Consider the following 57,671-nt stretch of genomic DNA (forward strand, 5'->3'; position numbering starts at 1 on the left):
CCATCAGTCGCCCCATAATATGATTATTAAATAATTAAAATAACATTGGGCTATAGCCAAGCGGTAAGGCATCGCACTTTGACTGCGACATGCGTTGGTTCAAATCCAGCTAGCCCAGCCAATTTGCGGAAGTAGTTCAGTGGTAGAACATCACCTTGCCAAGGTGGGGGTCGCGGGTTCGAATCCCGTCTTCCGCTCCAATGTATATGGCGGCATAGCCAAGTGGTAAGGCAGAGGTCTGCAAAACCTTTACCACCGGTTCGAATCCGGTTGCCGCCTCCATAAAACATTTGCTAGGTATGGATAAAAACAGGTAATTAGATTTTGCCGGGGTGGCGGAACTGGCAGACGCACAGGACTTAAAATCCTGCGGTAGGTGACTACCGTACCGGTTCGATTCCGGTCCTCGGCATTGCTTTATCAAAACAATTTTATACTCGCCGGTGTGGCGGAATTGGCAGACGCGCACGACTCAAAATCGTGTTCCGTGAGGAGTATCGGTTCGACCCCGATCACCGGTATCATTTTGTTTTAAAAGAACATTTCTCATTAATTTGAGAAGTGTTTTTTTTTGCGAAAATTTAGTGCTTTATTGACCACTAATACACTAAAAAAGTCACAGCTAAGTTATTTGCTATGTTAAAGGATAATAGAATCTATTCGTGCCCCTCGCTGGTGAAAATGGCTAGTCATAGAAAATACTGTGTTAGATCATTTTCTATGTAACGAAATAAATTCGACAAAGTTTGCGTTTTTCCCTTGACGATACTAAAAATAGTGTGTAATATAGAAAAGGTCAGTTGATTATTCAAAAATTTGTCACTTATTAATGCGGGTGTAGTTTACTGGTAAAACCTCAGCCTTCCAAGCTGATGTAGTGGGTTCGATTCCCATCACCCGCTCCATACATATTAACTAACGCAGTGTATCGTTACATAAGAGAACGATGCATTGCGTTTTTTTCTATACAAAGAAAAAGATGCCCTATGGACACCTAAGGATTCGGAAGGAAGCTTCTCCTCCATGTAATTTTGTAAACATGTTCATTAAAGATTCTGTTAATTTCATCGCGTTTTCAACGTCGGTTGAAGGTCTCAAATAAATAATTTGCAGGGCATTTTTAGTAGCAAAAGTTACTGGTGTTCTATCAGAATCAACGAACGGACTACCAAATGGCCCCAGTTCATCACAAGATACAATTAGACGATTTAAAGAATTTATTCGCCCATTCAATCCAGTATATTCCTCACCCTCCGTTCCCAACCGAATGCTCACCTGCCCCTTTATGAGATCTAGGTCATATATTCCGATTGGTACTTGATATTGGAAAGAGAAAAAATTATTAATATCAATCGCACTATGAACAGAAGTAAGGTAATTTTGTTTTTGTACTCTCCTGTATAACGCCTCTACTGAGGGTCGATACCTGTTCGGGTCTTTACCGATCTTTTTAAAAATAGTACGCCATTCCTGTATGCCAGAGAGTTCAGTAACATTTTTATTTTCTAAATCAAAATAAATAGATTCTTGGAAAAGCTGTAGTCTTCCTTTTATCATTTGCTGCGATTCCCCGACCATAATATCTTTATATTCAATTATCCCCAGTTTAAAGTTAGGTATTTGCTCAAATAATTCCTGTGAGAGTTGAATTTCCAACCATTTCACCTCCAAAATTTCTTGAAAATAGTTTATCATAAATAGATGCGCATCTAATAATATAACAAGCTAATTATTAAATAAATGACTTCTAGGGAAGGAGGGGATCAAATGGATGTCCTAAACTTAAAGGAAGAACTCATCGCCTATAGTAAAGAAATTGGAATCGATAAAATTGGTTTCACAACCGCAGACACGTTCACTGAATTGAAAAGCCGATTAATAAAGCAACAGGAACTCAAATACCAATCAGGATTTGAAGAACCAGATATAGAGAAAAGAGTGACCCCTTCATTATTACTAGAGGAACCTCGTTCGATCATTTCCATTGCCATTGCTTACCCTTCAAAAATGAATAACCGTGTTGAGAGTAAAAAGGGTGAGAGAAGAGGGATTTTCAGCAGGGCCTCTTGGGGTCTCGACTATCATCATGTTCTAAATGACCGGCTACACAAACTTGAGGAGTTTATCTCAGTAAGAATACCAGAAGCTAGAATAAAATCGATGGTTGACACTGGAGAACTCTCAGACCGCGCTGTTGCCGAGCGTGCTGGAATTGGTTGGAGCGGAAAAAATTGTTCCATTATTACACCGGAGTTTGGATCATATGTTTATCTGGGGGAAATGATTACTAGTATCCCTTTTGAACCAGATACACCAATTGAAGATCAATGCGGGTCATGCACAAAGTGTTTGGATGCTTGTCCAACAGGGGCTCTTGTACAAGGTGGACAAATTAATGCACAGCGCTGTATTTCTTACTTAACACAAACAAAAACATTTATCCCAGATGAGTTTAGAGACAAAATCGGTAACCGCGTCTATGGCTGTGATTCCTGCCAAACAGCATGTCCGGTTAACAAGGGGAAGAATTTTCATTTTCATGAGGAACTTGAAGCAGATTCTGATATTGCCAAACCGTTACTAAAGCCAATCTTAAAATTAAGTAATCGGGAATTTAAATCTAAATTTGGTTCCGTTGCTGGATCATGGCGAGGGAAAAAGCCGATTCAACGGAATGCGATTATCGCGCTTGCACATTTTAAGGATACAACAGCAATTCCCCAATTAGTGGATGTATTAGAAAATGAGGGAAGCCCAGTATCAAGAGGAACAGCTGCCTGGGCCCTTGGGAAAATTGGCGGTGAAACTGCTTTTGCTGCCTTAAAAAAAGCTCAAGAGCTTGAAACTGATCTGGAAGTACAAAATGAAATAGAAAAAGGTTTAAGTTATTATAGGTAAAAATGAGTGAACTCAAGGGTTCGCTCATTTTTTTTGATTGAAATCCTGTCTTCTCTCATATGTATGTCCGATTTTACTGAGTAAGTGCTATGATGGACTCAGTACCATATGTTAAAGGAGTTCATACCATGATAAAAGACGTAGCATTACTACTTAGAATAAGCCGAGATAAAGGCGAAAATCAAGATACGCTTCAAAACCATAGGGAACGATTGACACGTCTTTGTAATGAGCGGGGATACAATATCACTGCAACCTATGAAGAGATTGCCTCAGGACAGGCTAAATTGGAATCTAGGGAACAATTGAATGAGTTACTATCCGAACTTAATCAATACGATGCCGTTGTAATCATTGACACAAGCCGTTTAAGTCGTGACCTAGAATTCTCTATCCACCTATGGAAAAGATTTGAACAAGCTGGCATTCCAATTATTACACCCGAGAGAATATACACTGAAAACGACTTTACCCAATTTGCTATTGAGTCCACATTAGCCCATGGGGAATATAAGCAGATTGCTAAGCGCATGAAACAGAATAAGATTGACCGTTTGCGCAGGGGGGAGTGGGTACAGGGCAAGCCACCAATAGGTTATGTTAGGGATGCCAATAAGAAGCTAGTAATCAACGAATCAGAAGCGCAAATAGTCCGAACCATATACAACCTTGCTCAAGAGGGTCATGGACTCGAAGCTATCACTAAACGACTTGGCTATCATACTGCTAAGGGCAAACCATTCACCATGCCAACGATACGGAACATACTTAAGAATCCAGTTTACAAGGGAACGATTGCATATAATGTGATGGATGCTTCCAAAACCAAGATTAAAGAGACAATCACTTGCAAGAATGCCCATGAATCAATCATCAATAAACAACAATGGGATGCGGTTCAATTGGCATTGCAGGGACGTTTTACGGGGGACTATGAAACCCGAAACCGCAACAAGGGTAAAGTGTTATCCATACTGCATTCGCTCGTCTATTGCGGACAATGTGGGTTGAAATTAGGCTTCAGAACGGACTATAGGTATAAGAAAAATGTATATCTAAGGGAATGTAAATGTAGGCATGCAGGCTGTCCCGAGCATAGATTAGTTGAGCAATTCATGAGTGAGTTTGAGTTTCTAGAAGGCTTCTATCGTGATGAATGGAAGAAGGCACTGGAGACCCTAAATGGAGTGTCTAAGGAGAGTTTAAAACAACAAATATATGAACTAAATAAGACCACAGACAAGCTTAACAAACGACTTAAGGGCTATAAAATTATGCGTGCAGATGGGGAATTAACTAAGGTTGACTATGAAGAGTTGAAGGGCGATACTGAAACGGAATTAAAGCGTATAAATGCTCAAATAGACGAATTAAACTATCAATTGCAATCAACGAATGCGGATACATTAAACAATCAATACGAAGCTAAAATAAAATTGATTAAGCGAATCAATGAATGCTATGGCAATGAAAATATAGTCGAATGCAATCGATTATTGAAGCTAATAATCAATAAGGTGCTATATTCAAGAGTCGAAAAGAAAGTCATAATCACTTCTCCTCTAGAGGGAAATATGGAAGTTGTGCAAGGGGATTATATAGAGTTGTTTATAGATTCAAAATGAGGATACTCCAAGTGGGGTATCTTTTTTTATACAAATAATTATATTGCAATACTTTTTCACTGACTGTACTGCAGTGGATGTACCTTGAAAAATGAGAAAAATCGTTGGTATTGCAATACTTTTGCTTAATATTTAGAAAATTCTGTTGATTTAATTTGGATTTTCTGTATAATGATTATTGTGAGCAATGATTCATGAAAAAAAGTGGAGAAAAATTAAAAAAATTATTAAGGTTATTTTCTCTGTATCAGTACCCAATGGAGAGTGATAAGAAAAAAGGAGAAGAATAATAGAATATGTTGAAAGGTGAAATGAATTTCCAGAATCAGTTTCATTCATATTAAAACTGTAAGGGGACTGTAATTATGACTGAATGGCAATCGATAACAAATTTAATGGTGGAAATACCAGAAAATGAATTGGAGGTATCGATAGAAGATTACAAAACTGTGGAAAAGAAGAGCGGGGTATACAAAATATATAATCAAGATGGAAAACTCATGTACATTGGGCAATCAGAAAATCTTCGAAGAAGATTGTACGAACATTTCAATGGAAAAAGGAAAGGATATTTCATAGAAAAGGTTCGTTTCTTTTATGTTGAATGTGAAAACCGATTTATTACGAAATCCTATTTAGATATGTATGAAACGTATCTGATACGCAAACTGAGACCAAAGTATAATGTTCAACAAACCGCACCGATGAGATATATCAATTAATATTAAAAGTAGCGCAGCCAATAGTGGATATGGTTATATGTAAGGAGTAAAAGAATGAGTGATGTAGGAAGATTACTAAGGTCAAAACGGTTAGAAAAAAAATACACATTAGAGATTACTGCAAAACTTGTTGGTGTGTCAATTAACTACATAGCAAAGCTTGAAAAAGGCGAAACTCAAAATCCTTCTGATGAGATAATTGCAAAACTTGCTATCGTTCTAGGCATAGATGAATATGACCTTTTTACATCTTATGGAAAGATTCCAATGTCGACTAGAAGGGTGCTGATGGCTAATCCGCAACTTTTAAAATTAATATCTCAAGTAGGTAATAAAAAGTTGAGTGCTGAAAAAGCGGGTATTTTTTTCGGCTTAGTAATGGAAGAGTATAAAAAGTTAACCGAAGAATAGTAAACTCAGATATCATGGGTTATACGAGTGTCGAAAGTTGAATAGAAACCTCTCTAGGGGCAATACACTGTCCACGCTCAAAGACCTTCGAAGACTCAAAGGAATGTAGCCTTAAGATGGAGTAAAACGGTAGTATCTCAGTAGGAATGATATAATGCAATCGTATTTCTGTTAGAACCACTATTGCAATGCAAGGATAATAGTAGTATAATAGTAAAATTGATATTAATAATTAGATAAAGCAACAAACAAATAAACTATGTAAGGAGTGAAACTACATGCAACCGCCTCATTAGGAGGCACACCTATATTCTGTATGCCTATGATTAAATCATAGGTTGGTATGATTTATACCTTTATTTACAGGGATAAGTGTGTTTTCTAACGGGGTAGGTACATGTAGTTTCACTCCTTTTTTGTGTTGTTTAAGGAGCGGCTAAAATAAAGTAAACCAAAACAATACGATATCAAATCCAATTATAGAAAGCGGGGGGCGAGTAGTAATAATAGTATGAGTGAGTGAGAGAGGGAGAGTTTATTCACTACTCAGATGTATGGAAAAAGAAAAAACTTGCACAAAATGCAAGAAAAGAAAATGCGTATTAGCATTCTCTAAAGACCGTAGTAAATCGGATGGACTTACTAGTGCTTGTAGGGATTGTAATAACAATCGTGAAAGAAAACGTAAAGTCAATGGCGGAAACTTTACTAAAACGCAGAAGGAAGCAGTCCTCAAAAAAAATGGTCGTTTCTGCCAAATCTGCGGGAACACAAGTAATTTGGAAGTAGACCATAGGCTTTCACAGAATGTTTGTAAGCCTAATACAGCAAGTGTCGAGGACAACGCTTGGATATTGTGTAAAAGTTGTAATATTTCTAAGGGGACAAAGATTCTATTTGAAGTTATTAAAGAAGTCCCACGCAAAACATTAGGACCAATGCTCCTAGAACAATATGCCAAACGAATTGAAGAAGGTTTCTTCGAGAAATTAACAATACCTATTGGGAGAAAGCGGTTTACCGAAGTGAAACTTAAGTGATTGACGGTTGATAAGTTGCTAAAGTTTCTATTCAATAATTAGTACACCTAAAATACAGGTGTGGTTTAGTTTGTTCGCGTAAAACAGCACCTAAAATTAGGGTGGTGTAAATTTAAACTCCACCGAAAAATAAGGTATCCCCCTTTCTTAAATAACAATAGTGTTTTTCAGTGAGTTCGGGCGATTTCGAAGGGGGAATAGATAGAAGATTAATAGATAGAAGATAATTAAAATAGATAGATATGTAGAGGGGGGCGGTCGCAAATGCTTCCTGCTTCCCCTCTCAAGATAAATCTTTCTTATCTTTGAATAGGAACAATTAAAATACGATAACAAGGAGAACGAAAAGTGTGAGTACCGAAACAAAATCAACTACAGAACTAGAAAGGTCAGAATCGTTTATCATGATTTCTAGGTCATTAATTGAAACCAAGTATTTAGGAAAATATGGTGAATTAGACGTTTATCATTTAGCAATTATTAAATCATTGGCAAATAACTTTCAAGGAGTAGCTTATACTGGAGTTACTCATATGATGAGATTCATTGGCATGAGTACGGAACAGAGTTCAACAAAGTCAAGAACTAAAGAATCACTACTCAGATTGCAAGAGATAGGACATATCGAGATTTACGAAGATATAAGAATGGAATGTAAAGTAAAAGATTTAAAACTTGCTAACAACTACTTTATCAAACTAACAACCTTAGAAGAAGAATCGGGTTTTGGCAAAGAGGGATTTGCAAAAGTCTTTTACAAAGATATTCAAAAGATAGTTTCAATGAAAAGCGACTATAAGCCTAAGATATTTGCGACCTACCTCAACATGATTTGTAATATATTCTACACTGTTAGCAACGCTCCAATATCATACACTGCAATTGATACAATTGTAAAAAATACGGGGATAAACAGAAAGTCAGTTGTTGAATACTTAAAGGCGTTGTATAAGGCGGAAATCCTATACTTTGTACACTTTCATATTAATGATTCGACTACAAAGAACTATTGTACAAGATGGGTTCATAAAGAACAAACAGCTGAATGGGCATTACCGCTCGCAGAATATCATTACAAAACTGATAGAAGTAAGTTTAAAAGCGACGGAATCGGAGTATCAGAAGAATGAGGAGTGTCTCTAAATTGAGGCTCTCCTTTTTAATAATGAACCTGATAAATACATATTGCCCGAGTTCAAGCTGCTCTTATTCAATAAATATATACAGGAAGGGGGTAATATCGTCTTGAAAATATCTGACTTTGACCAATTGAAACGAGTTTCAAAATTTGGCGGGGTATATATTCTTTGGGATATAGAAGATAATCCGATTTATGTTGGATATGCCAGTATTTTTGGTGACCGTTTGCCAAAACATTACAATTATCTTAAACCTTTAGTTCATAGTATTTCGATATACCCGACTAATGAACATCGTTTGCTTGAATATACGTTAATACAAAGGGTGAATCCAATTAAGAATCGTTACAGAGATTGGAACCGAATTACTCGAGGTCAGTACGGTTCTGAACCATACCTGCTATCTGAAAAGTCTTATTGGGGTTACAAGTTCTTTAAGAAAGGATGTCTCCCTTTTACACTGAATAGTAAAGAAGACCATATATACATAGAAGGTGTAGATAGGCTGATTAAAGAATTAGAGAGGTTACGTAAGTAAAACTACTTAGTTTATCAATCTAGATAAGGAAATAAGCCACAATCAAATTCGTGGCTTATATCCTTGCTTTTTAACTGTAGTTTGAGTTAGTCTATTCCTTTGAATAAATGGGAATTTTTGTTTGGTTAAGATGAAAATTTAGTTTCCAACCTTTAATCCCAAAACTTTTCTTGAATATTGTATGCTGCAAGAGGATTCTCATCATACCAATCATCATTAATATGATTTTCTTCATCTTCAATTTTGTTAACATTTCTAACGAAAGTTCTTGCATGTAGTAGAATATTTTCACTAGTTGTATCAAATTTCTCTGCTATTTCCTTAATCCAATCATCTTTTTTGTCTCTAATCCATGAGACGATATATACGCCATCGTAACTATCATCTTCGTTTATCATTCTCCACCTATCATGTAATAATAAATCCCATGGTGTAACCCTTAATTCTTTAGCATCCTCTTCAAGAGAACTAAGAGTTGTAAATTTCATAGGTATTTTAGTAAGTGAACTTTTATCATAATAAACCTTTTGGACATTGAAGTAAGGAAATAGAGCATTAATGAAACAAGTCTCTGCAATATGTTCACTTTCATAGTCATTTTCATAAAAGTAAACTTGAATTCTATAACAATAATCGGTATAGGTGTGAGCATATTTATCCAAACGGTCTTTTAAATCATGAGCGTGTCCTACATAAACAATTGTATCATTTTTATCATAGATAACGTAAACCCCAGTTTTGTGGGGGATTGCGGTAACGTAATCATCACTTTCAAACATTTTTTTACGCAATCTAGTACTCTTTGCAACAAATGCTTCGGATAAGTGCCATAGTGAGTATTCTCTGAATAATTTATAATTTACTTGGAATGACCTTACATGATTGTTAATTACTTGGAAAAATGAAATGACATCCTCTTTAATAAGACTATAGATAATCGAATTATGAATACCTTTTTTTTTAATTAACTTATCGCCAATTTCGAGAATATCTGTTTTAAGTGTACCTTTCCAAGTTTCTCTGTTGCTCTCATTAATAATAATTTCCATTTATTCCACTCCTTGGTCTAATATTCCGAATTATTATAACATACTGATTCCTTTGGATTAAACCAGAAATATGCATAATAGACTAATTCAATCCAATGAGGAGTGATAAACACAAACTATATATCTATATCTAATAATTTACTGTGGTATAATTTTCCTGTGATTAAGATTGGACGAATTAAGGCAGACCAAAATAATGTGGGATGCTCAGAAATTCTATTAAATGGCGAAAATAGTGTGAAAAGTGATAAGGTTCATGAAAAAAATCATGAACTAATAAAACTGTGATTTTAATAAGAGTAAAACATCCATTTTTCTGCCCCGCAGCTTAAAGTAAGGATTAGTACAAAAGGACTTAAATCATAGAGTGTTTGGTAATATAGAAACTGAGGTGATTTTCTTGAAATTTAATCAAATGACAGAAGAAGAAAAACGCAGATTGTTTATTGCGATGTATTTCCTGCACAAGGGGTCACATCATTTAAGCCGTTTACATGGTGAATTTATGGAGCGGGAATCTGATGAAGAGAGAAAAGAAGCAATGGAGAAGAGACACAACCTCTTTCGTTCAATCGCACAGGTTGGGGAATTGCACCTTCCTTCAGAACTAGAGACAGAAATTGAAGAAATGGAAAAATTAGAGGATGAAGTCTATGAATGGATTGAGGATAATGGATTTACCGAGGACATTAAGAAATATTTTGATAAGAATAGTATTATGTTCAGCTAACAAGATGCGTTTCTGCAATAAGCAGGAACGCTTTTTCTAATAATGGAAAAGGGAGAAAAAATGAAAAGCATTAAAGCCTTTTTGTACTTATTCATCTTGTTTGGATTATTCGGTTTGACGAGCATTTACCTACGAGAGAATTTCAACAAACCTTTCAGTTTATTAGATGCCACAGATATTTTTAGAGCAATAATGGCTGGTTTAGTTGAAATGGTATGTTTGTTCTTGATTTATGATACTTTTTTCAATTTGAGGAAATTTCTAAAGCTAAAAGAAATGTTTTGATAGTAGTTGCAATTTTTAGTTCAATCTTTTACTTTTTATTCCTAATTGGGGTATATCTCCGATAAATAAGTTGGTCTTTTTCACCTATCGTGTGCGTTTATGTAGTATGTAGGAACGCTTTTTGGTTAAAGGGACATATTAGTTGGTTTGTCGGGGTGATACTCGGCAACCTTTTTTTATGCTCTTTTTGTTCTGGTGCTTGTTGCTGAGAGCGATTGTAGGCGATTTAACTTTTCGTTCGTGAATCATTGGTCACCTCATTTCAAAAGATAAGAGAGGGAACGAACCCCAATTGAAATAACGGAGGTCGAATATGAAAAAAGTAGTCGGTTCTTTATTGGTAGCAACATCTTTGTTTGCGACTGTCAACGGAGTCTTTGCAGAGGAAATCAAAACGAGTAACGGTCAAGAGGTTCAACAAAATGTGAACACACGGACATATGAACAAATGCGTGAGGATTATTACGCTTTCTTGGTGAAACACAAAATTCCCGTTGAGCCGTTGATTCCGAACTACACGGGTAATTACACTATGGCTTATATGTCAATCTCGGGTGGTTATACCGCCGAGGGTTCTTGGGTGGATGGTGTCTTCAAATACACAGGTGATACCATTTATATGTTAGGTATTCGCGGACACAGACCTTATACGATTAAAGAGCAAGAAAGGATTAAAAAGTTCATTGAAAAGAAGTTTGACTCAAAAATCAAGTGGACAGAGGCATCAACACAATCGGACGGTAAAGGGTGGTTTCGTGTTGGATTCAACCTTAACAATGACCCATTGAAATATGCGGATAAGGTTCAATGAGGAGAGGTTAATCATGAAAAACCTAATCGGGTTAACAATGACTCTGATATTACTCGGAGCATGTACACAGACACAACAAGACAAGACGCAACAAAGCATCAACAATCCACCACCGCCGACACAAACCAACACGACAAACGTTTCTGACCAAACGAAAACAGACCAAGGTAAACACATTGGGACTGAATACGGAGGTCAAGGGGCGGGTTACGGACAAGTGAAGAAGAAACAATTCTCTGCACAGGAAATGAAAGCTATCATGGACGAGATAAGAGCAACTATACCCGCTCCAAGCAACACACGTTTTGAAGACGGATGGATAAAGTTTGAAATAATTATGGATTATGTACCGCACAAATGGTACATGGAAAGGGTGCGTGAAATAGTAGCCAGTCACGGTGGCAAAGTGGATGAATACAAGGCGGAAAATGTGGTGTGGGAATGCGTAGGTTGTACGGGTCATTCTGGGACATCTTGCATCAAGATTGAGAAGATATAAACGAGGAGGCAATGAGCCTTCTCTTGAGACCTCACAGGAACGAACCCTATTTGATTCAAAGGAGGTTGAACATGAAGAGTCTAATTGGATTAATGATGGTCATAGCATTACTCGGAGCGTGTAATCGAACTGACAATACAAAGCAACAACTGAACACGTCTAACGTATCGACAGACCAAGGTAAACACATCGGTACAGAATACGGTGGTCAAGGGACTGGATACGGGCAAGTTAAACGCGTGCCTTCTGGAAACGCGGTCACTCCAATAGCACCTATTGACCCTTTCGAGAAGGCTACTAAGCAAATGGTATCGTACATTGAAAGTAAAGGAATTACAGTATCAAAGACCTACCATGAAACCTATGAATCATCCTACTATGGGGAAATGGTTAAAGCTACTGTGATATACGCTGAAACTGACCGACATATGACAACACAGGAAATTATAGACTTTCAAAACTATTGCCTAAACAATATTGTGAATTGGAAATATGCACACCAATATTCTTACAATGGCGGTAAACAAATTGCCATAACTGTTTTCTAGTAGTTGGTTGGTAAACGATAGACGGGGAGGATTTACTCCCTTGAGACCTCGCAAGAGCCTTTCTGAGCCGTCTGGATGAGTCGTGGTGGTATGTTAATGGGAATCTCCTTCACATTACTCTTTATTTTTTTCATCTGAAGGCAATATGTTTCGTTCACCCATAAACTGTATGAGGGGTGATGAATGTGTTACAAAGGAATCAAATGGACATAACTACTTATCATCAGAAATATTTTCGTCCTTCTTGCTTGCAAGCTTTGAATTTAAGATTTGACACTCCGGAGTTCTATTCACTTTTTTCTGAAAAAGCACATGACCAAATCAAATTACCTTCTGAATTGACTATAACCCCTGAAGAAACTCTTCTTAACTATTTTAGCGTCTTACGTGAAGCTGAAAATTTGGGTGGGAGAAGTTGCGGAACGGTTGGTCAGGCACGTACTCCATTTCCAATTGCTTATAATTTTCTGTCCGAAGAGTACCAAAGAAAACTAACTTATGAAGACTATTTTCATTCGTTTGCTGGTGTAGGGCATACGAGTTTGATAAAGCTTTGTAGAGTGCCAGATATAAAACATGGCATAAGGTTTTTTTATGAAATCGAAACAATTGAGGGATTTGAGGGCAAACGGGCAGAGTATTTTGGGTATTATTACGGATTTATCCAGCTTGTTAATGAAAAAGAAGGGTATCGAATTTCTGACTTGAGCAAGATTGAAGAAGACTTTCTATGTGCGCCTTATCATGGATGGAGTCATGATGCGGAAGCGGTTGTAGAGGTGAAATATGGTAGTTGGTGCAAGTTAGTTCAGAAAATATACCCGACAGTGAAAAATGGTTATGTGAAAAATATATATTTTCGGGGCAATGATGGAGCGAATTATTGCTTGATTTTTTTCACATTAACGAATGGAACTGACGTAGAAATTGCTCAATTTCGAAAAGTAGGGAATGGAAAGTGGAAACTGATAAAAATGAAACCCGAAGAAGAATGTTTAACGGAAAAAAGGCGGAGATAAGCCTGTTGATTCCTAAAGCTTACGGTTGCAAACAACTGCGTTTCTGTAATAAGACAGGAATGCTTTTTTGTATGATGGTTAGGACAAGTTAGTGTCGGGACTAGTTGAATAAATGTAAATAAATGTGTCAACTTCATCCTAGTTATGGTACGGTTAAATATAACATCAATGGTAGATTTTCCCGAAATTTCGTGTCGGAATATGTTTTAACTAGTAAGTAATACGATAACAATAGGAGGGTATATCTATGAGCAGAATAATACCTGAGCAAATGAAGAGATGGCCACGCAATTTGAGTACATCACAGGGAGGTGGGTTATCTACCTCCCAATACGGAGGCATGTCTACCTCCCAATACGGAGGCATGTCTACCTCTCAATACGGAGGCATGTCTACCTCTCAATACGGGGGCATGTCTACTTCCCAATACGGAGGTCTGTCAACTGCTCAATATGGGGGTCTGTCAACCGCTCAATACGGAGGTCTGTCAACCGCTCAATACGGAGGTCTGTCAACTGCTCAATATGGGGGATTATCAACTTCCGAAGGAGGAGGTATGTCAACTTCTTCAAATAATGTATACATGAGTAATATTCCACCTTGGCCTGTATTTGTAAGAGAACTCGAGAGAAGAGGCTATAATAATCAAGCTAATTAATTCGAAGACATTTACCTGAGTTCCTTTGGCCAGAAAACTTCTTCAAATAAAAATCAATTCATATTGAAAATCATTAAGCTAACGGGATACGATAGTTGGATAACACACAATGCTGAGCAGGTGCTACATAGCCTGCTCCTTTTTATTAGTCGTTATTTTCATACAATGCTCTGGGGTTGTTTAAATGGTAAGGACTTCCCTCAATTGGGTGATTTGGATATTCGAATAACGACAATACAAAACTTATCTCACTAGCACTAATGCAAAAAGGAGGGATTCATACTTGGGGTTATTCGAAGAAATAGTTAATACAAACATTGGAGATTGGACTGAGTTTCCAAATCTCAATACATTGAGTAAAGCTATTCAAGCTGGACAATTAATACTAGAATTGTCCGCTAGTAAAGAGAATATCAAACATCATGATGTAATCATTATCTCTTTGTATAGAAAGGTATTAGAGCAAGCAGATGGCTTATTTATTCTTCTAGACCATGATTCAAACAGTGCAGCCACCTCAACAATAAGAACATTGTATGAAACATCTATTGGTATGCAATTCATTTTTGAAAATGATGATTTATTGGCAAACCGAGCCAACTCATACTATGTTTCTTACATGCACGAACAGATAACTTGGGCGAAGAAAGCAATGAAATCTGGCGAATTATCATCTATTTACACAGTAGATGAACTTAAAGGAAAAGTAACAAAATTCGAATCCTCTTTAGCTAAAGAACCATTGAAATCGGTAAATGATGTATGGCTTAAAGAAAAAGCAAAGTTAGAAAGGCAAAACAGACATTATCCTCCCAAGTGGTATAGTCTCTATGGGAGTGCAAGTAGTTTCACTCAACTAGCTTCAAGGTTTAAAGGCACGCATCCCATGTTGTATTCAGGCTATTCATTAGAAAGCCATGGATATTCAGCACTCCAAAATCTTGTAATTGACGAAGAGACAAAGAAACAATTCCTCGCACCACTTAGATATCGTCATTCTGGTTATGATACCCTTTGCTATCTTGGCAGAACTATTGTAAGTTTGTGTTCATCTTTGATGGTAAATCGTTTTTGTCCCGAGATTAGACATGATTTTGAACAATTCTTTGAAACTAACCGTTTAGAAAGTGAGATTCTCTAACAAATAAGAAAGCCACGAATGTGGCTTTCTTGTTGCGTTACTTCTTATTGTTTGTAATAAAACGCTATAACGTTAGGGGATTTACCCGTGGTTTTTCAGGTATTTCAAAGATGAAAATGACCTCATATGCTGATTTTAGCTATTACGTTTTTTCGTTAACTCAATATATTCTTTATTTTCTATAATTCTCTTCATTATACTGCTTACCATTTGATGTGGTTTAGTAATTCTCTGCCTGCCAGTGCTTGTCTTAATATACAATATCTCCCCATTTTCAAAATAAATTGCTAATGGGTCAAAAGGTCTTTTAATTTCAATCTCAAGAACATGTAAATTATCTATGTTGCTTTTATCCTTATTTTTAACTGCATGCCATTTTATTGTATAGTAAGCAGGACTTATTTTAGGGATTACACGGTCATTTATAATATTGTTTATGTCTAAAGCTAAATGGTCACGTTCCTCGTAAGTTAAATTTAATCCTTTTACTACCCCTGAGTTATCTATACCGAAGAATAAACTTCCGCCATTGCCGTTTAGAAAACTAACTACATATTCCATTGTCTTATTTTTTACAAGATTTACTATTTCCTCAGTGTTATACGAATCCCGTGGAGTTTTAAATTCATATTCAAGATTTTCCTCAAGTGCATTTACTTTTTCATTTAAGAAAAACTCATAAAAATCCTTTGTTAAATCTTCTGATTGAGTAAACTCTATATTAACTCCTCCAGAAACACACCATGCGTCATTAAGTTTGTTTAAATCTGACTCATCCAATGTGGTTATTTTTTCGAGTAAACGACCTTTTCCAATTGTTCTAATCTGTTCCATTAAGATAATTAAATTAGAATCCAATCCGTATTTATCTTTATCTAACAGGATATGCGTTGGTAATTTAGGACTATCAATTCGATTTGTTAGTGCAGCAACTATAACAGTTGGAGAAAAGCGATTACCAACGTCATTTTGCACAATTACACATGGTCTAACAGACTTTTCATCCATTATTTCATTCATAGATAAATTAACTAGATATACTTCACCTTTATAAATCAATTATTAAATCCTCCTTGTCCTAATAATCAATTAAAAATTCGCTATAATAAGACAATTATCCTGCGAAGGATGTACAAACTTGTAATATTCACCCTGTAAATTAGAAAGAAAAGATGCCGAACAGTAATTAGCATAATATCTCTTTCCTGAATTTTGTAAAAATATAGTATAATGGACACAAATAAACTCTCGAAAACGGTGATAACAATGAATAGCAACTTTTCATTTCTACAAGGTAAATGGGATGTACTTGCTAACTTGGGAGAGACAGCGGAGAAAAATGTATTTCACGACCCGCATACGACTTTAATGAAGCTGCGTTTGTTTGCGGAGACACTAACAAAGTTTGTCCTTGCTGCTGAAAACATTAGGGAAACATATGGTACAACTCAGGTAGACCGTATTAATACCATGCGCCGAGAAGGATTATTAGAATCTGAATTAGTTGATATATTTGAAACTCTTCGTCGTTCAGGAAATTTAGCGATGCACGAAGCGGGTTATGGAAAAACAGAAGAAGCAAAAGTTTTGTTGCAATTGACTTTTCGCTTATCTATTTGGTTTATGGAGGTTTATGGTGATTGGGATTTTCAAGCACCTGAGTATAAAGAACCTCAGGAACAAACTGTAGTGGATACGGATAAGCTTCAACAGGATTACGAAGACAAAGTTAAAAAGTTAGAAGAGCAATTAGATACTATTCGCCAGCAAGCGGAAGCCGAACAAGCAGATGTAAAAACAGAGCGTAAAAGAATTTCAAAAAACTTCATGCGTAGTCATCAACTAACAGAAGCAGAAACACGAACTATTATCGATGAAAAATTACGTTTAGTAGGATGGGATGCGGATACAGTTACATTAAATCATCATAAGAATGGCACAGTGCCAGAAAAAAATAGGAACATGGCGATTGCTGAATGGAAGGTTGAAGGTGGGAGAGTTGATTATGCTTTGTTTATTGGTAAAAGGCTAGTTGGCTTTATCGAAGCAAAAGCAAAAAAGAAGACTATTCCTAGTGCATTAGAAAGCCAAACGAAAGTTTATGCCAAACATGTTGTGCAGATTGTGGACGAAATCATTACCCCAACTACAGGTGGATACAAAGTTCCATTTTTATATGCAACTAATGGCAGACCATACTTGAAACAACTTCAAGAAGAGTCAGGCATATGGTTTTGGGATTCTCGTAAACCGTTGGAATTTGCTCGTCCACTGGAAGGATGGCATTCACCTGATGATTTGCAGCTTCTTCTTAGTCAAGATGATAAATATGCTAATAAACGGTTAAATGAAGAGGATATTTCGAAGTTTGGTTTACGTTACTATCAGCAGAAAGCAGTACTTGCCGCTGAACAAGCATTAATAGAAGGACAAAGAAAAATGCTGTTAGCCATGGCAACAGGAACTGGAAAAACCCGTACAGCTATAGCATTGATGTATCGTTTAATCAATTCTAAAAAGTGTCGTAGGATTCTTTTTCTAGTTGACCGCAATTCGTTAGGGAAACAGACAGAAGATGCATTAAAAGATACTAAGTTTGAAGGGTTATCATTTGCAAGTATCTTTGATGTAAAGTCTTTAAAAGATGCAACCCCCGAATTAGAAACTCGAGTACATATTGCAACGGTGCAAGGTATGGTTCACCGTTTGTTTTATAATGAGAACGATAAAATTCCTAGTGTAGGACAATATGATTTTATTATTGTAGATGAAGCACATCGAGGTTATTCAAGTGACCGTGAAATGTCAGAAGAAGAATTAGAATTCAGAGACCAAAATGATTATATTAGTCAATATCGACGTGTTCTTGATTATTTTGATGCTGCAAGTTTAGGACTTACAGCAACACCAGCATTACATACGACAGAAATTTTCGGAATGCCCATTTTTAAATATTCATATAGTGAGGCGGTTTTAGATGGTTATTTAGTTGACCATGAACCTCCTTATTTATTTAAGACAGAACTTTCACAAGTTGGAATTACATTTGAAAAAGATGATGAAGTAGAAATATACGATGTTGCTAATGGTGAAGTTCAACTAGAAAAAATGGAGGACACTGTTCACTTTGAAGTGGAGCAGTTTAATAAAAGAGTCATTACAGAGCCATTTAATCGAGCCATATTAAATAAACTTGCAGAATATATTGACCCAACAGGTAAAGAGAAGACACTTATCTTCGCTGCTACTGACCAACATGCAGATTTAGTTGTTCGTTTATTAAAGGAAGCCTTTAAAGAGCGTGGCGATAAGATTGAAGATGATGCCATTATGAAAATTACAGGATACATTTATAAGCCTTTGGATGCAATTAAACGATTTAAAAATGAGCGGCTACCCAATGTGGTTGTAACAGTTGACTTACTAACGACAGGCATTGATGTCCCGCCTATTACCAATTTAGTCTTTTTACGACGTATACAGTCTCGCATTCTTTATGACCAAATGCTTGGTCGTGCAACACGTCTCTGTCCAGATATTGAGAAAACACATTTTAACATTTATGATGCAGTAGGTATTTATGATAAACTGCAAAGTTATACAGAGATGAAACCTGTTGTGAAACAACAAAATTACAGTATTGGTGAATTGTATGAATCACTTGCAAATGCGTCAACGGAAGAAGAAGCAACATTTTACCGTGAGCAACTAGTAGGTAAAATTCAGCGTCGGAAGCAAAGGCTAAATGAAGAAGGAAAACAGAAATTTGAAGAATTGTCGAACGGAAAGAATATAGATGAGTGGGCAAAAGAAGTTCAAACATATACGCCACAAGAAGCAAAACAACATAGTTTGTTATTTGAATATATAGAAACCTATCGAGTAAAAGGTGAGAAACGATATATCTCTAGCCAAGAAGATGAAGTGACAGACGTGATTCGAGGATACGGTGAAGGAAACAAACGACCTGAGGATTATTTAGATGGCTTTGTTCGGTTTATCCAAGAGAATATTAATGAAATACCTGCCCTTCATATTGTTTGTACACGACCGAAAGATTTAACACGGCAGGATTTACGTGAACTTATTACCATTCTAGAAACAAAAGGATTTAAACAATCTCACCTACAAACTGCGTGGAAACAGACGAAAAATGAAGACATTGCGGCAGATATCATTAGCTTTATTCGTCAAGCAGCGTTAGGTGAAGCACTCGTTGACCATGAAACACGTATTAAACAAGCGATGCAAAAGGTTTATTCATTGCATGATTGGACTCCAAGACAAAAGAAATGGTTAGAACGGATTGAAAAACAATTACTTCAAGTACCTGTTCTTGCACCAACTGCAGAAGAGGCATTCTCGGAAGAACCATTTAGAACTTCTGGTGGCTATAAATTGCTAAAGCGTGAGTTCGGAGACTATATAGATACTGTTGTTACTACTATAAATGAGAACCTATATATTAGTTAACATTGTGCCTCTTCATAGAGGCATTTTTTAAGTTATAATAGGTAGGTTGGTGAATTAGTTGATAATAGGTTTAATGAGGGTTTGAAACAAGAAACTTAAATTAGTATAAGTATGTAGAGATTGCAGGAGGTAGAAAAATGAACAACCAAGAAATCGTTCAAAAGCTATGGAATTTGTGTAACGTGTTACGTGATGACGGGATTACATATCAGCAATATGTGACGGAGTTAACATATTTATTATTTCTAAAAATGATGAAAGAGCAAGAGACAGAGAGTGTTATTCCTGAAGGGTATCGTTGGAATGACTTATTAGAAAGGGAAGGATTGGATTTAAAGACATATTATCAGCGATTGTTACTTGATTTAGGCAGTAGTGAAAATGAGCAGTTACGTCTTATTTATAGTGACGCTTCTACAAGTATAGGAGAACCCAAAAATTTAGAGAAAATTATAAAATCAATTGATGCACTCGATTGGTACAATGCTAAAGAAGAGGGACTAGGTAATCTATACGAAGGTTTATTAGAGAAGAATGCAAGTGAAAAGAAATCAGGAGCGGGACAATACTTCACGCCACGAGTGTTAATTGACGTAATGGTGCAATTAATTGACCCGAAAATTGGTGAGCGATGTGCTGACCCAGCGGCGGGAACACTGGGATTTATGATTGCAGCAGACCGATATTTAAAGAATCAAACAGATGACTACTTTGACCTAGACCCACGGGAGGCTGAATTCCAAAAGAAAGAAGCATTTTCAGGAATGGAACTTGTAAAAGATACTCATCGTCTTGCATTAATGAACGCTTTGCTTCATAACATGGAAGGACGATTAGAACAAGGGGACTCTTTATCGACTAATGGGAAATGGATGAAAAATTTTGATGTTATCTTAACAAATCCACCATTTGGTACAAAAAAAGGTGGAGAACGTGTCTCACGTGATGACTTAACGTATGATACATCGAACAAGCAGTTAAATTTCTTGCAATTAATATACAATGCACTGAAGGATGACGGTAATGCTCGGGCAGCCGTTGTTTTGCCAGATAATGTTTTATTTGAAGGTGGCATCGGTGCGCAAATTCGTCGTGACTTAATGAACAAATGTAATCTACACACCATTTTACGATTACCTACAGGAATATTTTATGCTCAAGGTGTTAAAACAAATGTCTTATTCTTTACAAAAGGAAAAACAGACCAAGATAATACGAAAGATGTTTGGGTATATGACCTCCGCACTAACATGTCTTCATTTGGTAAACGTAATCAATTAACTATGGCTCATTTTGAAAACTTCATGAAAGCCTATGTGGCTGAAGAACGTTCTAAAGTGGATGATGAACGGTGGAACAAGTTCACAAGAGGAGAAATTTTCAACAAAGGTGATAGCTTAGATATCGGACTTATTGCGGATGAGTCTTTATCATCATATGAAAACTTGCCAGACCCAATTGAATCGGCAGAAGAAGCGATAGCGAAATTACAACAAGCAATGGATTTATTAGGTGAAGTTGTTGATGAACTTCGGACAGTGGAAGAAGACGAGGTAGTTACGCAATGAGTAAGATAAAAATGACCATCGAAGACTTATTAGGTGAAGTGTTAGTGCCAGAAAAAGAGCAACCATATGAAGTCCCAAAGAATTGGATTTGGCTGAAACTTAAAGGCATTGGGAACGTAAAAGGAGGAAAGCGACTTCCAAAAGGACATGTTTTATTGCAAGAGCCTACGCAATATCCATATCTTCGAGTTGCTGATTTTAGAAATGGAGCTATTGATAATAAGGATTTAAAATATATCTCTGAAGAAACAGCTAGGCAGATATCAAGGTATATTATTTGTAAAGATGATGTTTACATTTCTATCGCTGGTACAATTGGAAAAACGGGAATTGTTCCAAATTACTTAAGCGGTTCAAACTTAACTGAAAATGCTGCCAAAATTACTGATATTAAAGGTACATCTAATGAATTTATACATTTAGTACTTAATACTGACGAATTACAAAATCAAATTAAAAATTCTACCGTTTCTACTTCTCAACCCAAATTGGCATTATTTCGCATAGAAGACTTAAAAATACCTTTACCACCAATAAATGAACAAAAACGAATAACTGAAAAAGTTGAGAATCTTGTAAATAAAATAGAAGAAGCAAAGCAGTTGATTAAGGAAGTGCAGGAAACGTTTGAACTTCGTCGGGCAGCCATTTTGGACAATGCGTTTCGTGGGGAATTGACGAGGCAGTGGAGAGAAAATAGAGGTTTAAATGAAGGGTCAAATGAGGAGTTTGTAGATTCATTTTTCTCGTTACCTAATAACTGGAAATGGGTGAAATTAAGCGATATCTTACAAATGCAAAATGGAATGTCTAAAAGAAGAGGAACAAACGGAACGTCTATCCCCGTTTTAAGATTAGCTGATATAAAGGGCAATGAGTTTGTTGCCTCTGATTTAAGAGAAATAATGTTATCAGACAAAGAATTTGAAAAATATGGACTTGAAAAAGATGACATATTGTTTATTAGAGTAAATGGTAGCTTCAATTTAGTGGGAAAAGTAATTCATTTTAATCTATCTAGAGAAGCAGCTTATTGTGACCATTTAATTCGAGGCACTTTTGATAAAGAGCAGATAAACGTATTGTATATAAAAAATTTGTTCGACAGTCATATAATTCGAAATCAAATAATTAATAAGATAGTTTCATCCGCTGGACAAAATACCATAAGTCAAGGAAGTTTAGGTTCGATTATTATTCCATTACCGCCAAAAGAAGAAATGGATGCAATAGCAGATGTAATTGAAAAAGCAATCTCTAAAGAGGAGACGGTATTGGCTCACTTAGATAATAATACTCATATAGAACTTCTTAAACAATCTATCCTTTCAAAAGCTTTCCGAGGTGAACTTGGGACAAATGACCCGAGTGAAGAAAGTGCAATTGAACTATTAAAAGAAGCACTACAAGAACAAGTGAAATAGTTCTAGGAAGACATCCAAATTAGTTGGATGTCTTTTTCTCGAGTGTTTTGTTGAGTCATTTAATACTTTTGTTTTTTTATTAGTGAATGCTTCACTAATAGGTTTGTTATTGGTTTATCAGATACAATAAATGGCCTTTTGTAATGAGGATATTTATTAACTATTTCTTCGTAAGTACCTGTATCTTTAATAAATTCAGGTTTGTATATAAAACATTTAACATGTTGTATCTGTGTAAACATGGTGTCAGTGTAAACTAAATCTTTTCTTTTAAATGGTTCATTGCAAACCATGCAATGAGGTTGTACTTTTTCCTTTACCATAATATCCCTCCTTTCCTTTATTAAACATACACAATGGAAGGTAAGAATACTTGAAGAATCCAAAATATTCATTAATCGTTCACATGTCAAAGGTTTTACAACAAATGAAAAAGAACTTGGAGAATTTCCTAGTTCTTTTAAGTGTCAATTACAAAGTGATTTCCTGCGAAATTTGACTTATTTATCTGAGTTTACTGTTTTGCCCCCTTAAAACTGTACCCATTTAGCGGATTGTAGGGTGAGTCCTTAAAGCCCCGCCACACCATAGCCGCTCCAGAATGGCTTATCCAAACTTTACAACTTCACAATGCTCTCTAGTATTACATATGACTTAAAACTCAGGGGTGTATTTGATGGCACTTTGTAAGCCTACTTAGGTGTTTGAGTGGTTATTAAACTCAAATTTGAGTTTTGATTTATTGGCGGGTAATAAATCTTTATCCATACAACCGAAGGTGTTAGAAGCATTTGGCACGGTCATGACCACCTACTATTCGGTAAATTAATCCGATACGACTCAAATAATAGTTATCTGCGTATGACTTTGTAAGTTGTGTGTTTGCAATACACTGATATAGTTCGACACCGATTGTAGGAATCAAAATAAGTCCATTCTTCATCTGATTAGATAGGATTTATCGTACTATGTCCGAGACGATGTACACTAATACATATTTAGTTTCAAAAAAGTATACCTTCACCCTATGATAGTGAATTTAGAGAATATTACCAGATTATCTACATTACTCTTCATCAATAAAGTCATGAATAAGGATATCCTCCTGACATGCTTAACTTTGGTGAAATGGAATAAAAAGTGTAATGTATGTAGCATGTGATTTCGAGGAAAATAATAGGGAGGAAAGGAGGGGGTAATAAATGAAGAGTCAACAAATTCCTGAACATAAAATGAATTTTACAGGTGGAGTAGGTCAAGCTCTTGAAAAGACGGCAGATATAGGGACTAATAATATTGCCTCAAAAAAAGCAGCAGCGAAGCAAGTCAATACTAAAGATGAGAGGTATACTTAAGGTTTATTTTATGAAATAATTCAGACAAAATTCCGCTAAACAAAAGGCAGTGAGCGACGTACCAGCTTGCTGTCTTTTTGCATTAGTAAAGTTCCGATAGACTGTGCTTATACGGTAACGATTGTAATTATTTAGCAGATGCAGTAAAGGCAAGGCTTTTCGTATGATTGTATTGTTACCGTTTGAATGAACATAGTGTTGGATTTGACCTAGAAGTAAATTCAAGCCTTAGATTTTCGGAAGCAAAGAGATTCCATGTTATTAGTTTAGCGAGTCTATAGATGCTCAGAATTGCTCGTGGTGGCGTTTTAAGTGGTCTCTTTTCCCAAGCTTGCGATTGAATATGTGGGCATTATGTAAGACTACAATGGAGTTCCAAGTTAATGTGTTTGTGTGATACATAAAGCACACATCCACAAATAACCATTCGGTAAATTTCCGACACGAGTCAAATACCAGCAATGATTTAGTGCGGTAAAGTGATAAATCATATAGTAATAAACTGATGTAGTTCGACATGGGTAACCGATAACAGAGGCGTATCCTATTGAGTGATACTTAAAGAATAGATATCGCTGCTTTTTCATGTTGCTATCGATAAGCTTTGGATTATACTCCGCTAACAGCGAATGTAAACTAATACTTAAAAGTTTACATTCAAAACATTATTAATACTAGACTTCCTTTGTTTTTGATGATAATCTGTAAACACGATATAAAAGTATACATTCAAATCATTGATAATAAAGGAGTCGTTAACATGACTAAAAAAGAACACTTAATTGACGTACAACCAATCAGAAGCAAGACTCAAATAGAAGACATGAAGTGGTCATTAAAGCGTCATTGCTCAGAACGAGACTACATCCTGTTCTTGATTGGTATCAATACAGGACTGCGAGTGAGCGATATCTTGAATCTGAAAAAGGAATCCATCATCAAGCTGAAATCAAAGAAGCGTAAAGAGTTCCAAATCAAAGAAGGCAAGACTAAGAAAGCAAGAATCATTAATATCACATCCATCTTTAACGATGTGTTTACATATGCCTCAGAACTTGATAGTGAGTGGCTATTCCCTTCTCGTAAAGGTGATAAGCCTATAAGCAAGATTCAAGCCTATAGACAGCTTCAAAAAGCGGGAGACTTTGCAAATATCGAATCGATAGGAACTCATACCATGAGGAAAACATTCGGTTACTGGTTCTATAAGCAAACTGGCAATGTGGCTATGCTTCAAGAGATACTTAATCATTCACATCCAAAGATTACATTAACCTATATTGGTATTAATAAAGAAGAGACAGATAATGAACTGGATAACTTTAGCTTATAGAGACTCTCAAGGGGTCTCTTTTCATTTTCAATTAATGATTTAGAAAAATGAGGTGGTAAAATACCCACCTCACATAGACTCCTCTCATTCAATTGTAAGAATACTGTGGGGGTGTATTTCCACATTTTAACTAGTGCTATGGGCGGGATAAACCCATAGTCGGCTCATCCACACGTCATGGAAATAGTAGATGAGGATATTGAACAAGAGATTGTAGCAAACAAATAAGAAAAGCTATACAAGAAGGACATATAAAAAATATTAGAAAACTAAACTCCTATATTTCTCCAATATATTACAAATTTATGGTATATTTATAGGTGACATATGGGGGTGTATCAAGTGGAAGATTCAAGTATAAGTATTCCAACCGATAGTGAAGGGTTTTATTCCCTTCAATGTCCACATTGTAAGGAACGTTTTAAAACTACTTCGGAAGATTATGACGCAGAAGATACCTTAGAATTATTTTGCCCTTCCTGTGGTCTAGCTGGTGCAAGTTCGAGTTTTATACCAAAGGACGTTATAGAACACGCTCAAATAATTGCACTAAATTATGTACAACAAGAAATCTTTAAGTCTTTCAAAAAGACAAGTCACAAAATGAAAGGCTCTGGAATGACTTTTCACCTAAAGAAACCAAAAGAAGAATCACCAAAATTATTAACGGAAGATGAAGACTTGGAAAAAGTTGAATTATACTGTTGCGATAAAACAATTAAAGTCAACATTGACCAAAAGGTATCTAATGTTTATTGTCCGTTTTGTGGGGTGAATTAAATGACACAAGAAGTTGAACTTACAGAAAAAGAGTATAGAAAACTATCCCTTAATTTTAGAAAAGTTGCAAGTAGGTTTTTGAACTCTGACGTAAATGACGCAAAAGATAATTTGGATAGGTTCTTGATTTTTATTGAGGAGTGTCCAACTATCAATGACTTTATCTATAGAAATAACCAAGTGACATTTGATATTGAAGAAATTCTTAATAAACGAAATTTCCGTGAACTAATTAAACTACCCATTCGTACTTCTGAAGAAATTGCCTTCATATTTCAATTACTCAATTATATTTCATTAAATGAAATAAGCTATCATGCTTTGGTAATAGGTTATGGAAGAAAGTTTCAAGATTCATGTGATAATTTTCATAATCAAGTAGTTAAACCTCTTGTTAACCACATTGTTTCTTATTTAGGGGAGATGGCAATAGACATGGGATTAGATAAAAAATCAACCACTCAATTTAACATTGGAGAACTTAGAGGACAACTAAACCATGCGGAAGGACAGGCTTCAATTAGTGCTAATCAAACTTATAATGAGACCAAAGTTGAAGAATTAAAAGAGATTGCACAGAAGTTTGCTCAAGCATTGGTTAATGATACGACAATTCCTGATACCGATAAGGAAGATACGGTGGAATTGGTCGAGGCTGCTGTTCAAGAAGTTGAGAGTGAGAAGCCTAAAAAGGTTATCGTTAGAACTGCAATGGATAAAGTAAGAACTGTAAATGAAGTTGTAGGTGCAGGAACAAATGTATTTACCTTGGGTACACAATTACTTCATGTTCTTCAAGGAATTATTGGTTAAACCGTCTATTTTAGGCGGTTCTTCTTTTTATTCCACGAGGGTTTCCCTCCCATAGGGGATAAAATTCAACCATTGATACAATAAAGTGTATAGACCTTTTGAACCGAAAGTGGTGTTTAGATTAGCATGCTCCACTAAAGACCTGTTAGAACTAGTCGAACTATTAGAATCAAAAGGAGTCCAGTTAGTATCAATTAAGGAAAATATTGATACCTCAACCGCAACAGGACTAATGTTAAAGATGATAGGTGCCATTAACAATTTTGAACGTGAAAATATGCTCGAAAGACAGTGTGAAGGTATTGCAATAGCTAAAGCAGAAGGTAAGTACAAAGGACGAAAAGAAGTATCAATTCTAGACTTCGACAAGCATTATCAACGATATATGAATCGAGAAGTATCAAAGTCTCAGCTTGCAAAGGAACTACAGGTATCGAGACCAAGACTAGATAGGCTAATCAAAGAGCATCAACAAGAAGGTTAAGGGACTCCTAAGGGGTCTCTTTTCTTTTGCTATGGGTACAGGGGGTGCATTTCCACATTTTCATGGGGGGCATAGCTGAGATAGACCCCAAGTACCCTCATCTCCACGTCAAAGAAAAATCGAGTGTTGGTGAAGGTTATTCTAAGTGAAATGAACTTTTGAGAGATGACCAGTCCCCCTTCTAATATCGACAAACCGCTCATATTGTTGTGTAAAGTCTTATTTCATACGGAATTAATGACTTACACAATAAAATCTCTCATATGTATGAGAGAAAGGGTGAGAAATATGCTTCATTTGATACAAGATTTATTTGATAAAAGAGTAAATCAATTTGTCTCCGATAAAAGAACACATAAAGTATTTTTTCCAAAGGCTGAAATAAAACAAAGTGCAATGTCAAAAAGGTCTGCAGAAATTGTCAAAGTAAAAGCAGCCGGCAGAATAATAGAAAGAAATGAAGAGGATGAATTTCAAACAGTAAAATATCATGCTCATTATCAATATTTAATTAAGCAAAAAGGTATTCTTTACATGGAGGAAGAAGTCGAAGAAAGATTAGCCAAGTTTTATAAAGAGGCTTTAGTGATGGATGAGGAAATCAATCCTTATGAACATCATGAGCCTTATCAAGTACCAATTACACAGAGCTTAGAGGATAGTGATGAACGGTTAAGCTTTCAATACAACCGCTTAAAAGCTGTACAATATGCGGAACGCTGGTGGAATACCTACAATCCTGCCTACAAAAAATTTGAGAATGATTGCACCAATTTTATTTCACAATGCCTCCATACGGGCGAAGCCCCGATGAGAGGCTATCCAAATCGGGGTACAGGGTGGTGGCTCCAAAATAAGAATTGGAGTTATAGCTGGGCGGTGGCACACTCATTTAAGCTTTATTTTGCACATTCTAAAAGTGGTTTACGGGCACGGGAAGTCAGCAGTCCTGATCAATTATTATTAGGTGATGTAATTTGTTACGATTTTGAAGGGGATGGACGATTTAATCATAATACAATTGTTACGGGTAAGGATGCACATGGAATGCCGTTAGTGAACGCCCATACTTATAATAGCCGAATGAGGTATTGGGCATATGAAGATTCATCTGCCTACACACCTAAAATAAAATATAAGTTTTATACGATTCTGGGTTAAAAATGCATCATTATTGAAAGGATATATCATAGTGGTATAATGGCATGTAGAGTTTTTTTTTCGAGGTGAGAAACGTGTCAATAAATGTAGTATTATATCAGCCACAGATCCCTTCTAATACAGGAAATATAGCAAGAACATGCGCCGGAACAGATACCAATTTACATTTAATCCGTCCATTAGGTTTTTCGACCGATGACAAAATGTTAAAAAGAGCAGGTTTGGATTATTGGCAACACGTTAATATTGTCTACTATGATTCACTTGATGACTTTTATGAAAAGAATGCTGGCGGTGATTTTTTTTATATCACAAAATTTGGTCAAAAGCCTTTTAGCAGCTTTGATTATAGTAATTCAAGCAAAGATTACTATTTTATCTTTGGACGGGAAACGACAGGACTTCCGAAAGACGTTATTGAAAATAACAAAGACGTCAGTTTGCGGATCCCTATGAATGAAAATATTCGTTCCTTAAATTTATCCAATACAGCTGCCATTCTTATTTATGAAGCACTTCGTCAGCAAAACTATGCTCATCTAAAATAATAAAAGGAGGTCCTATCGGGCCTCCTTTTTACGAAATGAAAGGAAGTTTGTCATGAATGAAGTTATCCAAACAATTCTTAATCATCGCTCCCTTCGTCATTTTGAGGACAAGCCATTAACAGATGAACAAATCAAAACGATTGTTACTAGTGCTCAAGCAGCGGCAACATCAAGTTTTATTCAAGCCTACTCTATTATTGGCGTTAAGGACAAAGAGAAAAAGAAAAAATTAGCTGAGATTGCTGGTAACCAAGAATATGTTGAAAAAAATGGTCACTTTTTTGTTTTTTGCGCCGATCTTTATCGTCACACCATTATTGGGGAGAAGGAACAAAAAGATGTTACTCCATCTATCGAAAGTACTGAAAAGTTCATGGTTGCTCTAATAGATGCTTCTTTAGCTGCACAAAATGCAGCTATTGCAGCGGAATCGCTTGGGTTAGGAATATGTTACATAGGTGGAATTCGCAATAACCTAGAAGAAGTTAAAAAGCTTTTAAAGACACCTGAGCGGGTTATTCCTTTGTTTGGACTAGCTGTTGGAGTACCAACCAAATTGACAGACAAAAAACCTAGGCTCCCTTATGAACATGTTTACCATGAAGATGAATATGAACAAAACACTGAAGTTTATCTTACTCAACTGCAAAAATATGATGAATTGATTTCGTCCTACTATGAAGAGCGGACCGAAGGGAAAAGAAAGGACCGCTGGTCTGAACAAATGGCTATTATGCTTGATAGGAAGAGTAGAATGTATATGAAGGAGTTTGTTCAAAAAAATAAACTTAATCTTAAATAAAAAAACTGCCGTTTGGCAGTTTTTTTATTTTGAAGAACCTGGTTTGTCGTTATAACCTGATGTGAAGATTGCCGCTAAAAACGTGACCATTACTAAACAAACGATGAAAGTGTTCATATTTATGTAATCCTCCTTCGTCATACATTTTTCATTTTTATCACACATATAGTTTTATTATAGCCTATCTGATAAAAATGAAAAGAGGGAGATTCTTTTTATTAATACAAAAAAGATAGACGCTACTTACAATGGTACGCATGTTCAAAAGCTTATCAGCATAGAGTATATTAATCGTCTCTGATTAACCTACAGGGGGAGGGCCTTATGGATATTCTAAAAAAAATCGAGATGTATCGCGAAGAAGAAGAAAAGCTACGGTGGGAAGGGTCATTCGCAGATTATTTACAGTTGTTGAAAGAGAAGCCATGGGTTGCACAGTCGGCACATTCACGAGTTTATAATATGCTTAAAGATGCAGGAATTACTGAAGAAAAAGGGACGAAAAAGTACGAATTCTTTAGCAATCAATTATTTGGTTTAGAGGAATCGCTGGAACGGCTTGTTGAAGAATACTTCCATCCGGCAGCAAAACGGCTGGATGTAAGGAAGCGTATTTTGTTATTAATGGGTCCTGTAAGTGGAGGGAAGTCAACTCTTGTTACCATGCTAAAAAGGGGACTTGAAGCTTACTCTCTGACGGATAGAGGCTCTGTGTTTGCCATTAAAGGATGCCCAATGCATGAAGATCCACTTCATTTAATTCCACATCATTTACGCAAGGATTTCCATGATGAGTATGGAATTCGCATCGAAGGTAATCTTTCTCCATTGAATATGATGCGTCTGGAACAGGAGTATGGTGGACGAATCGAAGATGTATTAGTAGAAAGAATCTTCTTCTCCGAAGATAAACGTACCGGAATCGGAACATTTAGCCCGTCCGATCCGAAATCACAGGATATTGCCGATTTAACAGGAAGTATTGATTTTTCAACCATTGCGGAATTCGGTTCAGAATCAGACCCACGTGCCTATCGCTTTGATGGTGAGCTTAATAAGGCGAACCGAGGAATGATGGAATTCCAGGAGATGTTAAAGTGTGATGAGAAATTCCTTTGGCACTTGTTGTCTCTAACTCAAGAGGGGAATTTCAAAGCAGGCCGGTTTGCCTTAATTAGTGCTGATGAGCTAATCGTAGCGCACACGAACGAAACGGAGTATCGTTCCTTTATCTCCAATAAGAAAAATGAAGCACTCCACTCAAGGATTATTGTTATGCCTATTCCTTATAACTTGAAGGTGTCACAAGAAGAAAGAATTTATGAAAAGATGATTAATGAGAGTGATGTTTCTGATGTTCACATTGCACCGCATACGTTAAAGGTAGCAGCGATGTTTACTATTCTTACCCGCTTAAAGGAACCGAAAAAAGGCGATATTGATTTACTTAAGAAAATGCGACTTTATGATGGGGAAAGTGTGGAAGGATTTAATACGGCGGATGTAGATGAACTTAAAAAGGAATATCCAGATGAAGGTATGAGTGGTATTGATCCTCGGTACGTGATTAACCGGATTTCATCCACGATCATTCGTAAAGAAATACCTTCAATTAATGCACTTGATGTATTAAGATCATTAAAAGATGGGCTGGATCAACACCCGTCCATCACTACAGAGTTACGTGAACGTTATATGAATTATATCTCTTTAGCCCGTAAAGAGTATGATAATATTGCCAAGAAGGAAGTCCAAAAAGCATTTGTTTATTCATACGAAGAGTCAGCTAAAACGTTAATGGATAATTACCTTGACAATGTTGAAGCATATTGCAACAAATCAAAGCTTCGCGATCCACTAACTGGAGAAGAAATCAATCCAGATGAAAAGCTCATGCGTTCCATTGAAGAACAAATCGGCATCTCTGAAAATGCGAAAAAGGCTTTCAGGGAAGAAGTACTAATAAGAATTTCTGCTTTTGCAAGAAAAGGCAAACGTTTTGACTATAACTCTCATGACCGCCTGCGTGAAGCTATTCAAAAGAAATTGTTTGCCGATTTAAAGGATGTAGTTAAAATTACCACTTCATCGAAAACACCTGATGAACAGCAACTGAAAAAGATTAATAACGTGGTTGCCAGGTTAGTTGATGAGCATGGCTATAATACAACATCAGCTAATGAATTGCTGCGTTATGTTGGAAGTCTATTAAATAGATAAGTGGATTAAAATAGCTAGGACTGGCAGAAGGAAATCTGTCAGTCTATTTTTTTCCTTATTAAGGTAAGGATAAACCTCGGTGCATCCACATTGATAATTTGTCCAATTTAGTAGGCAAAAGCACAATTGTCAAAATAATTTGTAAATTATTCTATTTTTCTGCATAGGATAAAGTAATCCATATTTATCTTAATTTTTTCACTCGAGTTATAATATGTATTTGATAAAAATTTGTGCATTTTGGAAACTAATAAATTAATAAGGAGGGGTTTACATTGTCAGTTAACAACCATCAATTTGTCATTTCAAGAGAAGATTGGTCCCTCCACCGTAAAGGCCACGATGATCAACAAAGGCATCAAGAAAAAGTCCAGGAGGCAATTCGCAACAATCTTCCAGACTTAATTACAGAAGAGAGCATAATTATGTCTAATGGTCGAGATGTCGTAAAAATTCCGATTCGTTCATTGGACGAATATAAAATTCGTTATAATTATGACAAAAACAAACACGTGGGCCAAGGTGATGGTGACAGTCAAGTAGGTGATGTCGTAGCACGTGACGGTTCCAGCGGCCAAAAGGGACCAGGCAAAGGCCAAGGCGCGGGAGACCAAGCAGGCGAAGATTATTTTGAGGCAGAAGTATCATTAATGGAGCTTGAGGAAGCTTTATTTAAACAATTAGAGCTTCCAAATTTAAAGAGAAAAGAACAGGAAGAGCATCTCGTTGAAAATATTGAATTCAACGATATACGAAAAACAGGTTTAATGGGGAATATCGATAAGAAACGAACGATGATGTCTGCATTTAAAAGGAATGCAATGAGCGGGAAGCCTGCTTTTCACCCTATTTATAAGGATGATTTGAAATTTAAGACTTGGAATGAAGTAGTTAAACCGGATTCAAAAGCGGTGGTCATCGCAATGATGGATACAAGTGGAAGTATGGGGATATGGGAGAAATATATGGCACGCAGCTTTTTCTTCTGGATGACACGCTTTTTAAGAACAAAATATGAAACAGTGGAAATTGAGTTTATTGCTCACCATACTGAGGCTAAAGTTGTTACTGAGGAGGACTTCTTTTCTAAAGGAGAAAGCGGTGGGACGATTTGTTCATCCGCATACCGCAAAGCCTTAGAAATCATTGATGCCAAATACAATCCACGAAAGTTCAACATCTATCCATTCCACTTCTCTGACGGTGATAATCTCACATCGGATAACGCCCGCTGCGTGAAGCTAGTTGAAGAATTAATGAAGGTGTCAAACATGTTCGGGTATGGAGAGGTAAACCAATACAACCGCCATTCAACCTTAATGTCGGCTTATAAGAACATTAAAGATGATCAATTCCGCTACTATATTCTTAAGCAAAAAGCAGATGTATTTCATGCAATGAAGAGCTTTTTCCAAGCAGAAGAAGAGAAATTATTCGCTTAACAAAAACGACTGGTGTCAGGCACCAGTCGTTTTTTTCTATTGCTACAATTTACTTTACATTAAGCTTTGTGGAATTGGTAAAGATGACAGGGTGATAGGGGGAAAGTAGGAAGGTTCATGAATGGTTTTTTCTTGTAGGATAACATGATGAACCTGCAAGAAAACATGAGATTTGATTTGCTTAGTGTTCCTGGAGTATTCTTTGAGTTGTATATGAAAGGTGGGTGTATATGCTAAAAGAAGTTTGTGTAGAGAATTTTACTTTGGTTCCTGTGGCTATTGAAAAGGGGGGACATCGCATTGAGCTTTGTGACAACCTATCTGTCGGAGGCACTACTGTTAGTCACGGGGTAGCTGCAAAAACCATTTCATATTGTCACTCCAAAAATACGAAGGTAATGACCATGGTTAGGCCCAGAGGCGGAAACTTTACTTATACTAAAGAAGAAATTGAGATTATGCAAATTGATATTGCCCATTTCAAACAGTTAGGGACAGATGGAGTGGTGATTGGCTGCTTAAATGATTCTGATTGGATTGATGAGGATGCCATGCTCAAACTGCTAGAATCTGCGAAAGGGCTGGATGTAACCTTTCACATGGCGTTTGATCAGATAAAAAATGAATATCAGTTTGAAGCTATTGATTGGCTTGTGAAACATCGAGTGAATCGAATTTTAACACACGGAGGACCTAGTACTAAATCAATCGAAGACAACCTTAGCCGTTTGAAGGAATTTGTGGATTTTGCGGGTGACCAAATTATTATTCTTCCCGGCGGGGGAATTACTAACAAGAACCTAAATAATATAGCAAGTATGTTAAATATTAGTGAAGTTCACGGGACAAAAATTGTGGGTGAGCTTTGTTAAGTTGCTGGCTCCGAAAACACAAGTTGATAAGTATTTGAATATCGCTGAGTTGATATTCAATCATTTTATCCAAAAAACGACAGGTGCCTGGCACCTGCCGTTGTTGTTATTCAATTGATAGGATTCCGTCTTGACCTTGGGCTGAGTGTCCCTGTTTCTTTACATTTAATTTTCTTAAGTTTGTAAAGATAACTGGTGTAACAGCTGATGGTACTGATTTCTTAATGAATTCTAGATCAAAGTTCAGGATTTCCTGACCTTTAGTTATTTGCTGTCCTTCTTTTACAAGTACATTAAAGCCTTCACCTTTTAAATTAACGGTATCCAAGCCAATATGAATAAGGATTTCATAGCCTTGCTTTGATTTAATTCCGATTGCATGCTTAGTAGGGAAAATATTCATGATTTCGCCGTCCACTGGTGAAACGACAGTACCTTTAGATGGAATAATTCCAAAGCCTTCACCCATCATTTTTTGTGAGAAAACTTGGTCTGGCACTTCAGTAATCGGGATAATTTCCCCTTCGATTGGCATAACAAAATCTTTTTCAGAAAGTGGTGAGAGTTCATTAGTTTCAATAGGAGCCGCCACTTTTTGTACAAAATCCGAATTAATTCCAGCCTTATCAAATTTATTGGTCCCATTACGATGTTTTATAATTTCGTCTGCTACGAATTGTACATTGGTTCCGACAATCACTTGAATGCTTTGCTTCCCAACGATATTGATTCCAGGTACACCAGTCGCTTTTATTTTTTGTTGGTCGACTGCATTCATGTCTTTTACTTCCATTCTTAAGCGCGTTACACAATTGTCTACAGAAGTAACATTTGCGTCTCCGCCTAATCCTTCATATATCTGTGCGGCCATTGCGGCAAATTTACTTTCACCTGCTGCAACGACAACATCAGAAGACTCCTCATCATCTTCTTCACGTCCAGGAGTCATTAAGTTGAATTTCGTAATGATGAATCTGAATAAGAAATAGTAGATAACCGCAAACACTAAACCTTGAAGGATTAACATATAAGGGTGGTTTGCCATCGGCAATCTTGAACTTAAAACAAAGTCTACTAGACCGGCACTAAACCCAAATCCTGCTGTCCAATGAAATGCAGCTGCGATCGCTAATGAAATACCTGTTAATACCGCATGCACCAAATAAAGCATTGGTGCTACAAACATAAATGCAAATTCCAATGGTTCTGTTACCCCAGTAAAGAATGCAGCGAAACCTGCTGCCAGCATTAAGGATGCTACTTGCTTTTTCTTTTTCGTTTTAGCTGTATGATACATTGCCAGCCCTGCTGCTGGTAAACCAAACATCATGATCGGGAAGAAGCCGGCTTGATACATTCCTGTGACTCCCTTTACTCCCTTTCCAGACCAAAAATTACCAATATCATCGATTCCTGCAACATTAAACCAGAACACTGCGTTTAAGGCATGATGTAAGCCAGTTGGAATTAGTAGTCGGTTGAAGAATCCGAATAGCCCAGCGCCAACTGCACCTAATCCACTTATCCCTTTACCAAAAGAAACTAATCCTGTAAAAATTGGCGGCCAAATAAAGAATAATACTGCAGAAACGACTAACATCGAAACCGCTGTCATAATTGGAACGAGTCGTTTCCCGCTAAAGAATGCTAAAGCATCCGGAAGCTTCACATGACTAAATCGATTGTACATCATTGATGCGACTATCCCCGAAATAATACCAACGAAGGCATTTCCGATTTTTCCAAACGCAGGATCTACTTCTTCTGGTTTAATTCCTTGTAGCAATGCCACTGATCCTGTTGAAAGCAAGGTTGTTACAACCAGGTAAGCTACTAGACCACTTAACGCAGATGAACCATCTTTTTCTTTCGCCATCCCTAGTGCTACCCCAACAGCAAATAGGATGGGGATATTATCAATAATTGATGAACCAGCTTTAATTAAGAAAGCAGCTAGCGGACTATCCGCCCCCCAACCTGTAGGGTCGATCCAATAACCAATACCCATCAAAATGGCTGCAGCCGGTAAAACAGCTACAGGTAACATCAATGAACGACCAATTCTTTGTAAATATTTCTTCATCGTATTACCCCCTAACTAAAGTTTTAAAAAAATTAACTATAAAATGAAGTATTCCATCAAAATAATTGATGATTGGTGTAAGCGCTTTTCCATGAGTTAATATACCACTAAACGTTTATAGATGTCTATACCAATTTTAAAAAAATTATAATAGGTAGTTACATTCCTATACTATCAAATGGTTAGTATAAGTAGGGAATTTTAATTTTTTCATCAGATAATATTGGTATAGACAACTAGAAATAGGTGATGCTAGAATATAGTTGTAGAATTACCTGAAGGGAAGTAATATCAATGATTCAACAGATTAGTCATATTTTGCTTAAGGGAGTCCAAGTTTATTCAGAAGATATATTAATTGAAAATGGATTTATTAAAATAAATAACGGAAAAATAGTGGAAATCGGATCAATGGAAGAACTTGAAAAGGAAAATGAATTTGAAATTATTGAGCTTCCTGGACACTATAAAGCAATTCCCGGTTTAATCGATGTTCATATTCATGGGGTCAATGGTGCTGATACGATGGACGCCACTAAGGAAGCACTGGACATAATGGTTACAGCTTTACCGAAAGAAGGAACCACGAGTTTTTTAGCTACAACAATGACTCAAGAAGGTAAACAAATTGAAAATGCTTTAATAAATGCAGGGCAATACATTGAAGAACAGCAATCAATTGGAAAGGCCGAAATACTTGGCCTCCATCTTGAAGGTCCGTTTGTAAACTCAAAAAGAGCAGGGGCTCAGCCGATTCAGCATATTATTGACCCAGACCTTGATTTATTTCAAAAATGGCAAAATCTAACAAATGGAAATATTAAACTTGTCACACTTGCCCCAGAGCGTCCAGGTGGACTAGAAATGATTCGATATTTAAAGTCAAATGGGATCATTGCATCAATTGGTCACACCGATGCAACCTTTGATGAGGTTGACGAAGCCATTGATGCTGGCGCAAATCACGTAACCCATCTTTTTAATCAAATGAGGGGACTGCATCATCGTGAACCCGGTGTCGTGGGTGCAGCTTTTTTACGAGACGAATTAAAGGCTGAAATTATCGTGGATGGGGTGCATGTTCGTCCGGAAATGGTAAAACTTGCTTTCAAACAAAAGAAAAGTGAAGGGTTAATCTTAATAACCGATTCCATGCGTGCAAAATGTTTGAAAAATGGTAAATATGATCTTGGTGGTCAAGAGGTAACGGTAAAAAATGGAAAAGCGATCCTTGAGGACGGAACCCTGGCAGGAAGTATTTTAAAATTGGGGCATGCAGTAAAAAATATTATTGCTTACACTGGCTGTCCACTTGAAGACGCAATTGAAATGGCTTCCGTGAATCCAGCAAAGCAGTTGAATATTTATGATCGGAAAGGCAGTATTGCTGTTGGAAAAGACGCAGACATTGTCATTCTTGATGAAGAAATGGAAGTTTATATGACACTTTGCCATGGGGCAATTGCATTTAATAGGGAGGAAAACTCAAAATGAGAATTATCGAAGTAAAAGATTATCAACAAATGAGTAACAGAGCGGCTGAATTTATCATTGAAAAGGTAGTTCAGAATCCAAGTATTAAACTTGGATTAGCAACAGGCGGGACACCAATCGGAACCTATAAAAGTCTAATCGAGGATCACAAAATGAATGGGACCTCTTATCAGAAAGTAACCACTTTTAATTTGGATGAGTACATGGGACTATCAGGTGATAATAAGAACAGCTACCGGTATTTTATGAATAACCAACTTTTTAATTATATTGATATGAATAAAGCTAAAACAAATATTCCAAGCGGAATTGCTGCTGATTTTCAAGAAGAATGTGATCGTTATGAAGATTTAATTGCTAAGCATGGTGGCGTTGATTTACAAATTCTCGGAATTGGCAGTAATGGGCATATTGGATTCAATGAACCAGGGACTTCCTTTGATTCCAAAACGCATATTGTAAAGTTAGCACCTTCGACCATTCAAGCAAATGCAAGATTTTTTAACCGAATTGAAGAGGTTCCTACAAAAGCGATTACGATGGGGATTGCAACCATTATGAAAAGCAAAGAAATTCTTCTTCTCGTTTCAGGTGAAAAGAAAAAAGAAGCACTGTTTAGACTTTTGAACGGCGAAATTAATGAAAGTTTTCCTGCATCCGTGTTGAAAAATCATCCTTGTGTTACAATTATTGCAGATAAAGCGGCAATAGCAGATCTAAAGGTTCACTATAGCGAAAAGGTGCCAATGTAAAGGAAAGGATGCAGTTGGAGGAAAATGATTAATAAGAATTCTCCCATCCCAATTTATTATCAACTTGAAGGATATATCAAAGAGTTAATTGAAAACGGCGAATTGCGACCTGGTGATTCTCTCCCTCCTGAGAGAGAATATGCGGAGAAATATCAAATTAGCCGGATGACAGTTAGACAGGCCTTTACACAGTTAGTAAATGAGGGCTATTTATATCGTTTGCAAGGAAAAGGAACATTTGTTGCAGAAAGAAAAATCGAACAGCCCCTTCAGGGATTAACAAGCTTCACAGAAGATATGAAGGCAAGAGGATTGGAACCAGGGAGCCAATTAATCCACTTTGAAATTATTCCGGCGACAAAACAAATAGCAGGTCAGCTTTTGATTTCTGAATATGGACCCGTATATGAAATCAAACGGATTCGTATGGCAGATAGTGTCCCAATGGCCTTAGAAACAAATTATATTTCAGCAAATCTCGTTAAAGGACTTACGGAACAAATTGTAAATGAATCCCTATACGCGCATATTGAAGGACAGTTAGACTTAAAAATTGATAGCGCTTCTCAGATTATTGAATCATCAATTGCCAGCCAAAGTGAGGCAAATTATTTAAAGATCAGCAAAGGGTCACCAGTCATGTTAATCCAAAGAAATACTTTTCTTAAAGATACTACCCCGGTTGAATTTGTTAAATCTGTATATCGGGCGGATCGTTACAAGTTTATGATTCAGATGAAACGCTGAAAACAAAGGAGATTATTTATCTTGTTCAATCTTTATTTTTCTAAGCTTAAAGAATTATTAAGCTTAATCGAAAAAGATGAAAATGAAAACCTCAAAATAGCTGCAGAGAAAGTGGCCAAGTGCATCCAAAAGGATGGGATTGTTCATGTTTTTGGTTGCGGACATTCCCATATGCTTGGGGAAGAACTATTTTACCGAGCTGGTGGACTGGTTCCAATTAATCCAATCCTAATAGAAGATTTAATGCTGCATAAAGGGGCGGTTCGCTCCTCTCAATTAGAAAAAGAAAATGATTTTGCAGAACAATTCATGATAAATGTGAAGATTCAACCTCAAGATGTTGTCATTGTCGCATCAACCTCTGGCAGGAATCCTGTGCCAATTGATGTGGCCGAGATTGCTAAAGATAAAGGTGCATTTGTCATTAGCGTCACATCGTATGTTTATACAAAAACAGTGAAGTCAAGACATAAAAGTGGTAAATATTTGTATCATACGGCGGACCTTTCCATTGATAATCATATTAAAGTGGGTGATGCATTAATGGAGCACGAGTCACTTGGTGTAAACTTTGGTTCTGGTTCAACGGTTATAGGGACAGCAATTGTTAACGGAATAATGGTTGAAGCGATCCGCATAATGATTGAAAATAATTTTGAACCGCCAATCTTTAAAAGTGGCAATGCAGATGGTGCCGAAGAACATAATCGAGATCTTATTAACAAATATAAAGGCCGGATTCCAATGCTGGAAAAATGACCCCTTAAAAACAAGCCGACAGTTTCAATAGTTGGTTTTTTTTGTGGAAAATTGTGATTATGCCAGATTATTAAATACGTTTATTTTCCATCAATACTTTCTTTGAAAAACATTAACACTATGAAGGCAACATGAATTTAAGAAGGAGGTATTTCGATTGATAAAAAAACCAGTTGGGTTACTTTTAACAGCTGTCTTAACAATGGGCCTTGCTGCTTGTAATAACAATGATAATAAAGAAATAAATGATCAAGGGTCAAATCGTATAGGAATGAACACCAATAACAGAATCAATACCCCTTATATGGATGTACGTAATGGGAGAGATGATGGGATCGACCACAATGGTCCTTTGACTGAGGATTACACGAACAATAATAACAGCGAATCTGATTCTGATGTAAATTTTTATAACAATAATCGAAAAAACAAGAAATATTACAAAAACAATGATGATATGATTTCTGCATATCAAACAAATTTGAACAGTAATCAATACCCTCATACAAGGGCGGTATTAATCCAAGATGCAAAGTACCAGTTTATTCGTCTCGATCCTAGACTAGGTAATTTGGCACTCCAACAGATCCAACCTTATATTCAGCAGCAAAGACCGAATGTACAAGCACCAGTCCAACAACAACCAGCACCAATCCAACAACAACCAGCACCAATCCAACAACAACCAGCACCGAAGCAACAACGGCCAGCACCACCACAAGCACAACCGGCACCAAAACAGCCAGCTACTACACAAAATAATGCACCGGCTACTGGGACAGTTAGTCAATACGTACAACAAGTAATTGACTTAACAAATGCCCAACGCAGTAAAAACGGACTTCCTGCTTTAAAGGCTGACACACAGTTAAACAGTGTTGCACAGAAAAAATCGTTGGATATGCAGCAAAAAAATTATTTTTCACATACAAGCCCAACCTATGGATCACCATTTGACATGATGAGAGACTTTGGCGTGACTTATAAATCTGCAGGTGAAAATATCGCACAAGGACAACGAACGCCACAAGAAGTAGTAACTGCTTGGATGAACAGTGAAGGGCATCGTAAAAATATCTTAAGTTCAAATTTTACTCATATTGGGGTAGGATTTGAAGCGACAGGCAAACACTGGACCCAAATGTTTATTGGCAAATAAAGTAAAAACAAACCGACAAAAGTTAGTCTTCTGTCGGTTTGTTTTTTAAATGATATTATTTTCTTTTTTCATTATCGACGAAATCGTTGGAAATTTAAAATGAAAAGTGGTTCCCATTCCCACTTCACTTTCAGCCCAAACCGTACCATCCATTGCACGTGCAATGCTGTAAACCACCATCATACCTAAGCCTGTTCCATTTTTACCTTTTGTGGAATAAAATGGTTCTCCTAATCGCTCTAGCTGTTCTATGGTCATTCCTACACCAGTGTCCTTCACACTAATGGTTACATTGTTTTTACTATACTCAGTTGTAACAGTTAAATAACCTCCATTAGGCATTGCTTCAATTGCATTTTTGAGGACATTCACAAAACATTGACGGAACTTTTGCCCATCCCCTTTTATAAACCCAATCACTGAAAAGTCTGTGCTAATCTCGACTGAATTTTGATTGGCTAAGGGCTGAAGAATATTAATTATTTGCCGTAATTCACTTTTTACATTTATTTCCTCAAACGCTTCTATCGATGGTTTTGCAAAGGTTAAATAATCTTGTATAACCCGTTCAGCCGAAATTAATTCCTCTTTTACGATCGATAAATATTCTTTCCGTTTATGCCTTGAAAGGTAATCATCTTGCAGGAGCTGAACAAACCCGCTAGCTGCAGTTAGTGGATTTCGAATCTCATGGGAAATGGCAGCTCCCATTTGTTCAACTGCTTTTAACTTTTCAGCTTTAATCAGCTGCTGCTGCATTTCATTATTTCTTCTAACAAATTCAATCCCATATGAAATGATCCCAATTCCGAGAGAGGGAATGAATAAGAACGCAGTCCATGCATCCAGCCAATAGTAATGGGGATGGGCGAAACTCATCCCAATAACTGTCACTATGCCGAGGATTATTCCCAAACATACAGTCACGAAAATGCGGCGTGCTGGCACTTGCTTTAAAAACCAAGGATATAATCGCCAAAATACTACTGTGAGAGGTACATAAAGCAACATTGTTTGATAAAAGCCTGAATCAAAGCCATAGAAACCCCGTATAATAATAATTGCCCCAATTAGAATCGGGCCTATTCCAACATAAAGGGCCCCCAAAACCAAAGGAATAATCCTTAAATCATATCGAGCATATGAAATTGGATTGTATGAGAATTGAATACATAACCATAACATGACAATAAAAAAGAATGTTAGTGAGGGTTTGGATAGGGTGAATTTTTTATAATTATCGAAAAAAATTAAACAAAAAAACAATAAAACGATATATATTGAGAGGTTAAAGAAAAGATGTTTCGTAATTTCCATTGTCATCACCATCCAAAAAGGGCTGATAGGAAAATTTTACATGTATTTTCCGCATTATACAACAAAATTTGCATAATATTTAGAAAAATATGATTGGATTTGATAAAAAAAGGAAGGCTTGTATTATTTACAAGCCTTCCATGCTTAAATGAGAGGATGAAATTGTATTTCTACCTTTTGTCTTAGATAAATATAATGCCGAATCAGCCATTTGGATTAATGCCTGCGGTTTTTCTAAAGTTGTTGGAACCATTGTGGCAAATCCAATACTTAGCGTAACAATATCAGCAATGTCAGAACTAATATGGGGAATTTTAAGTAACTTAATTGTCTCCTGAATTTGATAAGCAATTTTCATCCCTTCCTCCATGGTTGTAGAAGGAGAGATGAGAGCAAATTCCTCCCCTCCATAACGGCAAAAAGTATAATGAGATTTAACAGCTATTTGATTGTTAATAGCTTGTGCAATTGATTGTAAGCAAAAATCTCCAGTTAGATGGCCGTATGTATCGTTGTATTTTTTAAAGTAATCAATATCAAACATAATTAATGTGATTGGCGTATGACTTATAGAAGAATTAGCCCATGCTTTCTCAAGCGTTTCATCAAAATATCTTCTGTTGGCAATCCCTGTTAGTCCATCTAAGTAGGATAGTTGATTGAGTAATTGATTTGCCTCTTGTAGTTTTTGTTCCGTAAGTTTTCGATCAGTAATATTTCTTGATACAATAATGACTTTCTTACTTCCATCTTCTTCGAAGTGAACACTCTTTAAAGTAGATTCAATCCAAACATAATCTCCTTTACTCGTACGGTACCTGTAAGTTGATTCAGCCACACCCTCATGAAGTGCTTTTTCAAACATGTCTTTTGTTTGGGCAACATCATCTGGATGAATAAAAACCTCCATTTTTTTTCCGAGAAGTTCAGTGTACTCAAAATGAATAATTTCTTTTACAGCGGGTGAAATATAAATATATTCGGCTTTTTCGTTGTGCATTGTAATCATGTCACTGGAATATTCAGCTATGAGGCGAAAACGTTCTTCTGTTTCCTTCAATTTCATGACATTATGCTTTAATTGATTTTGTACTTCGTATGACTTCACCACGAAGACAAAAAAATGATAAGCAAAAAAACCACCAATGAGAGAAATTAAATAATGTATGGTTAAAACATTTTTGAGTGTTGGGAAGTTGTCAATTCTGATAATGAAAATGATTGAAACAATTAACAAACCAATCAGATTCATTATGAAAGCCTTTAAAGTTCTGGAACAGTTTAATGTTGCGATTCCGCCACAGAGGATGCCTGTTAGTACAGCCCCGATTGCTCCCAGTATGGAAGATTCATTCATACCAAAAAGAAGGATTCTTCCTGCTGCAATAAGGACAGCAGCCAATATTGCTGGGATATACCCACCGAAAGTTGCAGCGATCACTATTGCCAAATGGCGTAGATCAGCAATTGTGGTTGCGTTAATTTGAATACTAAACGTCATTAAAATATTCCCTAGAACTCCAAAACAAAGTCCCCAATATAATTTTGAGGATAGCGGAGAGGAAGGATTTATTGGCTTATCTTTAAATAACACTCCCATAATAGAAAAGGAAGCAATTAATAGTGCGCCATTTGAAACAAAATCTTTTAACATGAATACTCTCCTGGAATAGTGAATAAAGTTCGTAGAGCTATTGTGCAATATTATTTCATAAATTATTTGCATCTTCCAATTATACTATGAATTAGATATTTATGACAAAGTTAGATTAAGAAAGGATTCCTGTATTAAAGGTAAAAAATAACTTGCTCAATATTGAACAACAGGTGACGTTCTTGAACATTAAGTGTCGATTTTTTTTTAATTACATCAATATACTACTTCTGACTTCAAACTATCTTAAGCACTTGATCACGTAAGAGAAGGGATTTTAATAATTGGAATTTTTTTAATTAAACGCTTACAAAAAGTTGTTGACTGAGTAAATAGTCGATGATAAGATACAACTATACTAATTAATTAGTTCAATAAACTAATTAAAAGAAGTGCACTAATTGTCTTTTTTATAATTTGTTTTGAAAAGGGTTTCAAAGTATTGAGAGTTCTAAAGTTTCATGGAGTTAAACGTATAGCTTTCGGGGTGAATTACAAATTAAATGCATAATGGAGGGGTAAAAAATGAGTCAACTTGCAAAAAAATCGGCTGAGGTACAAGGTTCTGCAAATGAATTTAGAAAGTTTGGAATGAAAGACAAACTTGGTTATATGTTTGGTGATTGGGGGAACGATTTCTTCTTTATTCTAGTTGCCGCATTCTTAATGGTTTTCTATACAGATGTCTTTCATATTAATCCTGCTGCAGTCGGTGGTTTATTCTTACTTGCCCGTTTGTGGGATGCAGTAGCAGACGTTTCATGGGGCCGTTTTATTGATACAAGAAAAGCAGGGAAAAATGGCAAATTCAAGCCTTGGATTTTTAGAATGTCTTTCCCGCTTGTTATTTCTGGTATTTTAATGTTTGTTCACATTCCAGGAATGTCCGATGGATTTTATCTTGCTTATGCTTACGTAACATATATTATTTGGGGAACACTATATAGTACAGTTAATATTCCTTACGGATCAATGGCTTCAGTTATCACAGGCGATCCTGTTGAACGTACAGCACTATCAAGCTGGAGAACATTAGGTGGAAACTTGGCCGGTTTAATTATTAACGTGGTTGGTCCTATGATTTTGTTTGTTAACAACCGACCAGATGCTAATCGCTTCATATTAGCTGCATTAATTTTCGGTGGACTTGCACTTGCTTGTTATATGGCTTGTTATAAATTATCGGTTGAACGGATTACATTGAATGAAACAACTAAACCACAGATGAACTTAGGACAAACAATGAAAGGTCTTGTAAAAAACAGACCATTAATTTGGTTCCTTATTGCTTCATTATTGTTCCTGGTTGTCTTTATGTTAATTGGTGCAGTAAACGTTTATTTATTTAAGGATTACTTTGGAAATGCTAAAGCACTAAGTATGGTTGGTCTTCTTCAAGCTATTGCAGTATTTGTAGGTATGCCATTTGTTAAACCATTAGTTGCGAAATTTGGTAAAAAAGAAGTGGCTTCTGGTGGTTTATTACTTGCTGCTATTGTATACGGAGTTCTATATTTCCTTCCTAACATAACAGCAACACAATTTATCGGAATTTTAACCGTTGGAATGTTTGGTTATGGTATTTTCAACCTTGTCATTTGGGCTTTCGTTACTGACGTTATTGATTATCATGAGTATTTAACTGGCTTACGTGAAGATGGAACCGTTTACTCGATCTATTCTATGGCACGTAAAGTTGGTCAAGCAGTTGCCGGTGGTGTTGGTGGTGCAGCAATCGCAGCAGTCGGTTATAATCCAACTCTTAAAGCACAGTCAGCAGATACGCTTCAAGGAATTCATACACTTGGAACTCTAGTACCTGCAATCACACTTGCTGTTGTGTTCCTAATTATTGTATTCTGTTATCCATTAAACAAAAAGCGTACAGCACAACTTGCAGCTGATTTAGCTGAAAAGAGAAAAGGCTAAAATTAAATAGGTAAAAAAAGGCTCCGATTTCATGCGAATCGGAGCCTTTTCTGTTATGCTATGAACTCCCTTATTGATCTTTACTGGATAAATGTTAATAAATGGGATGAATAGGATGATAAACGCTTACAAATTATTATTGACGAAATTTGTCGACGGTGGTATTCTATCAATGAAGTTAATTTGTTAGTTTATTAAACAAATTAAAAAACCTTTTTTCAATCTCAAAGATTTAAACATTTATTCTTTGTAGTTTTGAAAAGGGTTACAGCTAAAACACATTTAATTATTATAGAAGGAAGAGGGAGTCATGATGGAGAATAGTGCCCAAAAAAAATTAACCTTAAAAGAAAAAATCTCCTACGGTTTAGGTGATGTGGGTAACGGCTTTATGTTTGATATGGGGCAAATTTATTTGCTAAAGTTCTATACAGATATTTTAGGAATTTCGGCTTATTGGGGCGGCCTCGTATTTTTAGTATCAAAGATTTTTGATGCATTTGCAGATTCCTCAGTAGGTGCTTTTGTGGATAAACGGAAGGTAGGTAAACGAGGTAAGTTCCGGCCGTTCATCTTATTTGGATCGATTCCGCTTGCCATTATGACTATCATTTCTTTCATGGCACCTGACTTTTCAGATACAGGAAAAATTGTATTTGCTTTTATAACCTATATGGCCTTTGGGTTGTCGTATTCCATTGTTAACATTCCTTATGGATCACTCGCAGCTTCCATGACCCAAGATTCTGTGGATCGTGCATCTCTTGGATCCTTCAGAGCTATTGGCAGCCAATTTGCAATGCTTATTTCGGGGATGGTTGTTATCCCAATTGTTTTATATTTTCCAGATCAAAAATTAGGATATACTGTGGGAATCGGTTCGATGGCGTTAATTGGGGTCATATTCCATTATATTTGCTATCGTAATACAAATGAAAATGTGATTAGGGTGCCTAAAAAAGAAGAAGAAAAGCTTCCGATGTCAAAACTCTTCAAATTATTGCTAAGTAATAGACCGCTAATTGCTCTTTGTTTCGTTTGTTTGTTTATGGTTGCTGGGAGTAACCTACGCACAGCTGTTCAGTTATATTACTTACAATATAATTTAGGAAATTCAGGTCTTATGTCTTTGCTTTCATTTACTAGTATTGGAATCGCTGTCATTGGTTCATTTTTTATTCCAGCACTTGTTAAAAGACTTGGAAAAAAGAAAACATTTATTATCGGTCTTTTTATTGGAATTGCCGCGGATGTTGCAAACTTTGTTCTACCAGCTAACGTACCGACTTTCCTTATATTACTTACAATTGGAAGCTTAGGTCTTAGCTTTGCACTAGGTTTACCATGGGTAATGGTTGCGGATGCAGTGGATTATCATGAATGGAAAACAGGACAACGGACAGAAGGGATTGTATATTCAAGTTACAGTTTCTTCCGTAAACTAGCACAGGCGTTAGCTGGTTTTATTCCTGGCGTTGCCCTTGGATTAATAGGTTATGTTCCAAATGCAGAACAAACTGCTGGCGCACTCCTTGGTATTAAAGGGCTTATGTTCCTCGTTCCAGCCGGACTAAACTTAATTGCAGCGGTTATCTTAATTGTTCTGTATAATTTAACAGAGGATCTTTATAAAAAGATTGTTGATGAACTTAAAGATAAACAAAAGGTGAATGATAGTTTAAAAAGTGCGTAATAAACATCGTTAAAAACCCCTTTTAGCACTAGCTAAAAGGGGTTTTTCCCTTGAAAGAAGAAGTAATCATGTTCTAAATGAGTGCGCTTCCAATTCGGTTGGATTTTATCTCATAGGGTAAATTTAACATCGGGACATCAAGAAAATGTTTGATAGCAAGTGCACATGCCCCAAGGACACAGGATTCTTTCCCGATAGTAGAGATCATTAATTCCCGGTAATGACTAATTGAAGAATTTAGATTTCCACTAATTTTATCTAGAGAGTCCGGATACATACGCAACAGTTCACTATCAAGCACGAGTACGTCTGGATTATACATGTTAATCATATTATTCAATCCAATGGAAAGATAAAAAAGGAATTGTTCCATCAGTTCGTGCACTTCCACATCGCCTTCATTAAGCCACTTTTGAATATGTTCGTAAGTTAGATTCTTTATTTGTCGTTTTTTAGATAAATGTTCAAAAATGACCGATTCTGAAGCATACTTTTCCCAGCATCCCTTATTTCCACAATTGCATGGTTTACCTTGTGGAACAACAATCATATGACCTATTTCACCAGCATATCCGTCATTCCCTCGAAAAAACTCATTGTTCATCATCATACCTAGGCCGATCCCAGAATAGAGGGTCGCACATAACAAGTTGTCTGTTTCATGGTGTACAAAGACCCTTTCGGCAAAAGAACTTAGATTTGCATTATTTTCAAGGTAGATAGCCGAATCAAATTCTCTTTCTAAATCACGCTTGAGATTAATATCATGCCAATTAAACCGAGGAACATAGTGGATTTCTTCGTCTTTTGTAACTAGACCATGGATGGCGATAACAATTCCTACAATACCATAGCGGCTCGTAGTGTAATCTGCTTTGAACTTTTTGATTTGTTGAATTAAAAGATGAAGTATCTCTGTATAATCTGCAGTATTTATTTTGATAATATTAGATGAAACAGGACCGCCAAGAAGGTCTGATAATGTAAATGATATTTGACCATAATCAAGGTCAATACCAAGTGCATAGCCAACTTGTCCGTTCAATGAGAGCATAATCGGCTTTCTTCCAACCGAAAAATGCTCAAGCTGTGTCTCTATAATAAGCCCTTCTTCCAATAAGTCTGCAACTTGTGCTGAGATGGTTGCTCTTGTTAAGTTAGTGGCTTTGGATAGATCTGCTCTCGAAATCATTCCTTCTTTAACAATTTCTCTAAGGATTAAAGAGCGATTAATTTTTTTTATATATGCCGCATCACCAGTAACCATTTTTATCCTCCATTTCGTGCATTCCTTTGTTTATATCCTTATTATATCAGTTCTTTCATTAAAAGGTCGTTATTATTCTATTAATTCCTAAATAGTTAATTGACTAAACATATTAAACATGATAAATTAGGAATGTAATTAATTTGTTTAATAAACAAATTAAAAGAGAACTATCTGATAACAAATACTTATATATTTCTGTAAGGGGTTACAGATGTGCATTAACCGTATGAATTTCTATCTAAAGGAGAGGTATTCGATGAAAAAATTTATGGATCAACACTTTTTGTTAAATACAGAAACTGCAGTTAAGCTTTATGAAAATGCCGCAGTATCTTCACCAATTTTTGATTTTCACTGTCACTTAGATCCGAAGGAAGTATGGGAAAACAAGTCATATGAAAATATTACTCAAATCTGGCTTGGTGGGGATCATTATAAATGGCGAACAATGCGCATGAATGGTATTGGAGAGGAATACATTACCGGAGATGCAGGTGATTGGGAAAAATTCGCAGCATGGGCAGAGACAGTTCCACATTTAATTGGAAACCCAGTATACCATTGGACGCACTTAGAATTAAAAATGGTCTTTGGTATTGATAAAGTATTAAGTCCTGAGACAGCTCGTGAAATTTGGGAAGAATGTAATGAAAAGTTACAGACGCCTGAATTCAGTGCAAGAGCTTTAATTGAGAGATCAAATGTAAAGTTTATCGGAACGACGGATGATCCAATCTCTACATTAGAATTCCATCAATTATTGAAAAATGATGAGACCTTTAAAACAATTATTGCTCCAACATTCCGTCCAGATGGTGCGCTTTTTATTGAACGTCCAACTTTCGCTAGCTGGATTGAAAAATTAACACAAGTTTCAGGTGTAAACGTGGATTCATTTGACGCATTATTAGCAGCGTTAAAGCAACGAATTGCCTACTTCCATGAAAACGGAGGTCGCGCATCGGACCATGACATTCAAAATATGGAATACGTGGAATCTACAAAACAAGAGATTGAAGAAATTTTCAATAAAAGATTAAGCGGCTTAGAGCTTTCAACTAGTGAATTAGTTTCTTACCGTTACTACTTATTAAAAGAGCTTGGCAAGATGTATGCCGAGAAACAATGGGTTATGCAACTCCATATGGGAGCGATGAGAAACAATAATACAAGAATGAAAGAACTTCTTGGAACTGACGTTGGATTTGACTCAGTTGGAGAAACTAATATGGCAGAAGGATTATCTCGTTTCCTAGATTCCTTAGACCAAGAAAATGCATTGCCGAGAACAGTACTGTTTAACTTGAACCAAAAAGACAATGTTATGCTAGCAGGAATGATGGGTAACTTCTATGAAGAAGGGATTCCAGGAAAAGTTCAATTAGGTTCTGGCTGGTGGTTTTTAGACCATATCGATGGTATGGAGAGACAAATGAAGGATTTTGCAAATGTCGGATTACTCAGTCACTTTATCGGTATGCTGACAGACTCTCGCAGCTTCCTATCTTATGCACGTCATGATTACTTCCGCCGAATTCTGTGTAACCTCCTTGGTGATTGGGTTGAAAAAGGGTTAGCGCCGAATGACATGAAGCAAATGGAGCAAATGGTAAGGAATATTTGTTATGATAATGCCGAAAAATATTTTTTAAGACGCTAAAAAAGCACTTTTTAATTGTATTAATGAAAGAAATGTGGTTATCTAAATAGTATTAATAATGAAAGAGGGATAGTATGTCTAAACAACAAATTGGTGTAGTTGGTTTAGCTGTTATGGGTAAAAACCTTGCCCTAAATATTGAAAGCCGTGGATATTCCGTTGCTGTATTTAATCGTTCATACGATAAAACAGAAGAGTTTTTAAAGAATGAAGCAGAGGGAAAAAACTTTGTAGGTGCACGTTCTGTTGAAGAATTCGTTAATTCTTTAGAAAAGCCTCGCAAAATTTTATTAATGGTTAAAGCTGGTACTGCAACAGATGCAACCATCGACTCTTTAAAGCCATTTCTTGAAGAAGGCGATATCCTAATTGATGGTGGGAATACATTCTTCCAAGATACAATCAGACGTAATAAGGAACTAGAGACAGCAGGATTCCATTTCATCGGAACTGGCGTTTCAGGTGGAGAAGAAGGCGCATTAAAAGGTCCTTCTATCATGCCAGGCGGTAAAGAAGAGGCTTATAACCTTGTTAAACCAATCTTAGAAGCCATTTCTGCAAAAGTAGAGGGCGATCCTTGCTGTACGTATATTGGTCCAAATGGTGCGGGTCACTATGTGAAAATGGTTCATAACGGAATTGAATATGGAGATATGCAGTTAATCTGTGAAGCTTATTTTATTTTGAAAAATGTCCTTGGTTTAGATGCAAAAGAGCTTCATGAGGTCTTTGCTGAATGGAATAAAGGCGAATTAGACAGCTATTTGATTGAAATTACGGCTGATATCTTTACAAAAGTGGATGAAGAAACTGGTAAACCAATGGTTGACTTAATCCTCGATACAGCTGGTCAAAAGGGTACTGGTAAATGGACAAGCCAAAATGCTTTAGACTTAGGTGTTCCACTTCCAATTATCACTGAATCTGTATTTGCCCGCTTTATTTCAGCAATGAAGGATGAGCGTGTTAAGGCAAGTAAGGTTCTTAATGGACCAGAAGTTAAGGCGTTTGAAGGCAATAAAGAAGAATTAATCGAAGCAGTTCGAAAAGCATTATATATGAGTAAAATTGTTTCTTATGCACAAGGTTTTGCACAAATGCGTGCTGCCTCTGAAGAATACGATTGGAATCTTCGTTACGGTGATATCGCGATGATTTTCCGCGGAGGCTGTATCATTCGTGCACAATTCTTACAAAAGATTAAAGATGCGTATGATCGCGACCCTGAATTAAGAAACTTATTGTTAGATCCATACTTCAAAGAAATTGTTGAAAACTATCAACAGCCATTACGTCAAGTTCTTGCTGTGGCAATTGAACGTGGTATTCCTGTACCTTCATTCGCTAGCGCGATTGCCTATTATGACAGCTACCGGACTGAAACTTTACCTGCTAATCTGTTACAAGCACAACGTGACTACTTTGGTGCTCACACCTATCAACGTGTTGATAAAGAAGGAGTATTCCATACACACTGGATGGAATAAGCAGTTTGATTTGGACCACTTTCAAAAGAGACAAAACTAGCTCAATAGGGGCTGGTTTCGTCTCTTTTTTTTTATAGTCGGTTGCCTTAAATTTATTATTAAAAAGCAATGTGAGTCAAAATTCAACTATTTTTTAAGCAGTTTTAGAGAATGATTTTAGTTTCTAAGTGCAATATAATAATAGTATGTTAAGTTAACAAATTAATTTGTTAACGCTTACCTATAAGGGTGTGAGAGTAATGGATGAGTGGAATATATCTCCTAACAGAAGGAAAATAATGGATGAATGGATAAACGCATTCTACCGAGTACAAGGTATGGAGTCCAACATATTTAATTTTCACTCACATCAAGAATATGAGATCTATTTTTTTCATTCGGGTGATTGTAAGTATTTAATTAATAATAGGATTTATGAATTACAGCCTGGTGATATCATTCTTTTGGATGGTATGACATTGCATAAACCGAACCCGAGGACAGGCAGCACGTATACAAGGAGTATGCTTCATTTTTCACCTACGTGGCTGCAAGAGTTATTGACAGCTCTTGGAATCCCAAATTTGTTAGATCCTTTTAAGAAACTTAACAATTGTTTGCTGCGAACACGATATGATGAAGCGGGACAATTTGTTGATGGACGGATAAAGGAAATCGCCGCGTCGTTGGAACAAATTAATGAAGAAATGCAACGAACCGGCAAGAAAAATGAACTATTAGAAGCCGAAGTGAAACTTGAGTTAGTTCAATTATTGTTAGGAATTTTTAAAATGAGTCAAAAAGAATTATCTCAAGTAACAAGTAAAAAGACTGAAAAGGAACATCATGCAGAGGCCATTGCGTCTTGGATTAATGAACACTATAGCGAAAAAATAAGTTTAGATAGAGTGGCTGCAGAGTTGAATCTGAGTAAGTATTATGCTTCGCATGTGTTTAAGGAAATCACTGGCTTTACGGTGATGGAATATGTAATGGGGTGCCGGCTCAATCAGGTGAAGTATTTGTTGGAAATGGAGCCTGATCGAACGCTAACAGAGGTGTCACGGGTAACTGGCTTCGAGAGTGTTGCCCATTTTAGTCGGTATTTTAAAGAGAAGGTGGGCACCACACCGTCACGTTATCGTAAAAATAAAATTTCTAGCAACATTACTGTGAAAAAGGGGGAACATTCCTAAATGAATAAAGACTTAATGATCTCAGGCTTTTCAGATGAAATCTCTTCTGATTTTGATACCCAGCTTGAAGTTGTCTCAAATCTTGGTATGCATTATCTTTCTTTACGCGGTATTGATGGGAAAAATATTGGTGATTATACCGTTGATGAGATTAAAGATAATGTACAACCACGGCTTCAAAAGGCAGGTATCGGTGTTTCTTCAATAGGGTCGCCTATTGGCAAGGTGTTCATAAACGATGAAGATGGATTTGCCCATCAAAAGGTCATGTTGGACACGCTTTGTCAAATTTCCAACTTATTAAATTGTAAATATATCCGTATATTTAGCTTTTATATTCCTAAGGGCGACAATGCCGACCAATATCGTGAGGAAGTCGTTAGTAAGCTTAAGGAATATGCAGCCATTGCTGAAAAATACAATGTTATTTTACTGCATGAAAATGAAAAGGATATCTTTGGTGATATCGGAAGACGCTGTCATGAGATTTTAACAGAGGTTGGTTCTCCTTACTTCAAAGGGATTTTCGACTTCGCTAATTTCGTACAGTGCGGTGAGGACACACAGGAGTGTTACGATCTCTTAAAGAATGAGATTGTTTATATACACATAAAGGATGCTGTAACATCTGACAGTCAAAATGTTGTCTGTGGGACTGGAGAAGGGAAAATACCTGAGCTCCTGAAACAATTTATTCAAAGCGGTTACAAAGGCTTCTTAACACTTGAACCACATCTCGTTTTATTTGATTCATTAAAGGATTTAGAACTGGAGGATGCTACAGAGATTATTAAGAATGACAAAGGTCTCGATGGTGCAGGCGGCTACAAGCTTCAATACGAAGCACTTTTAGAAATTCTTCAAAAAATTGAAGGCGAGGAGAAATAATTATGAAAACTGTAAGATTAGGTATTGTTGGACTAGGAGCACAAGGAGGAGCGTACGCTCAATTTATTTCAGAAGGAAAAGTTAAAAACATGGTGATTGGAGCAATTTGTGACAATGACCCAGCTAAAAACGCAGTAGCAGCAGAAAAATATCCTGATGTTCCTTTTTATGATAACTATATTGAAATGCTTGAAAGCGGTGAAGTTGACGCTGTTGTGACATGTGTACCTCATTACCTGCACCCTGAAATGGGAATTGATTCGTTGAGGAGAAACATCCATGCACTGGTTGAAAAGCCTGCAGGTGTTTATACAAAACAGGTGAAAGAACTTAATGAATTTGCCGCTACAAAGCCTGAGTTAACCTTTGCGATCATGTTCAACCAAAGAACGAACCCACTTTATCAAAAACTGAAAGAGCTTATTGATAATGATGTAATTGGTAAAATCCGCCGTACAAACTGGATTATTACTACATGGTGGAGACCACAAGGTTATTACGATCAAAGTGAATGGAGAGCAACATGGGGCGGCGAAGGCGGCGGAGTTCTAGTCAATCAAGCACCACACCAAATTGATTTACTTCAGTGGATTTGCGGGATGCCTAAAAAGGTTTATTCGAATGTGAAATACGGTTACCAACGTAATATTGCAGTTGAAGATGAAGTAACAGCTATGTTTGACTACGGTAATGGCGCTACTGGTGTATTTATTACAGCGACACATGACATTATTGGTACGGACCGTTTTGAAATTTTAGGAGACAACGGAAAAATCGTTGTTGATGACAGCAAAAAAATTACCATCAAACGACTTAACAAACCTGAACCAGAAATGAATGCTACGATGAACATGCAAGATGTCATGAGTATTTTCATGGGTGGAGACACTTCAGATATTTATAGCACAGAAGAGATTGTATTCGAAAGTGTTTGGGGCGGCCAACATATTGCTGTCTTGGAGAACTTCGCAGCAAATATTATAGATGGCACACCATTAATCGCGCCTGGAAGCGATGGGATCAATGGAGTAGCCTTGGCAAATGCTATCCACTTATCAAGCTGGTTAGGTAAAGAAGTTGAGCTTCCGATTGATGAAGAGGTCTATTTAGCAGAATTAAATAAAAAGATTGAAGAAGAAAATAAGTATCCTGTTAGAAAATAATCATATACATTTAAGAGATTTATCATTCAAACGAACTCATAGCCTTCATGCCATGAGTTTGTTTGCAAAGGGGATAGGCTGATGCTAAAAGTAGCAGTAATAGGACTTGGAGATATTTCTAAAATTCATATTCCAGCTATACAAGCTAACCCAAATGCTGAGTTAGTGGCAGTTTGTGATATTAATGAATCATTAAAAGATACCGTACCTGGGGTAAACTTTTATACAGATTATCATGAGATGCTAGAAAAAGAAGTCCTTGATTGTGTCCATAATTGTCTGCCTCACTACTTACACTACCCTGTAACAAAAGCTTGTGTAGAAAAGGAAGTACATGTATTTCAAGAAAAGCCGCTTGGCTTGAACACTGAAGAGGGACAGGCACTTGTAAAACTTGAGGAAGAATACAGTGACGTTAAAATCGGCGTGTGTTTACAAAACCGATATAATGAAACTTTTGAAATGCTTCAAGAAATGGTTAAGAGCGGCGAATACGGCAAGATCACTGGAGTAAAGGGTTTGGTACCTTGGTTTAGACCAAAGGCTTATTATGATGTTAAGCCCTGGCGGGGTCAAATGGAATATGCCGGCGGCGGCGTAATGATTAACCAAGCTCTTCATACCTTAGATTTACTACAACTGCTCGGCGGTGAAATTGAAGCAATAAGAGGAACCATTGACCAGTTATTGGACTACGGAATTGAAGTCGAAGATACAGCGTCGGCTCATATTCAGTTTAAAAATGGTGCAAAGGGGTTATTCTTTTCTACGAATGCCAATGCAGAAAATGCAAGTGTCGAGCTAGAGGTAGTCTTAGAAAAGGGAAAATTCAACATCAAAGATAGCATTCTTACGAGAGTGACGGAAGAGGGTAAAAAGGTAGAATTGGTGGAGGATGCGAGACTGCCTGGAAGCAAATTCTATTATGGGGCTAGCCATTTCAAAACTATTAACCAATTCTATAATTGCATCGCCCAAAATACTCATGAATATGTTCATGCAAAGGATGCATTAGTTGCCATTCAAATGATTGATGCAATTCGAAAATCATCCGAGACAAAACAAACAATAAAAATGGAGGGGAAACCATGAAAAAAGGTAAAATTGGCGTTCAAATGATGATGCTAAAAGGCAAAGTGGACGAACTTGGTGCCTATGAAACAATGAGAAAAGTAAGAGAGCTTGGATATGGTGCTGTAGAAGTATCACAAATTCCAATGACAGCAGAAAACGTAGAGGAGTTAAAAAGAGCAAGTGAAGATTTTGATATCAAAATTGCTGCCCTTTCTGCTGCTTTAGAACCCATGCTACCTGGTGCGCCTGGCGAGACGTTAACGAATGACTTTGAAAAAATTGTTAATGATTGTAAGACATTGGACTGTAATTTTTTACGAATTGGAATGCTGCCGTTAACTTGTATGGGTCATAAAGATAAAATTATGGAATTTATTGAAAAAGCTGAAGCGATGGCTCATAGATTGGCAGAGTATGGAATTGAATTGTATTATCATACACACCACCTTGAATTCCAAAAATATGATGGTGAATATTTATTGGATATCATTAAAAATAATACCTCTAAGCTTGGTTTTGAGTTAGATGTTCACTGGATTCAAAGAGCTGGTGAAAATCCAATCGAGTTTGTTAAAAAATATGCTGGTCGGATTTCTCTATTGCACTTGAAAGATTATCGGATCGGACAGATGGATTTAAGTGAAGTAGACTTTAAGGATATGGTTAAATTCATGCAAGTCTTTACGAATACGATTGAATTTGCTGAACTTGGGGAAGGAAACCTTGATATCAAAGCGATTACTGAGGCAGGTCTTGAAAGTGGGGCACAATATTTCTTGGTAGAACAAGATAATACGTATGGTCGTGACCCATTTGTGTGCCTAGAAATTTCAGCAAATCACCTGAGAAAACTAGGATTTGGCGAATGGTTTTAAAATTAAAACGACCGTAAAAAGATATGAAGTAAATTGGGTGTCAGGCACTATGGTGTCAGGCACTTTCTTTTTTTCAAAAAAAAAACCAATTCACATTTTATTTT

50 protein-coding genes, 6 tRNA genes and 1 pseudogene are annotated in these 57,671 nt (G+C 36.5%); 48 read left to right on the plus strand and 9 right to left on the minus strand.

Annotation, left to right across the window (positions count from 1 at the left end):
* The first annotated feature begins 46 nt into the window (after nt 1-46).
* From COE25_RS11310 to COE25_RS11335, 6 genes are all read left to right on the plus strand, one after another.
* A tRNA-Gln gene (locus COE25_RS11310) sits at nt 47-121 on the plus strand.
* Between the two features lie 4 nt (nt 122-125).
* Nucleotides 126-200: transfer RNA gene (locus COE25_RS11315), tRNA-Gly, on the plus strand.
* Nucleotides 201-208: 8 nt separating this feature from the next.
* A tRNA-Cys gene (locus tag COE25_RS11320) sits at nt 209-282 on the plus strand.
* A 44-nt stretch (nt 283-326) separates the two neighbouring features.
* Nucleotides 327-412 (plus strand) — tRNA-Leu (locus tag COE25_RS11325).
* A 27-nt stretch (nt 413-439) separates the two neighbouring features.
* Nucleotides 440-521: transfer RNA gene (locus COE25_RS11330), tRNA-Leu, on the plus strand.
* 310 nt (nt 522-831) lie between these two features.
* Nucleotides 832-905: transfer RNA gene (locus COE25_RS11335), tRNA-Gly, on the plus strand.
* A gap of 79 nt (nt 906-984) precedes the next feature.
* Here the strand turns inward: COE25_RS11335 and COE25_RS11340 are convergent.
* Nucleotides 985-1,656, minus strand: coding sequence for a B3/B4 domain-containing protein (locus COE25_RS11340; protein WP_098932733.1), 672 nt, complete (start codon nt 1,654-1,656; stop codon nt 985-987).
* Nucleotides 1,657-1,767: 111 nt separating this feature from the next.
* Here COE25_RS11340 and queG point away from each other — a divergent pair, with 111 nt between their 5' ends.
* The 7 genes from queG (at nt 1,768) to COE25_RS11375 (ending at nt 8,373) form a co-directional block, all read left to right on the plus strand.
* Nucleotides 1,768-2,898, plus strand: coding sequence for a tRNA epoxyqueuosine(34) reductase QueG (gene queG / locus COE25_RS11345; protein WP_098932734.1), 1,131 nt, complete (start codon nt 1,768-1,770; stop codon nt 2,896-2,898).
* 128 nt (nt 2,899-3,026) lie between these two features.
* Nucleotides 3,027-4,523 carry a recombinase family protein gene (locus COE25_RS11350; protein ID WP_180247488.1) on the plus strand — a complete coding sequence of 499 codons (1,497 nt, stop codon included), beginning with the start codon at nt 3,027-3,029 and terminating at the stop codon, nt 4,521-4,523.
* A 365-nt stretch (nt 4,524-4,888) separates the two neighbouring features.
* Nucleotides 4,889-5,245, plus strand: coding sequence for a GIY-YIG nuclease family protein (locus tag COE25_RS11355; protein ID WP_098932736.1), 357 nt, complete (start codon nt 4,889-4,891; stop codon nt 5,243-5,245).
* 54 nt (nt 5,246-5,299) lie between these two features.
* Nucleotides 5,300-5,656, plus strand: coding sequence for a helix-turn-helix domain-containing protein (locus COE25_RS11360; RefSeq protein WP_098932737.1), 357 nt, complete (start codon nt 5,300-5,302; stop codon nt 5,654-5,656).
* A 554-nt stretch (nt 5,657-6,210) separates the two neighbouring features.
* On the plus strand, nt 6,211-6,696 hold the full coding sequence (locus COE25_RS11365) for an HNH endonuclease (RefSeq protein WP_098932738.1): 486 nt from the start codon (nt 6,211-6,213) through the stop codon (nt 6,694-6,696).
* Between the two features lie 350 nt (nt 6,697-7,046).
* On the plus strand, nt 7,047-7,826 hold the full coding sequence (locus COE25_RS11370) for a hypothetical protein (RefSeq protein ID WP_098932739.1): 780 nt from the start codon (nt 7,047-7,049) through the stop codon (nt 7,824-7,826).
* A 115-nt stretch (nt 7,827-7,941) separates the two neighbouring features.
* Nucleotides 7,942-8,373 (plus strand): GIY-YIG nuclease family protein, encoded by a 432-nt coding sequence (locus COE25_RS11375; RefSeq protein ID WP_098932740.1) that lies wholly within the window; start codon nt 7,942-7,944, stop codon nt 8,371-8,373.
* A gap of 152 nt (nt 8,374-8,525) precedes the next feature.
* Here the strand turns inward: COE25_RS11375 and COE25_RS11380 are convergent, their stop codons facing one another.
* On the minus strand, nt 8,526-9,422 hold the full coding sequence (locus COE25_RS11380) for a GIY-YIG nuclease family protein (protein ID WP_098932741.1): 897 nt from the start codon (nt 9,420-9,422) through the stop codon (nt 8,526-8,528).
* 400 nt (nt 9,423-9,822) lie between these two features.
* Between COE25_RS11380 and COE25_RS11385 the strand changes: the two genes are divergently transcribed.
* The 7 genes from COE25_RS11385 (at nt 9,823) to COE25_RS11420 (ending at nt 15,113) form a co-directional block, all read left to right on the plus strand.
* Nucleotides 9,823-10,152, plus strand: coding sequence for a hypothetical protein (locus COE25_RS11385; protein WP_098932742.1), 330 nt, complete (start codon nt 9,823-9,825; stop codon nt 10,150-10,152).
* 598 nt (nt 10,153-10,750) lie between these two features.
* Entirely contained in the window at nt 10,751-11,248 is a 498-nt protein-coding gene (locus tag COE25_RS11395) for a hypothetical protein (RefSeq protein ID WP_098932744.1), read from the plus strand.
* A gap of 13 nt (nt 11,249-11,261) precedes the next feature.
* On the plus strand, nt 11,262-11,747 hold the full coding sequence (locus tag COE25_RS11400) for a hypothetical protein (protein WP_098932745.1): 486 nt from the start codon (nt 11,262-11,264) through the stop codon (nt 11,745-11,747).
* 71 nt (nt 11,748-11,818) lie between these two features.
* Nucleotides 11,819-12,295 (plus strand): hypothetical protein, encoded by a 477-nt coding sequence (locus COE25_RS11405; protein ID WP_098932746.1) that lies wholly within the window; start codon nt 11,819-11,821, stop codon nt 12,293-12,295.
* A 185-nt stretch (nt 12,296-12,480) separates the two neighbouring features.
* The gene (locus tag COE25_RS11410) at nt 12,481-13,314 is read left to right on the plus strand and encodes a hypothetical protein (protein WP_098932747.1); all 834 of its coding nucleotides are present in this window, start codon (nt 12,481-12,483) and stop codon (nt 13,312-13,314) included.
* A 247-nt stretch (nt 13,315-13,561) separates the two neighbouring features.
* Nucleotides 13,562-13,972, plus strand: a complete 411-nt coding sequence (locus COE25_RS11415) for a hypothetical protein (protein WP_218964324.1) — start codon at nt 13,562-13,564, stop codon at nt 13,970-13,972.
* A gap of 283 nt (nt 13,973-14,255) precedes the next feature.
* Nucleotides 14,256-15,113 carry a DUF5677 domain-containing protein gene (locus tag COE25_RS11420; protein ID WP_098932748.1) on the plus strand — a complete coding sequence of 286 codons (858 nt, stop codon included), beginning with the start codon at nt 14,256-14,258 and terminating at the stop codon, nt 15,111-15,113.
* Between the two features lie 135 nt (nt 15,114-15,248).
* On the opposite strand, the gene COE25_RS11425 is transcribed toward COE25_RS11420, so the two are convergent.
* Nucleotides 15,249-16,172 (minus strand): type II toxin-antitoxin system PemK/MazF family toxin, encoded by a 924-nt coding sequence (locus COE25_RS11425; protein ID WP_098932749.1) that lies wholly within the window; start codon nt 16,170-16,172, stop codon nt 15,249-15,251.
* Nucleotides 16,173-16,379: 207 nt separating this feature from the next.
* Here COE25_RS11425 and hsdR point away from each other — a divergent pair, with 207 nt between their 5' ends.
* The 3 genes from hsdR (at nt 16,380) to COE25_RS11440 (ending at nt 22,578) form a co-directional block, all read left to right on the plus strand.
* Nucleotides 16,380-19,586 carry a type I restriction-modification system endonuclease gene (gene hsdR, locus COE25_RS11430; RefSeq protein ID WP_098932750.1) on the plus strand — a complete coding sequence of 1,069 codons (3,207 nt, stop codon included), beginning with the start codon at nt 16,380-16,382 and terminating at the stop codon, nt 19,584-19,586.
* Between the two features lie 137 nt (nt 19,587-19,723).
* Nucleotides 19,724-21,154 carry a class I SAM-dependent DNA methyltransferase gene (locus COE25_RS11435; protein ID WP_098932751.1) on the plus strand — a complete coding sequence of 477 codons (1,431 nt, stop codon included), beginning with the start codon at nt 19,724-19,726 and terminating at the stop codon, nt 21,152-21,154.
* Nucleotides 21,151-22,578, plus strand: a complete 1,428-nt coding sequence (locus COE25_RS11440; RefSeq protein WP_098932752.1) for a restriction endonuclease subunit S — start codon at nt 21,151-21,153, stop codon at nt 22,576-22,578. The genes COE25_RS11435 and COE25_RS11440 overlap by 4 nt, the downstream gene beginning before the upstream one ends.
* Before the next feature lie 59 nt (nt 22,579-22,637).
* Here COE25_RS11440 and COE25_RS11445 read toward each other — a convergent pair whose 3' ends face one another.
* The gene (locus tag COE25_RS11445) at nt 22,638-22,901 is read right to left on the minus strand and encodes a hypothetical protein (protein ID WP_098932753.1); all 264 of its coding nucleotides are present in this window, start codon (nt 22,899-22,901) and stop codon (nt 22,638-22,640) included.
* Between the two features lie 879 nt (nt 22,902-23,780).
* On the opposite strand from COE25_RS11445, the gene COE25_RS30720 reads away from it, so the two are divergent.
* The 11 genes from COE25_RS30720 (at nt 23,781) to COE25_RS11495 (ending at nt 34,388) form a co-directional block, all read left to right on the plus strand.
* Complete coding sequence (locus COE25_RS30720) at nt 23,781-23,933, plus strand: hypothetical protein (protein ID WP_180247489.1); 153 nt, start codon at nt 23,781-23,783, stop codon at nt 23,931-23,933.
* 760 nt (nt 23,934-24,693) lie between these two features.
* Complete coding sequence (locus COE25_RS11450) at nt 24,694-25,266, plus strand: tyrosine-type recombinase/integrase (protein WP_098932754.1); 573 nt, start codon at nt 24,694-24,696, stop codon at nt 25,264-25,266.
* A gap of 342 nt (nt 25,267-25,608) precedes the next feature.
* On the plus strand, nt 25,609-26,046 hold the full coding sequence (locus COE25_RS11455; protein ID WP_257208781.1) for a hypothetical protein: 438 nt from the start codon (nt 25,609-25,611) through the stop codon (nt 26,044-26,046).
* Nucleotides 26,047-26,859 carry a hypothetical protein gene (locus tag COE25_RS11460; protein ID WP_098932756.1) on the plus strand — a complete coding sequence of 271 codons (813 nt, stop codon included), beginning with the start codon at nt 26,047-26,049 and terminating at the stop codon, nt 26,857-26,859.
* Nucleotides 26,860-26,971: 112 nt separating this feature from the next.
* Complete coding sequence (locus COE25_RS11465) at nt 26,972-27,343, plus strand: recombinase family protein (RefSeq protein ID WP_257208782.1); 372 nt, start codon at nt 26,972-26,974, stop codon at nt 27,341-27,343.
* 288 nt (nt 27,344-27,631) lie between these two features.
* Complete coding sequence (locus COE25_RS11470; protein ID WP_088085885.1) at nt 27,632-28,504, plus strand: amidase domain-containing protein; 873 nt, start codon at nt 27,632-27,634, stop codon at nt 28,502-28,504.
* Between the two features lie 74 nt (nt 28,505-28,578).
* Nucleotides 28,579-29,052 (plus strand): tRNA (uridine(34)/cytosine(34)/5-carboxymethylaminomethyluridine(34)-2'-O)-methyltransferase TrmL, encoded by a 474-nt coding sequence (gene trmL, locus COE25_RS11475; RefSeq protein ID WP_088085886.1) that lies wholly within the window; start codon nt 28,579-28,581, stop codon nt 29,050-29,052.
* Nucleotides 29,053-29,104: 52 nt separating this feature from the next.
* On the plus strand, nt 29,105-29,854 hold the full coding sequence (gene nfsA, locus COE25_RS11480) for an oxygen-insensitive NADPH nitroreductase (RefSeq protein WP_088085887.1): 750 nt from the start codon (nt 29,105-29,107) through the stop codon (nt 29,852-29,854).
* Between the two features lie 324 nt (nt 29,855-30,178).
* Complete coding sequence (locus COE25_RS11485; RefSeq protein WP_088085888.1) at nt 30,179-32,074, plus strand: PrkA family serine protein kinase; 1,896 nt, start codon at nt 30,179-30,181, stop codon at nt 32,072-32,074.
* A 275-nt stretch (nt 32,075-32,349) separates the two neighbouring features.
* A complete protein-coding gene (yhbH, locus tag COE25_RS11490; RefSeq protein ID WP_088085889.1) occupies nt 32,350-33,516 on the plus strand; it encodes a sporulation protein YhbH in 1,167 nt (388 codons plus the stop codon).
* A gap of 230 nt (nt 33,517-33,746) precedes the next feature.
* Nucleotides 33,747-34,388, plus strand: coding sequence for a copper homeostasis protein CutC (locus COE25_RS11495; RefSeq protein ID WP_098932757.1), 642 nt, complete (start codon nt 33,747-33,749; stop codon nt 34,386-34,388).
* A gap of 106 nt (nt 34,389-34,494) precedes the next feature.
* Here COE25_RS11495 and COE25_RS31540 read toward each other — a convergent pair whose 3' ends face one another.
* Nucleotides 34,495-34,923 carry a PTS sugar transporter subunit IIA gene (locus COE25_RS31540; protein WP_256942534.1) on the minus strand — a complete coding sequence of 143 codons (429 nt, stop codon included), beginning with the start codon at nt 34,921-34,923 and terminating at the stop codon, nt 34,495-34,497.
* 111 nt (nt 34,924-35,034) lie between these two features.
* Nucleotides 35,035-36,471, minus strand: a pseudogene (gene nagE, locus COE25_RS11500) (N-acetylglucosamine-specific PTS transporter subunit IIBC); the annotation flags it as partial.
* A 294-nt stretch (nt 36,472-36,765) separates the two neighbouring features.
* Here nagE and nagA point away from each other — a divergent pair.
* The 5 genes from nagA to COE25_RS11525 all read left to right on the plus strand — a co-directional run bounded on the left by nagA (nt 36,766) and on the right by COE25_RS11525 (nt 41,382).
* Nucleotides 36,766-37,965: an N-acetylglucosamine-6-phosphate deacetylase gene (gene nagA / locus COE25_RS11505; protein ID WP_098932759.1), complete on the plus strand. Its 1,200-nt coding sequence runs from the start codon at nt 36,766-36,768 to the stop codon at nt 37,963-37,965.
* Entirely contained in the window at nt 37,962-38,717 is a 756-nt protein-coding gene (gene nagB, locus COE25_RS11510; protein WP_098932760.1) for a glucosamine-6-phosphate deaminase, read from the plus strand. Before nagA ends, nagB begins: the two co-directional genes overlap by 4 nt.
* Before the next feature lie 24 nt (nt 38,718-38,741).
* Nucleotides 38,742-39,464 carry a GntR family transcriptional regulator gene (locus tag COE25_RS11515; protein WP_088085894.1) on the plus strand — a complete coding sequence of 241 codons (723 nt, stop codon included), beginning with the start codon at nt 38,742-38,744 and terminating at the stop codon, nt 39,462-39,464.
* A 21-nt stretch (nt 39,465-39,485) separates the two neighbouring features.
* A complete protein-coding gene (locus tag COE25_RS11520; protein ID WP_088085895.1) occupies nt 39,486-40,223 on the plus strand; it encodes an SIS domain-containing protein in 738 nt (245 codons plus the stop codon).
* Between the two features lie 157 nt (nt 40,224-40,380).
* Entirely contained in the window at nt 40,381-41,382 is a 1,002-nt protein-coding gene (locus COE25_RS11525; RefSeq protein ID WP_306572526.1) for a CAP domain-containing protein, read from the plus strand.
* Nucleotides 41,383-41,427: 45 nt separating this feature from the next.
* Here the strand turns inward: COE25_RS11525 and COE25_RS11530 are convergent, their stop codons facing one another.
* Both COE25_RS11530 and COE25_RS11535 read right to left on the minus strand, forming a co-directional pair.
* Complete coding sequence (locus COE25_RS11530) at nt 41,428-42,495, minus strand: sensor histidine kinase (protein WP_306572527.1); 1,068 nt, start codon at nt 42,493-42,495, stop codon at nt 41,428-41,430.
* Between the two features lie 331 nt (nt 42,496-42,826).
* Complete coding sequence (locus tag COE25_RS11535) at nt 42,827-44,353, minus strand: diguanylate cyclase domain-containing protein (RefSeq protein ID WP_180247490.1); 1,527 nt, start codon at nt 44,351-44,353, stop codon at nt 42,827-42,829.
* A gap of 525 nt (nt 44,354-44,878) precedes the next feature.
* On the opposite strand from COE25_RS11535, the gene COE25_RS11540 reads away from it, so the two are divergent.
* Both COE25_RS11540 and COE25_RS11545 read left to right on the plus strand, forming a co-directional pair.
* Nucleotides 44,879-46,282, plus strand: coding sequence for an MFS transporter (locus COE25_RS11540; RefSeq protein WP_088085897.1), 1,404 nt, complete (start codon nt 44,879-44,881; stop codon nt 46,280-46,282).
* 310 nt (nt 46,283-46,592) lie between these two features.
* Complete coding sequence (locus COE25_RS11545) at nt 46,593-47,975, plus strand: glycoside-pentoside-hexuronide (GPH):cation symporter (protein WP_088085898.1); 1,383 nt, start codon at nt 46,593-46,595, stop codon at nt 47,973-47,975.
* Nucleotides 47,976-48,048: 73 nt separating this feature from the next.
* On the opposite strand, the gene COE25_RS11550 is transcribed toward COE25_RS11545, so the two are convergent.
* Entirely contained in the window at nt 48,049-49,242 is a 1,194-nt protein-coding gene (locus COE25_RS11550) for an ROK family transcriptional regulator (protein WP_098932763.1), read from the minus strand.
* Nucleotides 49,243-49,501: 259 nt separating this feature from the next.
* Between COE25_RS11550 and uxaC the strand changes: the two genes are divergently transcribed.
* From uxaC to COE25_RS11585, 7 genes are all read left to right on the plus strand, one after another.
* A complete protein-coding gene (uxaC, locus tag COE25_RS11555; protein ID WP_088085900.1) occupies nt 49,502-50,905 on the plus strand; it encodes a glucuronate isomerase in 1,404 nt (467 codons plus the stop codon).
* A 74-nt stretch (nt 50,906-50,979) separates the two neighbouring features.
* Nucleotides 50,980-52,392 (plus strand): NADP-dependent phosphogluconate dehydrogenase, encoded by a 1,413-nt coding sequence (gene gndA, locus COE25_RS11560; RefSeq protein ID WP_088085901.1) that lies wholly within the window; start codon nt 50,980-50,982, stop codon nt 52,390-52,392.
* A gap of 278 nt (nt 52,393-52,670) precedes the next feature.
* Nucleotides 52,671-53,567: an AraC family transcriptional regulator gene (locus COE25_RS11565; protein WP_180247491.1), complete on the plus strand. Its 897-nt coding sequence runs from the start codon at nt 52,671-52,673 to the stop codon at nt 53,565-53,567.
* Nucleotides 53,568-54,455, plus strand: coding sequence for a sugar phosphate isomerase/epimerase family protein (locus tag COE25_RS11570; protein ID WP_098932764.1), 888 nt, complete (start codon nt 53,568-53,570; stop codon nt 54,453-54,455).
* A gap of 2 nt (nt 54,456-54,457) precedes the next feature.
* A complete protein-coding gene (locus tag COE25_RS11575) occupies nt 54,458-55,618 on the plus strand; it encodes a Gfo/Idh/MocA family protein (protein WP_180247492.1) in 1,161 nt (386 codons plus the stop codon).
* A gap of 81 nt (nt 55,619-55,699) precedes the next feature.
* Nucleotides 55,700-56,710 carry a Gfo/Idh/MocA family protein gene (locus tag COE25_RS11580; protein ID WP_098932766.1) on the plus strand — a complete coding sequence of 337 codons (1,011 nt, stop codon included), beginning with the start codon at nt 55,700-55,702 and terminating at the stop codon, nt 56,708-56,710.
* The gene (locus COE25_RS11585) at nt 56,707-57,567 is read left to right on the plus strand and encodes a sugar phosphate isomerase/epimerase family protein (protein ID WP_098932767.1); all 861 of its coding nucleotides are present in this window, start codon (nt 56,707-56,709) and stop codon (nt 57,565-57,567) included. The genes COE25_RS11580 and COE25_RS11585 overlap by 4 nt, the downstream gene beginning before the upstream one ends.
* The last annotated feature ends 104 nt before the right edge of the window (nt 57,568-57,671 follow it).

The organism is Bacillus sp. AFS031507 (assembly GCF_002584635.1).
Classification (GTDB): Bacteria; Bacillota; Bacilli; order Bacillales; family Cytobacillaceae; genus Neobacillus.

Excerpts from the sequence above, each read along its gene's own strand:
- COE25_RS11585 (WP_098932767.1), top strand. The coding sequence starts at position 56,707 with ATGAAAAAAGGTAAAATTGGCGTTCAAATGATGATGCTAAAAGGCAAA.
- COE25_RS11545 (WP_088085898.1), top strand. The coding sequence starts at position 46,593 with ATGATGGAGAATAGTGCCCAAAAAAAATTAACCTTAAAAGAAAAAATC.
- COE25_RS11405 (WP_098932746.1), top strand. The coding sequence starts at position 11,819 with ATGAAGAGTCTAATTGGATTAATGATGGTCATAGCATTACTCGGAGCG.
- nagB (WP_098932760.1), top strand. The coding sequence starts at position 37,962 with ATGAGAATTATCGAAGTAAAAGATTATCAACAAATGAGTAACAGAGCG.
- COE25_RS11365 (WP_098932738.1), top strand. The coding sequence starts at position 6,211 with ATGGAAAAAGAAAAAACTTGCACAAAATGCAAGAAAAGAAAATGCGTA.
- COE25_RS11380 (WP_098932741.1), bottom strand. The coding sequence starts at position 9,422 with ATGGAAATTATTATTAATGAGAGCAACAGAGAAACTTGGAAAGGTACA.
- uxaC (WP_088085900.1), top strand. The coding sequence starts at position 49,502 with ATGAAAAAATTTATGGATCAACACTTTTTGTTAAATACAGAAACTGCA.
- COE25_RS11470 (WP_088085885.1), top strand. The coding sequence starts at position 27,632 with ATGCTTCATTTGATACAAGATTTATTTGATAAAAGAGTAAATCAATTT.
- queG (WP_098932734.1), top strand. The coding sequence starts at position 1,768 with ATGGATGTCCTAAACTTAAAGGAAGAACTCATCGCCTATAGTAAAGAA.
- COE25_RS11535 (WP_180247490.1), bottom strand. The coding sequence starts at position 44,353 with ATGTTAAAAGATTTTGTTTCAAATGGCGCACTATTAATTGCTTCCTTT.
- COE25_RS11540 (WP_088085897.1), top strand. The coding sequence starts at position 44,879 with ATGAGTCAACTTGCAAAAAAATCGGCTGAGGTACAAGGTTCTGCAAAT.
- COE25_RS11565 (WP_180247491.1), top strand. The coding sequence starts at position 52,671 with ATGGATGAATGGATAAACGCATTCTACCGAGTACAAGGTATGGAGTCC.
- gndA (WP_088085901.1), top strand. The coding sequence starts at position 50,980 with ATGTCTAAACAACAAATTGGTGTAGTTGGTTTAGCTGTTATGGGTAAA.
- COE25_RS11495 (WP_098932757.1), top strand. The coding sequence starts at position 33,747 with ATGCTAAAAGAAGTTTGTGTAGAGAATTTTACTTTGGTTCCTGTGGCT.
- COE25_RS11415 (WP_218964324.1), top strand. The coding sequence starts at position 13,562 with ATGAGCAGAATAATACCTGAGCAAATGAAGAGATGGCCACGCAATTTG.
- COE25_RS11450 (WP_098932754.1), top strand. The coding sequence starts at position 24,694 with ATGACTAAAAAAGAACACTTAATTGACGTACAACCAATCAGAAGCAAG.
- COE25_RS11460 (WP_098932756.1), top strand. The coding sequence starts at position 26,047 with ATGACACAAGAAGTTGAACTTACAGAAAAAGAGTATAGAAAACTATCC.
- COE25_RS30720 (WP_180247489.1), top strand. The coding sequence starts at position 23,781 with ATGAAGAGTCAACAAATTCCTGAACATAAAATGAATTTTACAGGTGGA.
- COE25_RS11575 (WP_180247492.1), top strand. The coding sequence starts at position 54,458 with ATGAAAACTGTAAGATTAGGTATTGTTGGACTAGGAGCACAAGGAGGA.
- nfsA (WP_088085887.1), top strand. The coding sequence starts at position 29,105 with ATGAATGAAGTTATCCAAACAATTCTTAATCATCGCTCCCTTCGTCAT.
- nagA (WP_098932759.1), top strand. The coding sequence starts at position 36,766 with ATGATTCAACAGATTAGTCATATTTTGCTTAAGGGAGTCCAAGTTTAT.
- hsdR (WP_098932750.1), top strand. The coding sequence starts at position 16,380 with ATGAATAGCAACTTTTCATTTCTACAAGGTAAATGGGATGTACTTGCT.
- COE25_RS11400 (WP_098932745.1), top strand. The coding sequence starts at position 11,262 with ATGAAAAACCTAATCGGGTTAACAATGACTCTGATATTACTCGGAGCA.
- COE25_RS11550 (WP_098932763.1), bottom strand. The coding sequence starts at position 49,242 with ATGGTTACTGGTGATGCGGCATATATAAAAAAAATTAATCGCTCTTTA.
- COE25_RS11435 (WP_098932751.1), top strand. The coding sequence starts at position 19,724 with ATGAACAACCAAGAAATCGTTCAAAAGCTATGGAATTTGTGTAACGTG.
- COE25_RS11440 (WP_098932752.1), top strand. The coding sequence starts at position 21,151 with ATGAGTAAGATAAAAATGACCATCGAAGACTTATTAGGTGAAGTGTTA.
- COE25_RS31540 (WP_256942534.1), bottom strand. The coding sequence starts at position 34,923 with ATGCCAATCGAAGGGGAAATTATCCCGATTACTGAAGTGCCAGACCAA.
- COE25_RS11485 (WP_088085888.1), top strand. The coding sequence starts at position 30,179 with ATGGATATTCTAAAAAAAATCGAGATGTATCGCGAAGAAGAAGAAAAG.
- COE25_RS11350 (WP_180247488.1), top strand. The coding sequence starts at position 3,027 with ATGATAAAAGACGTAGCATTACTACTTAGAATAAGCCGAGATAAAGGC.
- COE25_RS11360 (WP_098932737.1), top strand. The coding sequence starts at position 5,300 with ATGAGTGATGTAGGAAGATTACTAAGGTCAAAACGGTTAGAAAAAAAA.
- COE25_RS11515 (WP_088085894.1), top strand. The coding sequence starts at position 38,742 with ATGATTAATAAGAATTCTCCCATCCCAATTTATTATCAACTTGAAGGA.
- COE25_RS11570 (WP_098932764.1), top strand. The coding sequence starts at position 53,568 with ATGAATAAAGACTTAATGATCTCAGGCTTTTCAGATGAAATCTCTTCT.
- COE25_RS11355 (WP_098932736.1), top strand. The coding sequence starts at position 4,889 with ATGACTGAATGGCAATCGATAACAAATTTAATGGTGGAAATACCAGAA.
- COE25_RS11580 (WP_098932766.1), top strand. The coding sequence starts at position 55,700 with ATGCTAAAAGTAGCAGTAATAGGACTTGGAGATATTTCTAAAATTCAT.
- COE25_RS11395 (WP_098932744.1), top strand. The coding sequence starts at position 10,751 with ATGAAAAAAGTAGTCGGTTCTTTATTGGTAGCAACATCTTTGTTTGCG.
- COE25_RS11445 (WP_098932753.1), bottom strand. The coding sequence starts at position 22,901 with ATGGTAAAGGAAAAAGTACAACCTCATTGCATGGTTTGCAATGAACCA.